Origin of the sequence: Sphingomonas sp., from assembly GCF_964263785.1 — a bacterium.
Lineage (GTDB): Bacteria > Pseudomonadota > Alphaproteobacteria > Sphingomonadales > Sphingomonadaceae > Sphingomonas.
The window spans coordinates 1-55000 of sequence record NZ_CAXVWL010000014.1 but is presented as its reverse complement, the minus strand read 5'-3'; the positions used below and the strand labels follow the sequence as shown (position 1 = coordinate 55000).

The window sequence follows — 55000 nt, the reverse complement described above, 5'->3', positions numbered from 1 at the left end:
ACGTGATCGCGGCCGCCGACTCGCCGCCACAGGCCGCCGATCAATTCTCGGCGACGCTCGTCTGGCTGTCCGACGCGCCGCTCGTTCCTGGCCGTGCGTATCAACTGAAACTCGGCTCCCAGAGCGTCGGCGCGACCGTCCAGCCGCCGGGGCACGTCGTCGATGTCAACACCCAGGCGGAGCTTTCGGCCAAGACGCTGGAGCTGAACGATATCGGCGTCGCGGAGGTCTATACCGACCGCGCGATCGTCTTCGAGCCGTATGACGAGGGTGCCGACCTTGGCGGGTTCATCCTGATCGACCGCGCGACCAACGCCACGGTCGCGGCGGGCATGGTCCGCTTCGCGCTGCGGCGCGCGCAAAACGTTCACTGGCAGGCGATCGACGTGACGCGCGAGGCGCATGCCGCGCAGAAGGGTCAGCGGCCCAAGGTCCTGTGGTTCACCGGGCTGTCGGGGGCGGGCAAGTCGACGATCGCCAATCTGGTCGAGAAGAAGCTGCACGCGCTCGGCCGCCACAGCTTCCTGCTCGATGGCGACAACGTCCGCCACGGCCTCAACCGCGATCTGGGCTTCACCGAGGCCGACCGGGTCGAGAACATCCGCCGGGTCGGCGAAGTCGCCAGGCTGATGACCGATGCCGGGCTGATCGTGCTGACCGCCTTCATCTCCCCCTTTCGCGCCGAGCGCGACCTGGTGCGCGCGATGCTGCCCGAGGGCGAGTTCGTCGAGATCTTCGTCGCTACGCCGCTGGCCGATGCCGAGGCGCGCGACGTCAAGGGGCTGTACGGCAAGGCCCGCGCCGGGCAGCTGGCCAATTTCACCGGCATCGACAGCCCGTACGAAGCGCCGCTCGCCCCCGAAATCCGCATCGACACGCGCGCCGAGACCCCGCAAGCCGCCGCCGAGCGGATCGTCGAGCATGTCGTCGGCATCTGGAGCCCCGATCTGTGAACGACACCGAACTCGCGCGGGCGGTGGCGCAGGAAGCCGGTGCGTTGCTGCTGGCGATCCGCGGCGAAGGCGGGACCGGGCGCGCGCTGGGCGACCGCGGCGATGCGGAGGCCAATGCGCTGATCCTTGAGCGGCTGCGCGCGGCGCGACCGGACGATTTCGTCCTCTCCGAAGAATCGGTCGACGATCGCGCACGCTGCGCCGCCAGCCGGGTGTGGATCGTCGATCCGCTCGACGGCACCCGCGAATATGCCGAGGGGCTCGACGATTGGGCGGTCCACATCGGCCTCGCGGTTGATGGCCGTCCGCTGGTCGGCGCGGTGGCGGTGCCGGCGATGGGCAGGGTGTTCGCGACCGACGACCCGGTTCGTCCGCGCGGGCCCTGCGCGCCGCTGACCATCGCGGTCAGCCGCACGCGTGCGCCCGAGATCGCGCGCTGCACCGCGCAGGCGATGGGCGCGGCGATGCTGGCGATGGGTTCGGCGGGTGCAAAGGCGATGGCGGTCGTCGACGGCCGCGCCGACGCCTACCTCCACGACGGCGGGCAGTACGAGTGGGACAATTGCGCGCCCGCCGCCGTCGCGATTGCCGCGGGACTGCATGCCTCGCGGATCGACGGCAGCCCGCTGGTCTACAATTGCGAGAACCCGCTGCTCCCCGACCTGCTGATCTGCCGGCGCGCGATCGCGGACGAGATGCTGGCGGCGATCGCTGCATCGCGGTGCGGCTGAACGCGTCGGCCGCCGTGCACCGGAGTCGGCTCAGGACGTCACCTGCACCGTCTGCGTGCCGATCGGCGTGGCCGGATCTGGGCGAGCCTGGGCAATTTGATCCACGAGGCGCACGACCGATCGGCTCCTGGCGCGGTCAGAAGCGCAGGCCGAGGCCGGCCAGCCCCTGGTGGCGGCTGACACCCTGGTCGTAATTGGTGTAGCGGTACTCCGCCTTGCCGAAGAGTTTGCGCGAAAGGTCGGTGGAAAGACCCACGCCGACGCGGACCCCGTTCAGCGTCTCGTGATCCGACTCTTTGATGCCACCGCCGCGATAGCGCGCCTCGACCCGCGCATTGGCATAGCCCAGCGTTCCATAGGCGACGGTCGAGCCCGTCAGCGCCCTACCCAGCCGCAGGCTGATCGCGGAATCGCGCTTTGCCGCCACACAGGCCCGGTCGCCCGCGAGGATCAGGCCCGTTTCGCAAGCCCGGTTGGCGCTCGCGTCCAGATCGACCTGAAGCCCCAGCAGCATCGCCTTGCGGGTGATGTCGTATGCCAGCGTCAGGCCGTAGGTCACGCCCTGCCGCGAGTCGCCGTCGCTCTCCACGTCGTCGAGGCCGACATGGATATCCCCGCGAAGCTGTGCCGTCGCGGTAACGGGGGCGAGTCCCGTCCCGGCGATGGTGCCGGCCGGCTCGTCCTGTCCGAGCTCCCGCGCGGCGACAGTCCGGTGGTGTGCACGACACGGTGCCTCAACGTCGTGCTCGACGGGGTGGAGCGCTATGCGATCAACGGCCGCGTCTTCACCGTCAAGGCCGGCGAGTTCATCCTGGTCGAGGGCGGCACGACCGCACATGCGACGCTGCCCCTGCGGCAGATCACGCGAGGCCTGTGCATCTACCTGCCCGATGCGCCAGGGGAGAGCTCGGCTTCGCCGTTGGGCGAAGCCTTCCAGCTGACGCCTGCCGGGAGCGGCTTCAGCCGGCGATTGCAGGCGATCGGAACCCACCTCGTCCAGCACCCCGAACAGGGCGCAGCGATCGCCGATACGTTGGTACACCAAGTGGCGGTGGGACTGGAGAGACTGACCGCCGAATTGGCGCCGAAGCTGATGAGGATCGAGGCGGCCCGGCCCGCGACCCGCCGCGAGTTGCTTCAGAAGATGGAGCGGGTGCGGCATTTCCTTCATGACCAGACCGGCCGCGCGGTGCCACTTCCCGAGCTTGCCCAAGTCGCTGCGATGTCGCCCTTTCACCTGGCGCGGACCTTTCGTGCGGTCCATGGTTCACCGCCGGCCGAATACCATCGGCGTTTACGGGTCGAACTCGCCGCACGCGAGATGTCGGTTCGCGACGTATCGATCGGCGAGTTGGCGGCGCGCTACGGCTTTGCGGACGCCAGCAGCTTTTCCCGGGCGTATCGCCGCATCGTCGGGTGCAGTCCGAAAGCACCGGCTACGTGAGATCACGATAAAACGGGAAAATGGTGCGCCCGGAGCGATTCGAACGCCCGGCCCTCAGATTCGTAGTCTGATGCTCTATCCAGCTGAGCTACGGGCGCACATCGGAGGGGCGCTATTAGCAGGCGCGGCGGATGGCGCAACCCTTTGCACGGCATTTTCTTGCGTGGCCCCGCTGCCCCACCTAGACCGCGGCCGATGACCCGTTCCGCTCTTGCCGCCGTCCTCATGCTCGCACTCGCCGGATGCGCGACCGGCGAAGGCGCATACCCGTCGCTGGCGCCACGCGGCGTCGAAAAGCAGGGGTTCGGCGAGCCGGACACGGCGGTGGCGGTCGCGGCGCCCGACCCTGCGCTCGATGCGCGGCTGGCGCCGCTCGCCGCGCGGCTCGACGCCGTCGCCAAGGGCTTCGCGAGCGATGCGGCGGCGGCGGAGCGCAACGCGGTTGCCGCGAAGGGCAAACCGGCGGGTAGCGAGGCGTGGCTCACCGCGCAGACCGCGCTGGCGTCGCTCGACGACTGGCGCGCGCAGACGTCGGCGCTGGCAACCGACATCGAGCAGATCGGCATCGAGCGCGGGGCGGCGCTGGCCCCCGACTATCCGGCGCTGACCGCCCTCGGCGCGCGCGCGGATGCCGAAGCGGCGCGGCAAAGCGGGACGATCGCCCGGCTCCAAGCGATGCTCGCACCCGCCTAGAAACCTTTGAGCAACGGCAGGATCGTCGAATAATCGTCGGTCCAGCCGACGAACCCGGCGCGGCCGCGCAGCGGCGCCCAATCGGGGTCGCCCTGTGTCAACGCCGCCATCGTACGCGGGTCCCGGGTGAGCGCGATCCACAGCGACGCCGATGGCTTGCCGGGTGTCTCCGGCGCTGGGCGGTAGTCGAGCCGCCGCGCCTGCCAGCCACCGGCTCGCGCCGCGGCATCGACCACGGGCTCCAGATCGAGGAACCGGTTGGAGATGTGGACCATGAGCACGCCCCCGGGGGCCAGCACCCGCGCATAGGTCGCGAACGCCTCGCGCGTCATCAGGTGCATCGGCACCGCATCGGACGAAAAGGCATCGAGCGCGAGCAGGTCGAGGCTTGCGGACGGCTCCTGCGCGAGACGCAGCCGGGCGTCGCCGAGGCGGATCGAGGGCGCCGGCAGGCAGCGCGCGAGATAGGTGAACTGCCCCGAATCGCGCGCGATGCGGACGACAGCGGGATCGATCTCGTAGAAACGCCAGTGTTGGCCTGGTCGAGCATAGCAGGCAAGCGTTCCCGTCCCCAGGCCGACGACCCCGACCCGAGCGGTGGCGGATAGCCGCAGCATCGCGCGGCCGACGCCCGAGCGCGGTGCGTAATAGGTCGTCGGCGTGCGTTCGCGCGCGGGCGAGCCCCGCAACTGGATGCCGTGTACCGTCGTGCCGTGATCGAGCTCGCGCATCGCCGCGTCGCCGCGGACCGTGTAGACCCCGAAATAGCTCCGCGTCCGCGCGTCACCGGCATAGGACAAGGCGAGCGAGCGATAGCCGCCGAACAGTATCAGCGCGCTCGCCAGCAGCACGACATAGGGCAACCGTGCGCCGATGGTGGCAATGCCGACCAGCGCTACGACCAGGAAGGTGAGCCCCAGATGGTCCTCGCCGAACAGATCGGCGGGGCCCCAGGCGCGCAGGCCGATCAGCAGCGCGATCGCGAAGATCACCGTGGCGAACGCTGCTGGCCGGGCGGTGAACCAGATGTCGCGGACCGGGGCGAGCAGGAAGGTCTGCGGCACCAGCACCCCGGCCGCCAGGATCAGCAGCGGATATTCGTAAGTCCAGTCGAAGACCACCGGCGCGACCAGCCCCGCGAACACCCCGCCGAGCACGCCACCGACCGACATGGCGAGGTAGAAACCGGTCAGCCGGTCGGCATCGGGCCGCCTGCGATAGAGTGCGGTGTGGAGCGCGGTCGCCGCCATGAACAGCAGCAGCAACGCAATGGCGGCATTGAAATAGGGCAGCGCCTGATAGCCGCCGATCATCACCCCGCCAAACAGCAGGATCGTCACCGGCGCGATCCGGGTGATGAGGTCGGCGGCGGCACGGTTCTGCGCAAAGGCGACCGAAAAGCTCAGCAGGTAGAGCCCGAGCGGCAACACCCACAGCAGCGGCATCGCGACGATGTCGGTCGTGAGATACGTCGAGGTCGCCAGCATCAGGCCCGAGGGGACCAGTGCCAGCGCGATCCACTTGGCGACCCGCGCGCGGCCTGCGGGCGGACTGGTATAGGCGACATGCTCGGCCTTGACGCCGCGCGGCAGCAACGTGGCGCAAGCGATCACCAGCGCGCCCAGCACGACGTAGCCGCCGCTCCACAACAGGCTCTGCGCGTGCAGCGCCATCGTCGGCTCGACGATCAGCGGATAGGCGATCAGCCCGGCGAAGCTGCCGAGGTTCGACGCGGCATACAGCGCATACGGATCGCGCCCGCCGCTCGCCACCGCATACCAGCGCTGGATCAGCGGCGCCTGCGCGGACACCGCGAAGAACAGCGGCCCGATCGAAAGCCCCAGCAGCCATGGCACCCACAAGGCGGGCGAGGCATCGGCGGGAAGCTGGGTCGCGGCGAGCCCGATCGGCAGCCACAAGGCGGCGCACGCGAGCACCCCGACGTGGATCGCCGCCTGCACCCGCGGCGGCACGCGCCCGAGCCAATGCGCATAGGCATAGCCGCCGAGCAGCAGCGCCTGGTACACCAGCATCGCCGAATTCCACACCGCGGGCGCGCCGCCGAGCCGCGGCAACGCCATCCGTGCGACCATCGGCTGGACCAGGAACAGCAGGAACGATCCGCCGAGAATGGTCGCGACGAAGAGGGCGCGACTCGCGCGGCCGGTCGATATGGGCGTGCTCACCGGGCGCCGACCTGCGCGATGGGGTGGGTCGCGATAGGCGGCATGGTCATCGTCCGCGGGCGGAGCACCGCCCCAAATGTTGGAGATTTCGAGCGACGTGACACACATGTCACGCCAGTTCGGCAATTGCATGTCGAGAGCAGGACATAATGTTGCGCGAAACTGCAAGCGGCCCGATCCCGTTCGGGCAGCTTCAGCAAGCCGTAATCTGCTTGGTTCAGGATGAAGCTCGTGACGCGTTCCTTGATCCTCCCCCGCAACGGAGAGGATTGTTCCATCTGGTCGGGACAGACTTCCGCCCGGACACGGCGACGTCGGGGCAGAGACGCGTCGCAAGCGGGGGTCGGTGGGGAGATCGGCAACAGGTTTGTCATCGGCGCCTCGCTAGACGGCTCACGCCATGTAGGACAGCGGAAGTCGCGACAGTCAGGACGGACGATCGATCCGGTACAGCACGTGACGGCGGAGGGGGTGGCCGAGGCTGAGCGCGGGGTGATCGAAGTCGCCGTCCTCGACATGGGTCATGCCGATGCGGGTCATCAGCGTGCGGCTGCGCTCGTTCGCAGGCACGGTGATCGCGAAGACCCGCCGCCGCGGCGTGTTCGCCCATACCCAGGCGAGCGTCGCCTCGGCGGCTTCGCTGGCATAGCCCTGACCCCAGTGGTTGCGCCCCAGCCGCCAGCCGATCTCGAGCTCGCCCTCGATCGGCGTCTCCTCCGGGCCGGGCTTGACCCCGCAGAAGCCCAGGAACGCAAGGTCGCGCTTGCGCTCCACCGCCCAGAAGCAATAGCCCGTGATCGCCTGCAGTGCCTGCTGCCCCGCGACCGCCGCGGCGGCTTCGCCGGGCCGGAACAGTGCAGGGAAATGCGCCATCACCCGCGGATCGCGGCCCATCGCGTCGAACGGCGCGATATCCGCGTCGCGCCATCCCCGGAGCGTCGTGCGCGGGGTGTCGATCATCGCGCCAGCAGCCGTGCCGCATGCGCGGCGTAATAGGTCAGCACCCCCGAACACCCTGCCCGCTTGAAGGCCATCAGCGTCTCCATCACCAGCGCGTCGCGCTCGCCCGCGCCCGCCGCCACCGCCGCCTCGATCATCGCATATTCGCCCGACACCTGATAGGCGAAGACCGGCACCTCGAAGCGCTGCTTTACCCGCGCCACGATGTCGAGATACGGCAGGCCGGGCTTGACCATGACGCTGTCGGCGCCCTCCGCCAGATCGAGCGCGACTTCGCGCAGCGCTTCCTCGGCATTGGCCGAGTCCATCTGATAGGTCTTCTTGTCGCCCTTTAGCAGCCCGCGGCTGCCGACCGCGTCGCGGAACGGGCCGTAAAAGGCGCTGGCGTATTTGGCGGAATAGCTCATGATCTGGACATTGTGGTGGCCATCCGCCTCCAGCGCGTCGCGGATCAGGCCGATGCGACCGTCCATCATGTCGCTGGGTGCGATGATGTCGGCGCCCGCCCGCGCCTGGTTCAGTGCTTGGGCGACCAATGCGTCGGCGGTGGTGTCGTTGACGACATAGCCCGCCGCATCGACCAGCCCGTCGTGGCCGTGGGTGGTGTAGGGATCGAGCGCGACATCGGTCAGCACGCCGACTTCGGGCACCGCATCCTTCAAGGCGCGGATGGCGCGGCACATGAGGTTGTCCGGGTTCGCCGCCTCCACGCCGTCGTCGGAGCGCAGGTGGGCGGGGGTGTTGGGAAACAGCGCGACGCAGGCGATGCCGAGATCGCGTGCCTCCCGCCCGCGTTCGACGATGCCGTCGACCGACCAGCGCGAGACGCCGGGCAGCGCGGCGATCGGCTCCTCCACCCCCTGCCCCTCGGCAATGAACATCGGCCAGATCAGGTCGGCCGCGGTCAGCACCGTTTCGGCATGGAGGCGGCGGCTCCAGGCGCTCGCGCGGGTGCGGCGCAGGCGGACGGCGGGGAAGCGGGCTGTCATGCGCCCGACCTTGCTGGATCGTACGCGCAGCCGCAAGCGTTACGCCGGGCAAACCGATGGGATACGAATGACCGAGATCAAGTCCGCCGCGCTGGTCGTCAACGCCATGTCGCGGAAAGGTCAGAAGATGTTCGAACGGGCCTGCGCGGCGATGGAGGCGCTGCCCTATCCGGTCGACGCGCATGCGGTGGAGAACCCCGACGATCTGGAGCGCACCGTTCGCGCCGCGCTGGCCAAGAAGCCCGACCTGCTGATCCTGGGCGGCGGCGACGGCACCGTCAGCGGGCTGGTCGACCTGATGGTGGGCCATGACGTCATCCTGGGGGTGCTGCCGCTCGGCACCGCGAACAGCTTCGCGCGCACGCTCGGCATTCCGCGCGACATTCCAGGCGCGGTGGAGGTGATCCGCACCGGCACGCCGCGGCGGATCGACCTGGGGATGATCGACGGCGATTATTTCGCCAATTGCGCCGCCATGGGGCTGAGCCCGAAGATCGCCGAAACGGTGCCGCACCACCTCAAGAAGTACCTCGGCCGCGCGGGCTATCTCGGCTGGGCCGTGTACCAGTTCGCGCGCTTCCGCCCGTTCACGCTGATCGTCGGCGAGGACGAGACGCGCGAGCGGATGCGCGTCGTCGAGGTCCGCATTTCGAACGGCCCGTATCACGGCGGAATGGAGCTGGTCGATTCGGCGGAGGTCGATTCGGGCGAGATCGTGGTGCAGGCGGTATGCGGCCACGTGAAGCGTCGGCTCATCCGCAACTGGTTCGCCAGCGCGATCCGGCACGAGACGCGGCACGAGGAGGTGCGTGAATTCCGCGGCAAGGCACTTCGCGTCGACACGATCCCCCGCCTGCCGATCTCGATCGACGGCGAGGTGCTGGCGCACACGCCGGTGATGGCGAAGATCGCGGCCGGGGTGATCCGGGTGATGGCGCCGGTCTAGCCTATGGGCATCGCCTTGGCGGTCGGCTCGCAATCGGCGGGGAGATGCTCCTCGCGCGCGGTGGGCAGGACGCGCAGCTTGCGCCACGTTCCGGCGCGGTAATAGCCGATCGTCAGCAGCACCGAGACCATCGAGCCCGCCGGAAAGCTCCACCAGATCGCGTCCGATCCCCATGTCGGATCGAGCAGCGTCGCCAGGCCGATGCGCACCGGAAACAGCGCCGCCGCCAGGATCACCAGCGGCGCCACCACCGCACCGTTCGCGCGGACGGTGGCGGTCAGCACCATCGACACGCCGAACAGGATGAAGCTCCACCCCGCGATCAGATTGACCCGCGCGGCGATGTCGATCGCGGCGGCGTCCTGCCCCAGGAACAACCACAGCACGTGGCGGTCGAGGAGCGTCAGCACCGCGAGCAGCCCGCCGGTCAGCGCCAGGTTCATCAGCAGCCCGGCGCGGGTGATCCGGTCGACCCTGTCCCACCGCCCGGCACCGATGTTCTGCGCCGCCATCGCGCTGACCGCGGCACCGACGGCCATCGCGGGCATCTGGACATACGTCCACAGCTGGTTGGCCGCGCCATAGGCCGCGGTAGTCGCGGTGCCGTGGCGGTTGACCAGCCCGATCATCGCCATCGCCGACACCGAGACGACGAGCATCTGCAGACCCATCGGCACGCCCTTGACGACGATCGTCCGCAGCAGCGCAGGGTCCGGGACCAGGTAGCGCAGCTCGGCGCCGCGCAGCCGGATCGGCAGATCCTTGGCGTAGATGTAGGCGAGCAGCGCAGCGAACGAGACGGTGTTGGCGATCAGCGTGGCGGTGGCGGAGCCCTCGATGCCGAGCGCGGGGATCGGCCCGAAGCCGCGGATCAAGACCGGATTGAGCGCCACGTCGAGGACCGCACCGACGGCCATGAACTTGAGCGGGGTCAGCGAATCGCCGGTGCCGCGCAACGCCATGGTGAGCAGCACGGTGAGGAACCCGGCGGGCATCGCGACGAAGATCACGCGGAGGTAGCCGAGCGCCAGCGGGTACACCTCCGCCGGAGTCGCGAGCAGGTGCAGGATGGCGGGCGCGACCAGCCAGCCGAGGATCACGGTCAGCACCGAGATGATCGCGAACAGGCCGAACGCGGTGCCGAGCGTGCAGCGCACCGCGTCGATGTCGCGCCGCCCCATCGCCTGACCGATCAGGATCGTCGCGGCCATGCCGAAGCCGAATACCGCCGCGACCAGCAGGAACATGATGATGTTGGCGTTGGTCGTCGCCGCCAGCGCGCGCTGACCCAGGAATTGCCCGATCCAGACGGCGTTGATCGAGCCGTTGAGCGACTGGAGGATGCTGGAGCCGAGCGTCGGCAGCGCAAACGCCATCAGCGTGCGGCCGATCGGGCCTTCGGTGAGGTTGCGCTGGGGGCCCGCCATCAGCCGAGCCGCCCGAGCGCGGCGCGCAGGCGCTCAGCTTCGGCCGCCTTGTCGGCGTGATCGGCGCGCGCCTTCTCGACCGCCTCGGGCTTGGCGCGCTCGACGAAGCTGGCGTTGGACAGGCGGCCGTTCAGTGCATCGCGTTCCTTCTCGGCGGCGGCGATGGCTTTGCTCAGGCGGGCGCGTTCGGCTTGGAGGTCGATGACATCGCCGAGCGCCAGCGCGTAGGTCGCTTCGTCTACAACGACCTGTGCCTCGCCCGCCACCGCGATGCTGAACTCGATTCGTGCGAGCCGCGCGAGTGTCGCCGCGTGACGGTCCAGGCGGGCCAGCGTCGCCTCGGAGGCGCCGGTCACCGCGAAGGATACGCGGGCGCTTGGCGGCACGTTGAGTTCGGTGCGCGCCGTTCGCACCTCGCTGACGAGGCGGATCAGCCAGTCGATCTCCTGGCTCGCCGCCGGATCGATCGCGCGGGCGTCCGCCCTCGGCCAGTGGCCGACGATCAGGTCGTGGTCGCGTGGGCTGAGCGCATGCCAGAGTTCCTCGGTGATGAACGGCATGAACGGGTGGAGGATCACCAGGATCTGGTCGAGCACCCAGCCCGCGACCGCCTTGGTCTCGTCGTCGAGCGTACCGCGTTCGTCGCCGTTCATCGGGGGCTTGATGAGCTCCAGATACCAATCGCAGAAGCGGCTCCAGACGAACTGGTAGATCGCGTTGGCCGCGCCGTCGAAACGATAGTCGGCGAGCGCGAGGTCGACCGCCTGGATCGTCGCGACCGTCTCCGCCACGATCCAGTTGTTGACCGCGAGGGTCGTGACTGGCGGCTCCAGCGTCGTGCTGCCGCCGATGCCGTAGCCTTGCGCGAAACGGGCGGCGTTCCACAGCTTGGTGGCGAAGTTGCGGTAGCCCTCGACCCGCTTCTCGTCCATCTTGATGTCGCGGCCCTGGCTCTCCATCGCCGCCATGAAGAAGCGCAGTGCGTCGGCGCCGTATTTGTCGATCAGGCCGAGCGGGTCGACGGTGTTGCCCTTCGACTTCGACATCTTCGCGCCGTCGGCGGCGCGGACGAGACCGTGGAGATACAGGATCTTGAAGGGCACATCTCCCATGAAGTGGATACCCTGCATCATCATCCGGGCGTTCCAGAAGAACAGGATGTCGAAGCCGGAGACGAGCACGTCGTTGGGGTAGCGGCCTGCGAGTTGCGGCCCACGGTTTAGGAAACCGTTGCTCTCTTCTCCGTTCGTCCCCGGACCTGATCCGGGGGAAGTCGAAGCACCCGTCGCCCCGGGGGGAGCGCTCGTGGCTTGCCCTTCGACTTCGCTCAGGGCGAACGGAAGTTTGTCGACGTCCTCCGGCCAGCCCAGCGTGGCGAAGGGCCAGAGGGCGGAGGAGAACCAGGTGTCGAGAACGTCGCTATCACGCCAAATCTTGACAGAAGATGCGCCTGTCAAATCCTCGTTCGGGTCACGGTCCGCGCCCGATACAGTTGGCCGTACTTTCACAACTTCGACGGTATAGGGTGCGTACGCCTCACGGGCGCGGCCCAACGCTTCTTGCTCCGTCTCCGCTACGAAGTATTGTGCGCGAGAATAGTCAATAATGCCAACGGACGGGCGACTTGGTCCGTGCCAAGCCGGTATCCGGTGCCCCCACCACAATTGCCGGCTCACGCACCAAGGCTGGATGTTCTCCATCCAGTTGAAGAAGGTCTTCTCCCACGTCTTCGGCACGATGCGGATCGCGCCCGAGCGCACCGCTTCGATTGCGGGCTTTGCCAAGGTCGCGGCGTCGACGTACCATTGGTCGGTCAGCCACGGCTCAATCACCACGCCCGAACGGTCGCCATAGGGGGTCTGGATCGTGCGATCCTCGACCCGCTCCAAAGCGCCTTCGGCTTCCAGCATGGCGACGACCGCCGTCCGCGCGTCGAACCGATCGAGACCTACCAGCGCCTCGGGCACGCCGCCGCAATCGACGATCCGCGCCTTCGCATCCAGCATGTTGAGCATGTCGCGCGCCTCGATTCCAGCGCGCCGGCCGACCTCGAAATCGTTGAAATCGTGCCCCGGCGTGATCTTCACCGCACCCGACCCGAGCTCAGGATCGGCATGCTCGTCGGTGATGATCGGGATTTCGCGACCCGTGATCGGCAGCTTCACCATCTTGTCCACGAGCGCCGCGTAGCGCTCGTCGCTCGGGTTCACCGCGACCGCCATGTCGGCGAGCATCGTCTCGGGCCGCGTCGTCGCGACCGATATCGATCCCGATCCATCGGCGAGCGGATAGCGCAAATGCCAGAACTTGCCCGCGATCTCGCGCGTCTCGACCTCCAGGTCGCTGATCGCGGTACCGAGGCCGGGGTCCCAGTTCACCAGTCGCTTGTCGCGGTACAGCAGGCCTTCGCGGTGAAGGTCGACGAAGACCTTCAGCACCGCCTTGCTGAAATGCGGGTCCATCGTGAACTGTTCGTTCGCCCAGTCCATCGAGCAGCCGAGGCGGCGGAGCTGGCGGGTGATCTCGCCGCCGCTCTCGCGTTTCCAGTCCCACACCTTCTCGACGAACGCCTCGCGCGAGTAATCGGTGCGCTTCTCGCCCGCGGCGTCCATCCGCCGCTCGACCACCATCTGCGTCGCGATGCCCGCGTGATCGGTGCCGACGACCCAGAGCGCGTCCTTGCCCTTCAACCGCGCGTGGCGGGTCAGGATGTCTTGGAGCGTGTTGTCGAGCGCGTGGCCGATGTGAAGCGAGCCGGTGACGTTGGGCGGCGGGTTGACGATCGTCCACGGCTCGGCGCCAGGGCGTTCGGGGTGGAACTGCCCGGTCGCCTCCCAATGCGCGTACCAGCGCAATTCGATCTCGGCGGGGTCGAAGGTTTTCGGGAGCTCGGTCATGGGGTGGCGCATAAGCGAGCGAGGCTCACCTTCCAACCTCCGTTCGTGCTGAGCGAAGTCGAAGCACTTGGCGGGGCGGAAGTCCTTCCCCATGCCCTTCGACTTCGCTCAGGGCGAACGGCAGGGAGTGAGCCCTCAGTTCGGGGGCGCGCCCCTCCCCGTCCACTTATCCATCCATCCCAAAACCTCGCCATACCATTGGCGCGAGTTCTTGGGCTTCAGGACCCAATGGTTCTCGTTCGGGTTCACCACGAGCCGCGAGGGAATGTCGCGCCGCTGGAGCGCGGTGAAGGCGGCGAGCCCCTGCGTATACGGTATCCGGAAATCCTTCTCGCCGGTGATGACCAGCATCGGCGTCTTCCACCTGTCGACGTAATTGACCGGGTTCCACTTCTCGTACGCCTGCGGGTCCTCGTAATAGGCCTTGCCGCCGTGTTCCCATTCGTCGAACCACAATTCCTCGGTCTCGTACGCCATCGCGCGCGCATCGAAGACGCCGTCGTGCTGGACGATGCACTTGAAGCGGTCGGGCCATTTGCCCTCGATCCAGTTCATCATGTAGCCGCCGTAGCTCGCTCCCAAGGCGCACGCATTGTCGCCGTCGAGCCACGCGAATTGCGTCGTCGCGGCGCTGAGGCCCTTCTGCAAATCCTCGAGCGGCCAGCCGCCCCAATTGCCCCGGATCGCGTCGGTAAACGCCTGGCCGTAGCCGGTCGAGCCGTGGAAATCGACCGCGACCAGCCCGTAGCCGGCGCCCGCGAACACCGCGGGGTTCCAGCGGTACGACCAGCTGTTGTTGCTCGATCCCTGCGGTCCGCCGTGGACCATAAATGCGACGGGCACCTTGCCGTTCGACCCGTATGGCTTGACCGCATAGCCCCAGACGGTGTCGGCGTTCGCACCCTTGAAGCTGAAGCGCGACACTTCGGGCATGTCGATGCCTGCGAGCTTGGCGGCATTGACCGAGGTCAGCCGCACTGGCGCAACCGCCGCGACCCGGTAGAAATCGTCGGGCGCGGTCAGGCTGTTCATCGCCACGACCGGCCCTTGCGGCGTGATCGCGACCGCGGACACGTTGCCTTGCTGGGTCAGTCGCGCGACCTTTCCGGTGACCGCGTCGACGCGCCACAACGGGTTTTCCTGCGTATCCTCGGCGGTGACGTAGAGCGACTTCGAATCGGGTGCCCAGGCGATCGAGCCGACGCTGCGGTCCCAGCGTTCGGTCAACGACACCGTCCTGCCGCTCACGAGGTCGCGAACGGTGAGCACCTGGCGATCGGCTTCGTAGCCCGGGCGGCGCATCGCGAAATACGCGAGTTTGCGGCCGTCGGGCGAGACGGTCGGCTGGTTGTCCATGCCATTGTTGGCGTCGGTGAGGTTCACCGGCGCGGACGATCCGTCGGCGGCGGCCTGGAAGATGTCGAGGTTGGTCGACAGCGGTTCGATCCGCCCGGCCTCGCGCATCGCGAAGTACAAGGTGCGACCGTCGGGGCTCCACGCCACCTCCTCGCCGCCGCCATAAGGCTTGGACGGCGTGTCGCCGACGAGCGCACCGACTATCGCGCGACCATTCCCCGGCGCGCCTGCCGACGTCAACGGCAGGACGAACAGTTGCGAACGGGTGCCGTCCGCCCACGTATCCCAGTGCCGCACGAACATCTTGTCATAGACCCGCGCCGCGCCCGCGTTCGGGTCCTTCTTCTCCATCGCGGGCTCCAGGCTGGATGCGCCGGCCTTGCGATCCGCCCAGACGACCAGCCGGTCGCCGGTCGGCGCGACCTTGAAGCCGCCGAAGCCGCCCTTGAAGGTCGTCAGCCGCCGCGGCGTGCCGCCGGTGACCGGCACCGACCAGATCGCGTCGTCGGCGCTGTAATAGACGGTGGTGCCGACGATCTGCGGATCGTTCTCGTCGACCTGCGGATCGGCGAGCAGCTTCTCGGGGACCGCGTTCGCCCGCGTCAGGTCGAACCGCCACAGGTCGTAGCGGCCGCGGTCCGCGGCGAGGTCGGTCTCGCGCTGCGCCCAGACGAGCCAACGCCCATCCTTCGACGCGGTCGGTGCGCCGACGCGGCTGAGCATCGTGACGTCGGCGATGGTGAGTTGGCGCGCAGCGGCGGGGGCGGAGAATGCGAGCGCCAGGAGGCTCGCGGTCAGGGCGATCTTCATACGCGCCGGTGAAGCAGAACCGCGCGCGCGTAGCAAGTCGGCGCGGAGAGCCGCGCGGGGCAAGTCAGCCCGGTCAGGATGTGGGCGAACCGGTGATCCGTTCGATCTCGCGCGCGACCAGCGCCTCGACCATGTCGGGCAGCTTGGCGTCGAGCCATTCGCGCAGCATCGGGCGCAGCATCTCGCGGACCATGGCCTCCAGCGTGTGATCGGTCGCGGTCGCGCCATCGGGCCGGACGACCAACCGCGACAGGGCTTCCAGCGAGCCGCGGCTGGCGGCGGCGGTCTGTTGCGAGACGATCGGATCGACCGCGCGGGGCGCGGCGGCGGCGACCGGGTGCGGCGCAGGCTGGTGCGCACCAGGCGGTGCGGGCGCGATCCGGTCGGCCGACGGGCGTTCGGGCGCAGGCGACGGGATCGGCTCGCTCAGCTCCAGCACCTCCTCGGCATCGTCGCGCGTCCGATCGGCGGGCGGCACCGCGGCCAAAACGGCGCGCTGCGGTCGGCGCGTGCGCGGCGGCAACCCCTCGCCTTCCTCGGCGATGATCCGCTTGATGGAGGACAGGATTTCCTCCATCGACGGCTCGGCGCTGATATCCCCCATCGACGCGACCTTCGCTGCTACTGCCGGTTCGGCGAAGCCGCACCTGTCGTCAAAGCCGGGTTCCTGTCAACCGGCGTGTCCAGTTCGGCGTCGAGCGGCTTGGTGACGACCGCGGTCTGCGCCGGCGTACCGGTCGTGCGCGTCGCCACCGCACCGGGTTCGCCGTCGCTCGCGAAATCGTTGATCGAGTGCCGCACCCGGTTGTAGTTCGCGACCGGATCGTAGAGCGGCCCGCCGTCGAGCCCCAGATCGCCCGCTTCCGCATGCCCCATCGCCGCGAGCAAAGCGAAACCGGCGACATAGGCATCCCGCCTGGCGGTGACGAGAGTCACCTGGCTGTTGAGCAGCTCCTGCTCGGCGTTGAGGATATCGAGGATCGTGCGCGTGCCGACGCTGTTCTCGGCGCGAACGCCCTCCAGCGACAGGCGGTTGGCGCTGACCGCGGCCTCTGCCGACTCGATCACCAACTGGGACGATTTCCAGATCGCGAAGGACGAACGCGTCGCGGCGATCACCTGCCGTTCGGTGCCCGTCGCATTCTCGATCGCCTGCGCGCGAAGCGCCTGCGCCTGCCGGACCTGCGCGCCGACACGGCCCGCCTGGAAGATGGGAACCTGCAGCGAGACGCCGGCGACGGTCGAGGTGCCCGACTGACGCGTGCTGAACCCCTGCCCCGAACCCAGCGAGCCGAGAAAATTGTTGTAGTTCTGCCCGATGGTGACGCCGAATTGCGGCAAGCGCTGCGCCCGCGCGGCGCGCACATCGAAGCGGGTGGCATCGCGCTGCTTCTGCGCGGCCAGCAAGGCCGGACTGTCCCGCAGCGCGGCTTCGACCGCCGCGTCGGACGTAGCAGGCAGCGACGGGAGCGGCGGCGGCGGCTCCAGCGAGCCCGGCGCATCACCGACCAGGCTGATGTAATTCTCGCGGCTCGCGATCAGGGTTGCCTGTGCGCCCTGCAACTGCGCGCGGGCGAGCGACAGCCGCGCCTCGGACTGCGCCACGTCGGTGCGGGTGAGGTCGCCCACCTGGAACCGGTCGCGGCTGGCACGCAGGTTGGTGTCCAGCACCCGCACGTTCTGGGTGTTCAACCCGACGATCGCCTCGTCGCGAATGACGTCGTTGTAGGCGGATACGACATCGCTGAAGGTCGTCGCCTCGACGCTGCGCAGCGTCGCCCGGCCCGCCTCGACCCGGGTTTCGGCCGCGCGAACCGAGTTGGTGACCGCGCCCCCGGTGTATACCGGCACGGTCACGCCGGCGAAACCGTTGAGCTGACGTTGCGGATTGGTCAGCGAATTGCCGCCGCGGATCAGGTTCTGGCTGTAGCTGCTCCGTGCATCGACGGTCGGCAGCCCGGCCGCGCGCGCGATCGGCACGGTCTCATCCGTCGCGCGCTGGCTCGCGCGCTGCGCGGTGATCGTCGGATTGGACTTATAAGCGCGGACCAGCGCCTCGCGCAGCGTTTCGGCGGCGGCGGGCGCGGGCAGCAGGCTCGCGCCGGCGAGGAGCAGGCGGCGGATCACGGACACGTCCTCCCGATCAGAAGGTGAAAGATTTGGGGGCGGCAAAGCCCGGCAGGACGACGCATTCGACGTCGGCGAACGGCACCAGCGCGAAGCCGCCGCCGGTGCGGCGCCCCGCCGCGAGACGGGTGACGCCGTGGTCGACGACCCCCGACACCGCACGCCCGTCGGCGCGAACCTGCGCCACCAGGGCCTCGGGAACCATCTCGATCGCGCCGTCGACGACCAACACGTCATAGGGCGCGGCCTCGGCATGGCCGGCGTCGAGCGCGCCTTCGACGACGGTGACGTTGGCGAAGCCGGCCAGCGCATCGCGTGCGTCCGCGGCCAGCACCGGATCGCTCTCGACCGCGACGACGTGCGCCACCAGCCCAGACAGCACCGCCGCGGCATAGCCGCCCGCGGCACCGATCAGCAGCACGCGGTCGGTCGGCAGCAGATAGGCCTCGGTCAGCAAGCGTCCGGTCGCCATCGGCAGATTGGCCCAGCGTGCGCGCCCGAGCGGGATCGCCGCATCGCGGTACGCGAGTGCGCGCGCGTCGACGGGCAGGAAATCCTCGCGCGGCACCGTCGCCATCGCCGCGACCACGCGCTGGTCGCTCACCGCATTGGTGCGCAGCTGGCTGGCCACCATCGCGTGGCGCATCGCCGCATGATCGGTCGCGAGCGGGGGCGGGGAATCGAGGCTGGTCGTCGTCATGGCCTATCCTGTCGCACAACTGTCTTAGCTACGCAATACACGTGCCGCGCGCCGTCTTGGTAGCGTGGCAGATCGGGAGCGCCAAGGGGATAGGTATTGGAGGCCCGACCGGGAATCGAACCCGGGTGCAAGGATTTGCAGTCCTCTGCGTCACCACTCCGCCATCGGGCCCCGATGCGTGGACGGCTGCGCTAATGCGCTGCCCGCGTCCGGTCAACCGCCAAGCCGCCGGGCGAGCGCATCGACGAGCGGGCGATCGGCGGGCGGCATCGGCAGCGTGTGCATGTCGCGCGGGCGGATCCAGACGAGGCCGGTGGCCTCCAGCGCGCGGGGCTCGCCCGTCCATCGCTCGACCAGATAGAGCAGGAGCAGCAGGTGGCGCTCGCCCGCAGCCGCGCTCGCGAATGCCAGCGGCACGGGCGCGTCCACCGTCACCGCGATCCCGAGCTCCTCGGCAAGTTCGCGCACCAGCGCATCTTCGGGGGTCTCCCCTGCCTCCACCTTGCCGCCGGGGAACTCCCACAGCTCCGCCATCGCCTTGCCGGGCGGGCGCTGTTGAAGGAGGACGCGCCCCTCGCCATCGACCAGCGCGGCGGCGACCACCGGCAGCAGCATCGTCGCCGTGTCAGCCATTCCTTAAGACCCCCATCGCTATCGCCGTCCCCATGAAGGTCCGTCCGCGCCTCGTAAAGCTTCGCCGCCTTCGCCGGCTGCTCGGCGAGACGCGCGCCGCGACCGCGGTGGAATACGGGCTGATCGTCGCGCTGGTCGTCATCGCCACCATCATGGCGATCGTCAGCGTCGCCGAAGCGACGACCGGCATGTGGAACAACGTCAACGACAAGGTGACGCACGCCGGATGACGCAAGTTTCGCCGGGCTTAAAGGTTTCTCAACCTCCGCCACCTAATGATTCGCTCGCTGGTCCGGTAATCCCGGTTCGGCCGGGTAACTGAAGCACCACACGCATGGAGACCGCAATGCAGACCATTCGCAAGTTCGTCCGCAACAACAAGGGCGCGACCGCCATCGAATACGGCCTGATCGCCGCGCTGATCGCCGTCGCCGCCATCGCCGCGATGCAGGGCCTGGGCAACAAGCTGACCACGACCTTCACCAACGTCTCGTCGAACATGAAGGCTACGTAAGACCTTCACGACGATCCGAACGGGGGCGGCGCACCGAAGGGTTCGCCGCCCTTTTTCGTTTGGGGCTCAGGCTCAGGAGCAATCGACGACCTTGCGTGACGGGTGGCTCGGCGCCATGCTGCTGATCGGTCTTCCATATTTCGGGCGTAGAGTGGAAAAATTTGGCAGCGATGATCGATCTTTGCGATGACGGAGCCGAGGAAATGTTTGTCGGCCGCCCGGTCGAGCGACCTTTCCTGTCTATTGTCATTCTGACCTTTCGGCGGCTCGAACTGCTACGCGAGGCGGTAGCCTCCGCTGTAGGGCAGGAGTTCAATCGGCAATTTGAAGTGATCGTCATCGATAACGATCCCGATTCTCGCAACGATCGGTTGTTGATTTCAGCAGCGCCACACCTTCGCAACGCGCCACTCCGCTATTTCCGCAACCGGCATAATGTTGGGGAGGCTGACAATTGGAATCGCGGGATCGCCGAAGCGCGGGGCGAGTGGGTCACGATCCTGCACGATGACGATTTGCTGGACAAATCCTGGGCGCGCGAGATGTTTGCGCTGCTCGACAAGCGGCCCGACGTCGACGGGCTTATCTGCCGCCGGTTCAACCTGGACCAACGCGAAGCGCCCGTCGGGGAGAGCCGGCTGAAGTCGATGGCTCGCCGGATCATATCCTGGCAGCAATTCGGCTGGCGAGATATTCGCCGGATCGACGCGCGCAAGCTGTTCTGGGAATGCCCGGGCAACACCGTGGGCTTCGTGGCCCGCAAGCTCGATTACGAGGCTGCCGGCGGCTTTCGCGCCGACGAGAGTCCGAATTCCGACCACGCCTTTTATCTTCGCTTCGCTCAGCGGTTCCAGATGTATCAGTACGCAAAGGTTCTCGTATCGATCCGGATCGCCGACAACAGCCTGCTCAAGCGTGAGACGCACCTCGCGTGTGCATACCAGGATCACCAGATACGCTTCGCCTGCATCGCCGCCGGTGCGCCGCGCTGGTGGACGAGGTTGCTCCCGCTCCTGATCGCGCGTCAGGTGACGGCGATGAGCCATTTCTACCGGGTGGCGGTAACACCAGAGGACGTTTCCAGAATGCTCGAAGTTCGTATCGTGCGCGATCGGCCGCTGCTGCTATGGACGATACGGGCGGCCTGCCGCGGCTTTTAGGTTTTCAGGGATCGAATTGTCGCATCCAGCCCGGCATCCAACGACCAAGCCGGTTTCCAGCCGGTCGCGGCTATTGCGGTAAGATCGGCAGCGAGGACCGGCATTTCGTGAATATTATCTCGCCTTGCTCCGTACACGATCTCGGACGACGTGCCGATTTTGGCCTGCAGCTTTTCGACGAGTGCGCGAAGCCGAACAGGTAGGCCGCTGCCGACTTGGACGGTGGACAATTGCGCTATTCTATCGATCCGAAAGCATAAGGCGGATAAAGCGCCGACCACGTCGTCGATATAGACGAAGTCTCGGCTGTTCGTGCAGCTGGAAAGCATGATCGGCTTCGATCCCCTCATCCGGGAAATCAGCGACGTGACCAGGTTCGTCTCGTCGCTTCCTGGCCCGTACATATTGTGCACCTGGACATTGAGAACGCGAGCATCTTTGCGTGCCGCCACTCGAACAAGGCTACGCTCGAGCATCCTTTTGGACAGAGAATAGTTGGAGTATAATTCCGGAAGCGCAGTAGAGACGTTTAGCACAGCGCCGAAAGCGAGCGTTTCAACCAGCGCAAGCGGGTAAATCAGGTTGGCCCGAACGACATCGGACAGCAAGATATCACCACGTCCGCAATCCGCGACGAGATTGATAATGTGATCGTACGCCCGCCCGGTGACGTCCAGCGTGTCGAAAACGCCCGCACGTGCGGATGCGGTTTTCACCTTCCGGGCGCCCGCTTCGGACCGCACCACGACGTCGATGGCGCAATCAAGCTCGTCGATATGCGTCAGAAGCGCGCGGCCAAGATAGCCGCTTCCGCCCAGGACGAGAACCTTCACCGGCTCAATGTCCAGTCATGGTACGATACGTATCACGGTCGACTCCTCAAAGCCGCCCCATCGCCAGGAACTTCTCGCGCCGCGCCCTTCGCAAGGCGTCAGCGGACAGCGCATCCAGCCCCGTCAGCGATTTCTCCAGCGCATCGCCCAGCGCCGCGATCGCGACCGCGGGGGCGCGGTGGGCGCCGCCGACCGGCTCGGCGATGATCGTGTCGATGACGCCGAAGCCCTTCAGGTCCTGCGCCGTCACCTTCATTGCCTCGGCGGCTTCCGCGGCCTTGTCGGCGGTGCGCCACAGGATCGACGCGCAGCCCTCGGGCGAGATCACCGAATAGACCGCGTGCTCGAACATCAGCACCCGGTTGCCCGCCGCCAGCGCCACCGCGCCGCCCGACCCCCCCTCGCCGACAATCGCCGCGACAACCGGTACGCCCGCCGCCAGGCACGCCGCGGTCGATCGCGCGATCGCCTCGGCCTGCCCGCGCTCCTCGGCCTGGATGCCGGGGAATGCACCCGACGTGTCGACCAGCGTCACGATCGGCAGCCCGAACCGGTCGGCGACCTGGACCAGCCGGATCGCCTTGCGATACCCCTCGGGCTTGCCCATGCCGAAATTGTGCTTGAGGCGGGTCGCGGTGTCGAAGCCCTTTTCGTGGCCGAGCACCATCACCTTGCGCCCGCGAAAGGTGGCGAACCCGCCCTGGATCGCCTGATCGTCGGCAAAGGCGCGGTCGCCGGCGAGCGGCACGAACTCGTCGAACAGCCCGGCGACGTAATCGCGAAAATGCGGGCGTTCGGGATGACGCGCGACCTGCGTCTTCTGCCACGGGGTCAGCCGCGCGAAGGTGTCCTTGAGCAACCGATCGGACTTGGTCTGGAGCCGCGCGATATCGGCGGACAGGTCGACCGTGCCGTCGGCGGCGGTCTCGCGAAGTTCGTCGATACGCGCCTGGAGTTCGGCGATCGGCTTTTCGAAATCGAGGAAACTGGGCATCGGCGGCGGTTACGGCGGCGCAACGGTGCCGTCAACGCGGGGCCGTGGCGGATCGGTGAGCGGATGCCGCGCGTTGACCAGCGCGACCAGCCGACTGGCGTCGACATGGGTGTAGATTTCAGTGGTCGCGATGTCGGCGTGGCCCAGCATCGCCTGGAGCGCGCGCAGGTCGGCACCGCCCTCCAGCAGATGCGTGGCAAAGGCGTGGCGCAGGACATGCGGGCTGATCCGGTCGGGCGGCACCCCCGCGTCAGCGGCGAGCGCCTTGACGAGCTGGTATAACCGCATCCGCGACAGATGGGTACGACCCGAGGGGAACAGCCACAGCGTTTCGACGGGCACATGCGCGCGCCAGGCGCCGACCGCGGCGCGGGCCCGGTCGGACAGCGGCACCATCCGCTCGCGCCCGCCCTTGCCCTTGAGGATCAGGAACGGCCGGTCGGGCGCGATGGCGTTGCGCGGCAGCGACACCAGCTCGCTCGCGCGCAGCCCCGATCCGTAGAGCAGCTCGATCAGCGCCGCGAGCCGCAGGTCGAGCGGATCGGTGGGTTCGCGCCCCAGCCGCTCGGCGATGGCGGCGAACAGCCGGTCGACATCGGCATGCGACAAGGTCTTGGGCAACCCGCGCGCCGCACCCGGCCGGGGGAGCGCCCCACCCGGATCGTCGGCGCGGTGGCCCTCGTCGGCGAGGAAGGCGAAGAAGCGCCGCAGCGCCGCCGCTTTGCGTGCGACACTCGACCTGGCGAGTGCGGACCAACCGGCGACCAGTGTCGCCAACGCGTCGTTGCCGGCCGCCGCGAGCTCGCCGTCCAGCGCCTGCGAGGCGAGCATCAGGTCGCTGCGATACGCCGCGATCGTGTTCGCCGCCGCCCCGCGCTCCGCCGCCATCATCTCCAGGAACCGGTCGATCAGTGCGGCATCGGCCAGCGGCGGCATCTTAGCCCCGCGCGATCGCTTCGGCGGCGATCATCCGCGCCTCGCCGCCCAAGCCCACCGCACGCAGCGCGCCGACGATGCGGTAGAGCATTTCGGGCGGCACCCCGCGCCACCGCGGGGTCTGCATGCCGATCGCCGCGAGCAGCGCGACCGTCCCCGGCTGGTTCGCCCGCGCCGCGCGGTCGAGCGCGCGGGTCCAGGCGTTTTCGGCGCCGATCCGGACGTCGAGCGCCTGCGCCGCCCGCTCGATATCGTCGGGCGCCAGCCGCCCGAGCCCGGCGAGCCCGGCGAACAACAATCGTTGCTTCAGCGCCGCATCGCCGGTTCCGGCATAGCCGGCCAGCGTGCTGTAGCTCAACCGTTCGCTCAGATCGGGGTCGGCGAGCACCAGCATCGCCCACGCATCGCCGCCCTCCTCGACCTGGCCCCGCCAGCGCGCCGCGGTGCGGTCCAGCCCGCCCGCCAGCAGCGAAGCGACGATCCGCGCTTCGTCGGGATTGCCCGCCGCCGGACGGATGCGGACCGCTGCGCGCGCGGTCAGCACCAGCCGGCCATAGTCGGGGTTCGTTCCCCACAATTGCCTGAGCGCCGCCATTCGCGCATCGCTGGTCGCTGCGGTATAGGCGGTCCGCAGGTCCGCCGCGGTGGCGTTTGCAGGTGCCGGCGCATCGTCGGCCGCATCCACCGCACCGTAGAGATCGACGAGCGCCAGATTGGAGAGCACGCCCTGCCCCGCCGCCGCCTCGGCCGGCGCGACCCGCTCGGCCAAGGGCACCGCGGGCGACAGCGCGCGCCAATAGGTCGCCTGGCGGCCCGCGCCCGCATACAGGTCGTCGGGGATCGCCGCGCCGGTGGCGCTGGCCAGCCCGAATCGCCAGACGGTGAGCCGGTCGACGCCCGGCCATTCGATCGTCACCGCACCGCCGCCGCCCGCCGCGCCGATCACCTTCTGCGCCAGCAGCAGATCGACCCCCGTGGCAACGCGGCCGCGCCGCGCCGCCTTGAGCAAGGCGTTGGCGCGCGCCGTGCCGCCGGACAGCGCCGCGCACATCGCCTGCGCCATCGTCCACCCGCGCTCGCCCGTGAAGCGCGCGCCCGCATCGGCGACCGGGCACAACCCCGCCGGGTCGCTCGCCGCCAGCATCGCGTTCATCGCGACCTGATACAGCTTCGGCGTGTAGTTCCCAGTATCGACGCCCTGCACCACCGCGCGCGCCGCGGTCGCCTCGCCCATCCGCAGCAGCAGCCAGGCGCGCTCGGCGGCGAAATCGGCGCCGTTCACCCGCGCCGGGGTATCCAGCCGCGCCGTCAGCGTGCGCCGCAGCAGGATCGACATCCAGCGTGACGGCAACGGCGCGTCGAGCCGCCGCATCAACTGCTCCAGATACGCGCCGTCGGCCGCCCCGAACGCATCCGCCGCGACCCCGCTCTCGCGCTCGTCCGCCGCCCCGACCAGCGCCAGCGAACGCCGCGCCGAGGGCGGCATCTCGTAGCGCGCGAGCAGCGCCGCATCGGGGGTCAGCGTCGCGCTGGGCGTCGGCGGCGGTGTCGGCGTGGCCGATGGCAGCGGCTGGGCGGGCGCGGCCGGTGAGACCGGAGCGGCGGGCGCAGGCGTCTCGGCGGAGCGGGTGGCGCGCGGCGCAGGCGGCGCCGGTTCGCCGAACCCCGGCGGCAGGATCGATTCGGGCCGGTCCTGCCCCCCGTCCTGCGTAAAGGCGGAAAGCGCGACGCCGGCGAGCGCCAGCGCCAGCGCGGTCCGCAATCCTGCCCTAGCCCTGGAGGTTCGCAAGCGACACCGGCTTCTCGACACGGGTCTGCGGACGCTCGCTCGCGCGGCCGGCGAGCAGGAACAGGACGCCGATCACGACCACGAGGACGACGACGATTGAGACGATGAGGCGAGACATGGGAGCGTGGGAAACCTTCACCAGACAGGCGCGGGTGTTGCCCGGCGCGGGGCCGCTGTATAGCGCCGGTCACGATGTTGCAAAGCCCGGTTCCCGACACGACCGACAAGCGCGAAGGCCACGGCGCGTGGGCGGGCGGGCCGATCGTGCTCGTCGGCCTTATGGGGGTTGGCAAGTCGACCGTCGGGCGACGCCTCGCGCAGCGGCTGGCGCTCCCGTTCGCCGATGCCGACAACGAGATCGAGTCCGCCGCGGGGATGTCGATCCCCGAGATCTTCGACCGCTTCGGCGAACCCTATTTCCGCGCCGGCGAGCGCCGCGTCATCGCGCGCCTGATCGACGGCACGCCGAAGATCATCGCGACCGGCGGCGGCGCGTTCGTCCAGGACGACACCCGGGCGCTGATCCTGGCCGAAGCGACTGCGGTGTGGCTCCACGCCGATCCCGACGTGCTCGTCGACCGCGTCCGCCGCCGCGACACCCGCCCGCTGCTGCGCGGCCGCGATCCGGGCGAGGTGCTGGGCGAGCTCGCCCGTGTCCGCAACCCGCTTTATGCGCAGGCGCACATCCACGTGCTGAGCAACCGTTCGCCGCACGAGGTGACGGTCGCCGCGATCCTGAAGGCGATCGGACGATGACGACGATTACGGTGGACCTCGGCGCGCGCACCTATCCGGTGCTGATCGAGGCCGGGCTGCTGGGGCGGGCAGGCGACCATCTGGCGCCGCTCGCCAAGGGGCGCCGCATCGTGATCGTCGCCGACGAGAACGTGACCGGGCATCTCGCTATTTTGGTCGAGGCGCTGAACGGGTGCGAGACGGTGATCCTGCCGCCGGGCGAATCGAGCAAGAGCTGGGCGATGCTGGAGCGGCTGTGCGACGCGCTGCTCGCGCACGGCGTCGAGCGCGGCGACCTGGTGGTGGCGCTCGGCGGCGGGGTGATCGGCGACCTGGTCGGCTTCGCCTGCGCGATCCTCAAGCGGGGCTGCCGCTTCGCGCAGGTGCCGACGACCTTGCTGGCGCAGGTCGATTCGTCGGTGGGCGGCAAGACCGCGATCAATACGGCGGCGGGCAAGAACCTGGTCGGCGCGTTCAAACAGCCCGAGATCGTGCTGATCGACCCGCAGGTGCTCGACACCCTGCCCCCGCGCGAACTGGCGGCCGGCTATGCCGAAGTGGTCAAATACGGCCTGATCGACGACGCTGCCTTCTTCGCCTGGTGCGAGGCGAACGGTGCGGCCCTGCTGGCGGGCGACGCCGAAGCGCGGCGCTACGCCATCGCCCATGCGGTATCGGCCAAGGCCCGCATCGTCGCCGCCGACGAATACGAGACGCGGGGCATTCGCGCCTTGCTCAATCTCGGCCATACCTTCGGCCACGCGCTGGAGGCGGAAGCGGGCTTCGGCCACGCGCTGATCCACGGCGAAGCGGTGGCGGCGGGCTGTGCGCTGGCGTTCGATTATTCGGCCGCAAAGGGGCTGTGCGCGGCCGAGGATGCCGCGCGCGTGGCGGCGCATTTTCGCAGCGTCGGCCTTCCCGACGGTCTCGCCGCAGCGGGCATCGACGCTCCCGCTACCCGCCTGATCGCGCACATGCGCCACGACAAGAAGATGGCCGCCGGCACCCTCCCCTTCCTGCTCGCCCACGGCATCGGCCGAACCTATCTCGACAACTCGGTTGACCTGGCCGAGGTCGAGGCGTTCCTGGCCGCGGCGCGCTGATGCCCAATGGCGTCGCCAAGGCCAACCTGCCGACAAAGGTTTGCCCGGCCTGCGACCGCCCGTTCGCGTGGCGCAAGAAGTGGGCGCGCGATTGGGAGAATGTCGTCTATTGCTCGGACGCATGCCGCCGGGCGCGATAGACCGGCAATCAGGGTCGAACGATGATCGTGGCCTGCCTGGCGGTGAGCCGCCATGCTCCGCCGGCCTGTTTCCAGAGATCCATGAACCTGCGGTGGACGACCGTGGCAGAGGCGCCGGCGATTGCCTTCGGACGAACGACTTCCTCGCCCATCAGAAGAACCATGCCATCGCGCAGGCCGGCATATTCGATGACGCGGTCGTACCGGTCATAGCTGATCTGCCCCGCCGCGCTGCGTTGCGCGGTCGCGCCGCGGACGGACACGCCGTTCTGCGGATTGTTCACCGCCAGATCGTCCGCGAGAAGCGCGGCGAAGGCGGCGTGATCGTCGCTGACCGCCGCCCGGTCGATCGCGTTCACCGCGTCCAGCGCGCCCACGACCCTAGGGTCCTTGGTTGCCGCGGCGACGACGGGATTGCCGGCGGTCCATTCGGCCGTCGCAGAACCGGTGACGGCCATGATCCCGACGATAGCCGCAACGCATCGGTACAGCTTCACCACCAAAGTCCTCCCCTACCGTGCCGCCGCCCACGCCAGCCACAACCACCCCGCGATCAACAGCACCCCGCCGATCGGGGTCACCGCGCCCAGCCAGCGCGGCAGGCCCAGCGCCATCAGGTACAGCGTCCCCGCGAACACCGCGCCGCCGGCGACGAACAGCCATCCCGCACCGAGCGCCTCCATCCGCACCGCGACCAGCGCCGCGACCGCGTGGATCAGTTGGTAGTGCGCACCGGTCTTCAGCCACTCCGCCGCCGCGCCGCTCGCGCCATGCGCACCGAACGCCCCCGCTCCGACCGCCATCGCGCCCGACAGCGCCGCCAACAGCACCAGCCAGTTCATGCCCGTCCTCCCAAGCCCTCGACATCGGCGCGGTCGAACCCTGCGCGAATGTCGCCGCTTTCCGATTGTGCCGCGAGCCGTTGGGCGTCGCGGTCTCGGTAAGCGTCCTCGCTGCGCTCGATCTCGCCGCCGTCGACCCCGATGTCGTCCAGCGCCAACCGCGCCATGCACAGAGCCGACTCGAACACCTCGCGCACCGTGCCGGTCACCGGCCCGCCCGCCATCTTCATGAGACTGCGCCGGTCATAAGCGCGCACGAACACCGACGCGTCCGGAAAGGCATGCGCCACCGACCGGAGCAGGTCGGCGTCGATCACGTCGCCGTCGATGCAGAACAGCAGCAGCTGCGCGTCGGCTGCCCCCGCCTGGCGCAGCAGGTCGAGCCGGGTGCCATCGCCGTAATAGACCTTGGCGCCGAAACTGCCCGCAATCTCGATCCGCGCCGGATCGCGGTCGATCAACGTCACAGCGACCTTCTGGAGGATTAGCATCTGCGCGACCGTTTGCCCGAAGCGGCCGTAGCCGACCACGATCGCGATCGCGCCGTCCTGCTTGGGCCCGGCCAGCCCCTCGCCCGTCCGCACCGGCTCGGCGCGGAAGCGGCGGGTCGCCATCATCAGGAACGGCGTCGTCGCCATCGACACGGTGACCACCGCGGTGAACAGGCTGGCGGCCTCCGGCGCGATCAGCAGCGCGTTCTGCGCCTGCGCGAACAGCACGAAGCCGAATTCGCCGCCCTGGCTCAGCAGCAGGCCCAATGCCAGCGCACCGCGCCACGGCATCCCGAACGCGCGGCCGATGCCGAATACGATCGCCGCCTTCACCGCGATCAGCGCCGCCGCCATCCCCGCGACGAAGAACGGCCGCTCGGCGATGGCATGCAGGTCGAGGATCATCCCGACCGCCAGGAAGAACAGGCCCAGCAGGATCGATCGGAACGGCTCCACATCGGCCTCCAGCTCGTGCCGGTACGGGCTGTCCGCCAGCATCACCCCGGCGACGAACGCGCCGAGCGCGGTCGACAGCCCCAGCGCCTCCATCACTGCGGCGCTCGCGACGACGGTGAACAACCCGGCGAACACGAACATCTCGCGCTCGCCCAGATTGCCGATCAGCCGGAATAGCGGCCTGAGCACGAAGCGCCCCGCCAGGACGAGGCCCACGACCGCGAGCACCGTCTCGACCGCCAGCAGCCATCCCGGCACCGCGTCGGGCGGCGCAGGCGCGCGGCTCAAGGCGGCGACGATGGTGATGAGCGGGACGATCGACAGGTCCTGGAACAGCAGGATCGAGAAGGCGCGCTCCCCGAACGGCGTCTTCATCCGCCCCGCCGATTGCAGCATGGGCAGCACCTGCGCGGTCGACGACAGCGCCAGCGGCAGCCCCAGCGCCAGCGCTGCGGCGGGCGAGAATTGCGCCGGTCCCCAGATCACCGCCGCGATCGCCAGCCCGCACAGCACGACCTGGATCAACCCCAGCCCGAAGATATCGCGCTTCATCTGCCACAGCCGGGTCGGGCTCAATTCCAGCCCGACGAGGAACAGCAGCAGCGTAATGCCGAATTCGGCGAGCCCCAGCTTCGATTCGGCATTGCCGACCAGCCCCAGGACATGCGGCCCGACGACGGCACCCGCCACCAGATAGCCCAGCGTCGCGCCGAGCCCCAGCTTGCGGAACAGCATGACGAAGACCAGCGCGAAGCCGAGCAGGATCACCCCGTCGCGCAGCAGCGACACCGATTCATCCATCGGTGCGGGCTCGCGTCGCGGTCTCGGCGGCTTCGGCGGCGGCCTCGAACGCCAGCCGGATCGACGGATGCCGCGCGCTATGCGCCAGCGCGGGCGTGAAGATGTCGAGCCCCGGCCAGTCGGGCGGGTCGCCACCACCCGCGAGCCACCCGGTCAACGCATCGCGCGCCGCGGCGAGCTCCTCAGGCGTGCGCCCCAGCACGTTGGCGGCGAGCAGCGACGACGACGCCTGCCCCAGCGCGCAGGCCCGCACCAGCAGCCCGACCGCGCTCACTCGGCCGTCGTCATCCACATCGACGTCGACGGTAACCCGGCTACCGCAGATCGGCGACCGCCGCTCCGCCGTCGCCATCGGTGCCGCCAGCTGCTCGTGATAGGGAATCGACGCTGCGAGGCGCAGAATGTCGGCATTGTAGAGAGGCGCGCTCACGGTGCCGAACTCGCATTGTCGGGCACGCGAGCCCCGAACACCGGCTGCCCGCGCCGCCGCCGGTCGACGAAGTCGCCGATCCCCGCGCTGGTCGCGTTAAGCAGCGGATAGGTCCGCGATTCGGTCATCCACGCCGGGCGCCGCGCCGCGCCGCCGCGCGCGGTGTCGACCACCAGCGCCGCGAGCAGGAACACCAGGCTGACCAGGATGAGTCCCTTCAATGCCCCGAACCCGAAGCCGAGCGCCCGGTCCACCGGTCCCAGGATCGACTCCCGCGTCCGCGCCCCGATCGCCCGCGCCACCATCTTGCCGCCGAAATACGTCACCCCGACGATCACCGCGAACGCCAGCACCGCCGCGCCCGACGGCGTGCCGACGACCCCGGTCAGCGCCTGCGCCAGCAAGATGTGGAACAGCTTCAACCCCGCCACCACCGCCACCCAGGCGAACAGCGACAGCACCTCGGTAACGAACCCGCGCTTGAACCCCAGCGCAGCGGAGCCGAGCACGGCGAGGAGGACGACGATGTCGAGTGCGGTGAGCGCCATGCGCGTCTACGTAGAGGGTGGGGATGGCAGGGGCAACGACCGGCAAAGCAGGCAAGCCGCTGACCCGACCTTTACCATTGCAGATTAGACCATTTCTGATATAGAGTCAGCGTGAACCCGAGGAAGCCGATCATCTGGATGGGAGGCAGCCGAGGCGATCTCTCTTTGATGCCGGAGGGCGTACGGAAGGATTTTGGCGGTGCGCTCCACGCTGCTCAACAGGGTCGCACGCCCGATGCCGCCAAGCCGCTCAAAGGCAAGATCAAAGGCACGACGCAGTTGTCGGAGGATCACGACGGCAACACCTATCGCGCCATCTACACGGTCGAGTTGGAGGGCGTGGTCTACGTCCTTCACTGCTTTCAGAAGAAATCGACGAGCGGCATCGCCACGCCCAAACCCGACCTGGAGCGGATCGAAAGTCGCCTCAAAGACGCCCGCCTTCTCCACGCCCGCAGAGGACAGAGCCGATGACCGAGACGATCGAGTATGAGGAAGGCAGCGGCAACGTCTTCGCCGACATCGGCTTCGCCCCCCCCGATGCGGCCCGGCTGTCGCACAAGGCCGACCTCGTCGGTGTGCTGCACCGTGCGCAGCGGGAGCGCAACCTGAGCCAGATCGCGTTCAGCCGCCTCGTCGGCATCCCGCAACCACGCCTGTCGAAGCTGTACAACGGCAAGCTCGACGGCATGTCGACCGACAAGCTGCTCGATGCCGTCGCGCGGGTGGGGGCGCATGTCACCATTCGGGTCGAGGCGCATCCGAATACGAGCGTAGCGGGTATGGTCGAGCTGGAACTCGTTTAGAGTCGGTCGGGCGACCTCTGGTCACCCCCGCCCCAGCATGTGGTCCACAAACGCCCCCAAGGTCCGGAACCCCGACAGCCGCATCGTCGTCCGCTCGTCCTTCGACGCCGCAGGCACTAGCGCGCGCTCGAACCCCAGCTTCGCCGCCTCCTTCAGCCGCAGCGGCCCATGCGCCACCGGCCGAACCTCCCCCGACAGCGCGACCTCGCCGAACGCCACCGCGTCGATCGGCACCGGGCGCTCGGACAGCGCGGACACCAGAGCCGCCGCCACCGCCAAGTCCGCGGCGGGATCCTGCACCCGGTAGCCCCCCGCGATGTTCAGATACACCTCGCACGCCGAGAAGCTCAAGCCGCACCGCGCCTCCAGCACCGCCAGGATCATCGCCAGCCGCCCGGCATCCCACCCGACCACCGCCCGTCTGGGCGTCGCCCCCGACGCGAGCCGCACCGTCAGCGCCTGTATCTCGACCAGCACCGGGCGCGTGCCCTCCAGCGCGGGGAACACCGTCGTCCCCGTCACGCTCTCGTCGCGCTGGGTCAGGAACAGCGACGAGGGGTTGGCGACCTCGGTCAGCCCCTCGCCCTGCATCGCGAAGACGCCGATCTCGTCGGTGCCGCCGAAGCGGTTCTTGATCGCGCGCAGGATGCGGTACTGGTGCGAACGCTCGCCCTCGAAGCTGAGCACCGTATCGACCATATGCTCCAGCACCCGCGGCCCCGCGGTGCTGCCGTCCTTGGTAACGTGCCCGACCAGCACCACCGCCGTCCCGCGCTCCTTGGCGAAGCGGATCAGTTCCTGCGAGGAGGCGCGTACCTGGCTGACCGTCCCCGGCGCACCCTCGATCAGGTCCGAATGCATCGTCTGGATCGAATCGATCACCAGCAAAGCAGGCGGCTTGCCCATCGACAAGGTCGTTAGGATATCGCGCGTCGAGGTCGCCGCAGCCAGCTGCACCGGCGCATCCCCCAGCCCTAACCGCCGCGCGCGCAGCCGCACCTGGTCCGCCGCTTCCTCCCCCGATACATAGGCGACCGACAGCCCCGCATTCGCCATCTTCGCCGCCGCCTGAAGCAGCAACGTCGACTTGCCGATCCCCGGATCGCCGCCGATCAGCGTCGCCGACGCCTCGACGAACCCCCCGCCCAGCGCGCGGTCGAGCTCGGCGATCCCGGTCGCCATCCGCTCGGGCAGCGCGATCTCGGCATCGAGCCCGACCAGCTGGATCGCCCGCCCGCCGCTCTGGAGGTTGTGCTTCGCCTGGAACGGCGTCGCGTTCAGCGGCGCTTCCTCGACCAGCGTGTTCCACTCGGCGCAGTCGACGCACTGCCCCTGCCACCGCGACGCGACCGATCCGCACGCCTGGCACACGTATCTTTTCTGGGGTTTGGCCATGCGAACCTACGTAGCGATGCTGGAACGAGAAGGGAACACCGTCGTGCTGGTAGTCATTTACGCGGTCAATCGTTATCCGCCGCGATGATGCGCCCCCAGGACCTTCGTGTCGCCCTGTTCAGCGGCAATTACAATTACGTCCGCGACGGCGCCAATCAGGCGCTGAACCTGCTGGTCGGCTATCTGCTGGAGCAAGGCGTGAAGGTGCGCGTCTATTCGCCGACCAGCCAGCGGCCCGCATTCGAGCCCGTCGGCGATCTCGTCAAGGTGCGCGCGATGCGGCTGCCGGGGGGGCGCGGCGAATACAAGCTCGCCTGGGGCCTGCCGCCGGAATCGCGCCGCGATCTGGCGGCGTTCGCGCCCAATCTCGTCCATGTCTCCGCGCCCGAGCTGCTCGGCCATGCCGCGGTGGCTTGGGCCCGGCGCAACGATGTCGCCAGCGTCGCGTCGCTCCACACCCGCTTCGAGACGTACCCGCGCTATTACGGCATGGCCTTCTTGGAGCCGGTGCTCGAGCATCTGCTCACGCGCTTCTACAACCGCTTCGACCGCGTCGTCGTGCCCTCCCCCAGCATGGGCGCGTTGCTGCGCGAGTGGGGGGTGACGACACCGATCGGCATCTGGTCGCGCGGGATCGACCATGCGCGGTTCAACCCCGGCCGCCGCGATCTCGCGTGGCGCCGCTCCCTCGGCATCGCCGACGATGCGACCGTGGTGGGCTTTCTCGGTCGGCTGGTGAAGGAAAAGGGGCTCGGCGTCTTCGCGCGCGTCGCGACCGAACTCCGCCGCCGCGGGGTGCCCCACACGGTGCTCGTCGTCGGCGAAGGCCCCGCGCGCGACTGGTTTGCGCAGGCGGTGCCCGAAGCGGTGTTTGCGGGCTTCCTGTCGGGGGACGCGCTTGCCTGCGCGGTCGCCTCGATGGACGTGTTCTTCAATCCCAGTGTCACCGAAACGTTCGGCAATGTCACCACCGAAGCGATGGCCGCGGGCGTTCCCGTCGTCGCCGCGCGCGCGACCGGCGCGGTCGATCTGGTCGTCGAGGGAGAGACCGGCTTCCTGGTGCCCCCACGCGACATCGCCGCTTATGCCGACGTGATCGCACGGATCGTCGCCGATCCGGCGCTGCGCCGCTCCATGGGTGAGGCGGCGCACGCCCGCGCGGCGGAATATCGCTGGGACAGCGCCAACCGCGCGGTGCTCGACACCTATCTGGCGCTTATGAGGAGTCGCGCCAGTCGAACGTAAGCGGCGCCTCGCGAAAGGCGAAGCGGTCGAGATGGCGCGAAACCGCACCCTTCAACCCCTCGAGCTGTTCGGGCGAGGTCGCCTCGATCCGCACATCGAGCGTGTCCGCTCGGGCGTCGAGGGTCACGAGCCCGTCGCCCGGATGGTTAGCGCCGCGCGCATCCTTGGGGAAGACGATCGTGCCATGTTCGGGGGTGAACGCCACCTGCAGATTGTGCGTCCAATGCTTGCACAGCTGCTGGAGGTAACGGCTGGCCGACGCCGTCGGCACATGCGCCGCGGACGTACTCACTTGAGCCGCTCGATCTTCTGGGCGACCGCGTCGATCAGCGCAACCACGTCGTGAAGCGTGTCGTCGGACAGGTCGCCGCGCCCCAGCCGGTCCTGGAGCGCCTGGCGCAGGTTGCCCATCGCACGACGGACCGGTGCGGCATCGGTGCGCTCGCGGTGCGCGCCGACCGCGGCCAGCCGCGCCATCAGCGCATCGACCGCTTCGCTGTTCTCCGTGAGGTGAGCGCGCCCGGCATCGGTAACCGCAAACCGCTTCTTGGCGCCGTCGGACACCTGCTCCTGGGTCAGTCCCATTTCGTCGAGCAGCGTCAGCGTCGGATAGACCACCCCCGGGCTCGGCGCATACGCACCACCGGTCATCTCCTCGATCGCGCGGATCAGCTCGTAGCCGTGGCGCGGTTCGTCCGCGATAAGCTTGAGCAGCACCAGGCGCAACTCGCCGCCATCGAACATCCGCCGTGAGCGGCCGCGGCCCGGCTCCCGGGCGTTCAGCCGTTCCACCCAGTGGAAGAAGCGCTCGACATCCATTTCCGGTCGCCGAACCTGTCCACCACCGCGCGGCCCGCAATCGCGGACGCTTTGCGAAAATCTAAACATGCGAAATCCCTACGACGCCATAATACATCTAAGATACATCTTAGAGTGAATAGATCAAGATATATCGTAGATATGGTCAGCGGCTGATGACGCAAGGGCAGTGAACGCCTATGTCCATTCTCATGGCCGACCTGCTCGCCGGGCTCGAACCCGCCGCCTTACCCGACCCGCCCGCCCCGGACGCGCCGCTCGCCGACCGCATGCGCCCGCGGCGGCTGGAGGACGTCGTCGGGCAGGATCACCTGAACGGCCCTCAGGGCGCGATCAGCCGGATGGTTGCGGCGGGGCGGTTGTCGTCGATGATCCTTTGGGGCCCGCCCGGCACGGGCAAGACGACGATCGCGCGGCTGCTCGCCGATGCGGTAGGCTTGCGCTTCGTCGCGATCTCGGCGGTGTTCTCCGGCGTCGCCGACCTCAAGCGCGTCTTCGCCGAGGCACGCGACCATGCGAAGATCGGCAAGCGCACCCTCCTGTTCGTGGACGAGATTCATCGCTTCAACCGCGCGCAACAGGACGGCTTCCTGCCCTACGTAGAGGACGGCACGGTCACGCTCCTGGGCGCGACGACCGAGAACCCGTCCTTCGAACTCAACGCCGCGGTGCTCAGTCGCGCGCAGGTGCTGATCCTCCACCGCCTGGACCATGCCGCGCTCGACCTCCTGCTTCAGCGCGCTGAGGACCTAGTCGGCAAGCCCCTGCCCCTCGACTCCGCCGCGCGCGACGCGCTGCTCGCCAGCGCCGACGGCGACGGGCGTTTCCTGCTCAACCAGGCCGAGACGCTGTTCGCGATCGACCTGCCCGAACCGCTCGACCCGCTCGCGCTTGGCCAGCTGCTCCAGCGCCGCGTCGCGATGTACGACAAGGACCGCGAGGGCCATTACGGCCTGATCTCTGCGCTCCACAAGTCGATCCGCGGTTCCGACCCGCAAGCCGCGCTCTACTATCTCGCGCGAATGCTGACCGCGGGCGAGGAGCCGCTCTACGTACTGCGCCGCTTGACCCGAGCCGCGGTCGAGGACATCGGTCTCGCCGACCCGCAAGCGCTCGTCCAGTGCATCGCCGCCAAGGACGCGTACGACTTCCTCGGCAGCCCGGAAGGCGAGCTCGCGATCGTCCAGGCCTGCCTCTATCTGGCGACCGCGCCGAAATCGAACGCGACGTACATGGCGCAGAAATCGGCGTGGAAGGTCGCCAAGGAACACGGCTCGCTCAGCCCGCCCAAGTCGATCTTGGGCGCACCGACCAAGCTGATGCGCGACCTCGGCTACGGCGCGGGGTATCAGTACGACCACGACGCAGAGGACGGCTTCTCCGGCGCGAACTACTGGCCCAACGCGCTGCCCCCGCAACGCTTCTACGAACCCACCGAACGCGGATTTGAAAAGCGGCTTGCGGAGCGCCTCGCGTGGTGGGACGAACGGCGCCATGCGAACCCTGCTTAGCCTCGCCCTCCTGCTCGCCGCGCCTGCGGCGGCGCAGCAGGTTTCTGCGCCCGCCCCTTCCCCCTACCCTCGTGCGATCGCGGCAGGGTACAAAGCGGCGATGCTATGTTCGGGCATCTTCAACGCGGGACGCACCGAGGCGCAGATCGAGGCGGACGAGCTACGCGGCATCTACCCCGAATACGACGCCATTGTTCCGACGCTGACTGCGACCGTCGACCGCAGGGTCGGGGTCGTCCAAGTCGCCTGGTCGGAGACGATGCCGCCGCGCCTCGCCTATTGGGCTCGCGATACAGGCTGCGTCACGATGCCCATCGGTGCCGAACCTTCGCCATTGACGGTGGTGCAGGAGAGCATCGGCCCTGCCCCGGCCGATCCGCGCGCGTGGCCACAAGGTGACGGCGGCATTCACCCGCGGCCATCGCCCGTGCTGGCGGCGCGCATCGCTGCGGCGTTCGACGCCCGCACTTACGGCGAAGGATCGAATTCCATCGGCGTGATCGTCGTCGTAAATGGCGGTATCGTCGCCGAACGCTACCGCGCGGGATTTGGCCCGTTCACCGCGAATCGCACTTGGTCGGTCGCCAAGAGCGTCGCCGGCAGCATCATCGGTGCGGCGCAGGCGCGCGGACAGATCGACGTGACCAAGCCGGCTCCGGTACCCGAATGGCGCAGTGGCCTGTGGTTCGAGGCGCGCAAGGCGATCACCACCGACCACCTGCTTCGCATGGCCAGCGGATTGCACAGCGACACCGCCGGCAACCGCACCGACGCGATCTATTTCGGCGGAACCGCTGTTGCCGAACAGGCGACCGGCTGGTCGCTCGAGGCTAAACCGGGAACGCGTTTTCGGTATGCCAACAACGACATCCTGTTGGCCATGCACGCCCTGCGCGGCGCGATCGGGGACCGTGGCCACGCCGACGCGCCGCGCGCTTTGTTCAACGCGTTGGGCATGACGCACACCGTCGCCGAGACCGACTGGCGCGGCGACTTCATCCTCTCCAGCCAGGTCTGGTCCACTGCGCGCGACCTTGCGCGACTCGGCCAATTCTGGCTGCAGGACGGCGTGTGGCAGGGCAAGCGCCTGCTCCCCACAGGCTGGATGCGCTACATGACGACGCCATCGGGCCCGCAGCCCGCCGACGGTCCCGGCTACGGCGCCACGATGTGGCTGTTCGGTCCGAAGCAGGGCTTGCCCGAAGGCAGCTACGCCGCGCAGGGCAATCGCGGGCAGTACGTCATGGTGATCCCCTCCAAACACCTGGTGATCGTCCGCCGCGGCGAGGATCCCGGCGCGGCGCGCTTCGACATCGCGCGCTTCTCCGCCGATATCGCAAAGGCGCTGCCCGAGGCCGACGGCGATCGCCCCTGAGTTCGAGCATTTCGTCGCGATCGACTGGTCGGGAGCGATCGGCCCGCGCCAGCGCGGCATTGCGGTCGCGATCTGCTCGCGCGGCACGGCGGCACCGGTGCTGGTTCGGCCGGGGCACATCTGGTCGCGCATCGAGGTCCATGCGTGGCTCACCGGCGAAATGCCTGCGCGGACCCTCGCCGGCCTCGATCTCGGCGCCTCGCTCCCCTTCGTCGATCGCGGCGCCTATTTTCCCGGCTGGGCGCAAAGCCCGCCCCATGCGCGCGCGCTCTGGGCGCTGGTCGAACGACTCTGCGCCGACGATCCCCACCTCGCCGCCACCGGCTTAGTCGATCACCCCGACGCCGCGCAGCACTTCCGGCGCCACGGCGGGCGCAAGGGCCTGTTCTTCGAGGGCGCCGGCCGCCTGCGCGTGACCGAGCTCGCGCAGCGCGCGCAGGGCCTCAATCCGTACAGCAACCTCAACCTCGTCGGCGCCGCGCAGGTCGGCAAGTCGAGCCTGACCGGCATGCGCGTCCTCCACCGATTGGGCGGCGTCCTGCCGATCTGGCCCTTCGACATGCCAGGCGACACTTCAACGGTGATTGAAATCTACACCACGGTCGCCGCGCTCGCCGGCGGGCGCACGAAAAGCCGCGCCAAGATGCGGACGGTCGAAGATCTCGCCGCGGCGCTGCGCATGATCGGCAGCAAGCCCGTGCCCGGCGCGGGCACCATCGACGACCACAAGAGCGACGCCCTGCTCACCGCCGCCTGGCTCCGCGCCAACGCGCATCGCCCCGAACTGTGGCATCCGCCGGCCATGACCGCACACATCGCGCGCACCGAGGGCTGGACCTTCGGCGTCACCTGACGCATTTACGGCTCCGCGCCGGTTTAGCTCAGTTGGTAGAGCGCCAGTTTTGTAAACTGGATGCCGCGGGTTCGATTCCTGCAACCGGCACCACGACCGCGGCGTTGCACGTCCGGAATGATAAAAGTCGCCAGTTACAACATGCGTAAAGGGATCGGCACCGACCGCCGCCGCAGCCCGGAGCGTATCCTGGAGGTCCTGCGCGAAATCGATGCCGACGTGGTCGCGTTGCAGGAGGCCGACCGTCGCCTGGGTGAGCGCGCCAGCGTCATCCCGCCGCACCTGCTCGACGAACACAGCGACTGGAAGGCGGTCGGCATCGCCAAGCGCGCGCATTCGATGGGCTGGCACGGCAACGCGCTCCTTATCCGCAAATCCGCCGAGGTCGCGGGATGCGATGCGATCCATCTCCCCGCGCTCGAACCGCGCGGCGCGGTTCGGGCCGATATCCGTTTGGGAAGCACCGCGCTGCGGGTCGTCGGCATGCACCTCGACCTGTCGGGACTGTGGCGGCGCAAGCAGGCTGCGGCGATCATCGGCCATTGTCAGGCATGTGCGGAGCCGATGCCCACCGTCATGATGGGCGACCTGAACGAATGGACCGCCGCCGCGGGCTGTCTCCGGGACTTCGCGCGTGACCATGACTTCGCGGCCACCGGCCCCAGCTTCCACGCCCGCCGTCCGGTCGGCCGACTCGACCGAATCATGGTGTCGCGCGACTTGCGAGTGGTGAACTGCGGCGTCCATGCCAGTGCCGCGGCACGCAAGGCATCGGACCATCTCCCGATCTGGGCGGTCCTGGACCACCCTTGATGCGAATTTGGGCCTGAGGTGCACGAAAAGGAACTGCGCCTCGCGCTCGTCTGCTACGGCGGCATCAGCCTTGCAGTCTACATGCACGGCATCACCAAGGAGATCTGGCACCTGGTCCGCGCCAGCCGCGGCCGCGCCGACGGTGCCGCGTCCGCGGGCGGCTCCGAAGCCGTATACGCCGCATTGCTCGACGAGATGGAGGCGCGCGGCGACGTCCGCGTCCGCGTCCTCGCCGACATCGTCGCAGGCGCCAGCGCGGGCGGGATCAACGGCATTTTTTTAGGACAGGCGATCGCCACCGGGCAGAGCCTCGATCCGCTCACCGAGCTGTGGCTGACCTCGGCCGATGTCGAGGCGCTGATCGACACCAATGCCGCGCCGCGGTCGCGCTTTTCCAAGGTCTGGGCGCTGCCGCTCGCGTGGATGGCGGCGGGGCGCAGCGCCGACAGCCTCGACGCGGTGGCCGACGAGGCGACCCGCGAGGAGGTCCGCGCCAAGCTGTCGCACTTCGTCCGCTCGCGCTGGTTCGAGCCGCCGTTCGGCGGCGCGACCTTCACCGGGCTCCTTCTCGACGCGTTCGACGCCATGGCGGCGAGCGAGCGTGGCCCCCGCCTTCTGCCCGCGGGTCAGCCGCTCGACCTGTTCGTCACCGTGACGGATTTCACCGGCCACCCCGAGCGCCTCACCCTCAACTCGCCGGCCGAGGTCGTCGAGACCGAGCATCGCCTCGTGGTCGGCTTCTGCGACCATGGCGCTGCGGTCGACACGCTGGCAGCGGTGCCCGAACTCGCCTTCGCGGCGCGCGCCACTTCGAGCTTTCCCGGCGCCTTTCCGCCCTTCACCGTGCGCGAACTCGACAGCGTGCTGGAGTCCCGGAAGGTGCGCTGGCCCGAACGCGACGCGTTTCTCGAACGCATCCTGCCCCGCCACGCCGCCGCCCGCGGCGCCGAAGCGGCGGTGCTGATCGACGGATCGGTGCTGGCGAACGCCCCTTTCCGCCCGGCCATCGACGCGCTCAAGCAGCGACCGGCACGGCGCGAGATCGATCGCCGCTTCATCTACATCGATCCGCACCCGGGCCTGAAATTCCGCTTCGGCAAGCACGATGCCGAACCCGGTTTCTTTCAGACCATCATCGGCGCGATCAGCGAACTCCCGCGCCAGCAGCCGATCCGCGACAATCTCGAGGCGATCGCCGAACGCTCGGCACGGATCGACCGGATGCGCCATATCGTCGCCGCGATCCGCAGCGAGGTGGAGGGGGAGGTCGAGCAGCTGTTCGGCTACACCCTGTTCCTCGACCGGCCGACGCCCGCGCGCCTCGCCGCATGGCGCCGCCGTGCGCAGGTTGCGGCGACCACCGGGTCGGGTTACGGCTATGCCGCCTACGCGCATATGAAGGTGGCCGGCATCGTCGAGGTGCTCACGCGATTGCTCGACCGCAGCGACGCACCGGGCGGCCCGCGACGGCGGCGGCTACGCGCGCGGCTTGAGGCGGCGGCGGCGACGAGCGGCGCGAATGAGGTCGGCGGCGGTTTTGCTGGCCGCAGCAGCCCGGCCGCCATCGATTTCCTGCGCCGCTTCGACCTGGGCTTTCGCATCCGCCGCCTGCGTCTCCTCGCCCGGCGAATCGCCGAGATCGAGGCGGTCGGAGACGGCATGACGGCGATGCGCGAGGCGGTGTATGCGTCATTGGCCACCTATCTCGACCTGGAGCGCCGCGATCGCCACGCCGATCTACGCCGGGGGGCGCAGGGCGACGGCGCGGCGTTGCTCGACGCGATCGCCGCCTCCTACGACCTGCCGCGCCACGATGCCGAAACCGACGCACGGCTGGCGGAGGGGTTGGCGGGACTGCCCAAGGACACCCGCCGCCCGCTGCTCCTCGCCTATCTGGGTTTCGCCTATTTCGACATCGCGACTCTGCCCTTGCTCCAGGGAGAGGGGCTCGACGAGTTCGACGCGATCAAGGTCGATCGCATAGCCCCCGACGACGCGACCGGGATCCGCAGCGGCGGTGCGGAGGCGACGCTCAAGGGCATCCAGTTCAACAGCTTCGGCGCGTTCTTCAGCCGCGCCTACCGCGAGAACGACTATCTCTGGGGCCGTCTCCATGGTGCGGAGCGGATGATCGACATTACCGTCTCGACCTTGCCCGTACGGCTGCGCGCAGGCCGGGTCGCGGCGATCAAGCGCGCGGCGTTCCTGGCGATCCTGGACGAGGAAGAACCGCGGCTGAGCAGCATCGCGCCGTTGTTCGCGACGTTGCGCCGGGAGATCGGCTGACGACTGGTCAATCGCGCCGCATCGCGCTAGCCTGTACGTCCTGATCAACGGCGCAAAGGGTAGCCGATGCAGTTCCTGAAAATCCTGTTCTGGTGCCTGCTCGCCTTTCTGGCGGCGGTGTTCACCGTCGGGAACTGGAACCGCGTCGACATCCATCTGTGGAACGGCATCACCGCCTCAGTGAACCTCCCGCTGCTGTTGCTGATCATGTTCCTGGCCGGGCTGGTGCCGACGCTCGCCTATCATCACGCGGTCCGCTGGCGGCTGCGCCAGCGGTTGCAGGCCGCGGAGCAGCGTGCCGCGGTGCTGAGCGCGCCTGTTCCCGTCGCGTTGCCGGCGACGCTGCTGAACGAAACCGTGCCGCAGCCGTCTCCGCCGACGATCCCGACCGCCGTCGCATGAGCAGCCGCATCTATCTGGCCCTCGACACGACCGATCTCGCGGCGGCAAAGGCGCTGGCGACGGGGGTGCGGCACCATGTCGGCGGCGTGAAGCTCGGGCTCGAATTCTTCTGCGCGCATGGTCAGCCCGGCGTGCGTGAGATCGCGGCGCTTGGCCTGCCGGTATTTCTCGACCTCAAGCTGCACGACATCCCCAACACCGTCGCCAAGGCGGTGCGCGCGCTCGCCCCGCTCGATCCGGCGATCCTTACCGTCCACGCAGGTGGTGGACGCGCGATGATGGAGGATGCCAAGGCTTCGGCGCCCCCGGGGACGAAGGTGGTGGCGGTGACGATGCTGACCAGCCTCGACGCGAACGATCTGGCGGCGACCGGGGTGGAGGGAAGCGCGCACGACCATGTCGTCCGCCTCGCCGAACTGGCGCGCGACTCGGGGCTGGACGGCATCGTCTGCTCGGGCGCCGAGGTCGCCGCGGCGAAGGCGATCTGGCCGAAGGGCTTTTTCGTCGTCCCCGGCGTGCGGCCGATCGAAGACACGCTGGGCGACCAGAAGCGCGTCGTGACCCCGCGGGCCGCGTTGGACGCAGGTGCCTCGATCCTGGTCATCGGCCGCCCCATCACTGGCGCTGAAAACCCCGACACCGCCGCCCGCGCGATCGGCGCGACTTTATAGTCCCTCTCCCGCCGGGAGAGGGAGGGAGGCGCGAAGCGCCGGAAGGGTGAGGGTGAACCGCTCGGCTCTTGTCGCCCTCGCCCTCCCACTGCCTTCGGCAGCGGGCCACTCCCTCTCCCGGCGGGAAAGGGGTAAGGACAACATATGACCTTTACCAAGATCTGCGGCCTCTCCGCGCCCGAGACCCTCGACGCGGCCCTGCGCGGCGGCGCGAGCCACGTCGGTCTCGTGTTTTTTGCGGCCAGCCCGCGCAACGTCGATTACGATCGTGCCGCCGAGCTCGCGGCGCGAGTGCCCGCGCATGTCCGCCGCGTCGGCGTCTTCGTCGATCCGGCCGACGAGGTGCTGGAGCGCGCGTCCGCCCATATCGATGTCGTCCAGCTCCACGCCACGGCGCCCTCTCGCGCGGCAACCATCCGCGCGAAGCTGGCCCGCGAAGTCTGGGCGGCGGTCGCGGTGCGGACGCGGGCCGACCTCGACCTCGCACGCAGCTATACGGATGCGGCCGACCGCATCCTTTATGACGCCAAGACGCCGGAGGGCGCGGCGCTGCCCGGCGGCATGGGCGTCCGCTTCGACTGGGCGCTGCTCGACGGCTTCCGCCACCCGCTCCCCTGGGTGTTGTCGGGCGGCTTGGACCCGAGCAACGTCGCCGAAGCGATCCGGCGTACCGGCGCGCCGCTGGTCGACGTATCCTCGGGAGTCGAGAGCGCGCCCGGGGTCAAGGATGTGGACAAGATCGCCGCCTTCCTTAAAGCCGCCCGACTATGAACGCGCCCAACTCCTTTCGCGCCCAGCCTGACGAACGCGGCCATTTCGGCCAGTTCGGCGGGCGCTACGTCGCCGAGACGCTGATGCCGCTCGTCCTCGACCTCGACCGCGAATACCGCGCGGCCAAGGCCGATCCGGCGTTCCAGGCCGAGTTCGACGACCTGCTCGAACATTACGTCGGTCGGCCATCGCCGCTCTATCACGCCGAGCGATTGACCGCAGCGCTGCGCGAGAGCGCGCCCGATGGCATGGGCGCGCAGGTATGGTTCAAGCGCGACGAGTTGAACCACACCGGCGCACACAAGATCAACAACTGCATCGGCCAGATCCTGCTCGCGATCCGCATGGGCAAGACGCGGATCATCGCGGAGACCGGCGCGGGCCAGCACGGCGTCGCCACGGCGACGGTCTGCGCCCGCTTCGGCCTGCCCTGCGTGATCTACATGGGGGCGCGCGACATCGAGCGGCAGCAGCCCAACGTGTTCCGCATGAAGTTGCTCGGCGCCGAAGTCCGCCCGGTCACCAGCGGTGCGCATACCCTCAAGGACGCGATGAACGAGGGCATGCGCGACTGGGTCGCCAACGTCCACGACACCTTCTACATCATCGGCACCGCTGCGGGCCCGCACCCCTATCCCGAGCTCGTCCGCGATTTCCAGAGCGTGATCGGCCGCGAGGCGCGCGAACAGATGCTCGCACGCGTCGGACGCCTCCCCGACCTGCTCGTCGCGGCAATCGGCGGGGGATCGAACGCGATCGGCTTGTTCCACCCGTTCCTCGACGATGCCGACGTAGCGATGCTAGGCGTCGAGGCCGCGGGTCACGGCCTCGACAAGCAGCACGCCGCCAGCCTGGCGGGCGGCGCGCCGGGTGTGCTCCATGGCAACAAGACGTATCTGCTCCAGGACGAGGACGGTCAGATCACCGAGGCGCACTCGATTTCCGCCGGCCTCGACTATCCCGGCATCGGCCCCGAGCACGCCTGGCTGCGCGACATCGGCCGCGTGCAATACGATAGCGCAACCGACGTAGAGGCGCTCGACGCATTCCAGCTGCTATGCCGCACCGAAGGCATCATCCCCGCGCTCGAGCCGTCCCACGCCATCGCAGCGGTAGCGCGCAAGGCACGCGAAATGCGCGAAGACCAGATCATCCTCGCCAACCTGTGCGGTCGCGGCGACAAGGACATCTTCACGGTAGCCGAGGCGCTGGGAGTGCAGATGTGAGTCGGTTCGCCGCCGCATTTTCGAAGGGTCGTCCCGCCCTTGTCGCCTTCGTCACCGCAGGCGATCCGACCCCCGCGGCAACCCCGGCCATCCTCGATGCGCTCGTCGCGGGCGGGGCGGACGTGATCGAGCTCGGCATGCCGTTCACCGATCCGATGGCGGATGGCCCCGCGATCCAGGCGGCGAACATCCGCAGCCTCGCAGCGGGCACAAGAACCGCCGATATCTTGCGGATAGCCAAGGGCTTTCACGCGCGCCATCCGGACGTGCCGCTGGTACTGATGGGCTACGCCAACCCGATGTTACGCCGCGGCCCCGAGTGGTTCGCGGCAGCCGCTGCGGAGGCGGGCGTCGATGGCGTGATCTGCGTCGACCTGCCCCCGGAAGAGGACGACGCGCTCGGCCCCGCCTTGCGCGCCCACGGTATCGCGCCGATCCGCCTCGCCACGCCGACCACCGATACCACCCGCCTCCCCGCCGTCCTCGATGGCGCGAGCGGCTTCGTCTATTACGTGTCGGTGGCAGGCATCACCGGACTTCAGCAGGCACAGCAGGCATCGATCGACACCGCGGTGGCGCGCCTGAAAGCCGCGACCGACCTCCCCGTCGCGGTCGGCTTCGGCATCCGCACGCCCGAACAGGCCGCCGCAGTCGCGCGGGTTGCCGATGGCGTCGTCGTCGGCTCGGCCATTGTAGAGATCGTGGCGCAGCACGGCGCCGGTGCCGCCGAGCCGGTTCGAACCTGTATCGCAAGTCTCGCCCAAGCCATTGCTTGCGCCGGAAAGGTCACGTCATGAGCTGGCTCAACAGCGTCCGCAACGCTTTGCCCTTCGTCTCGAAGCGGGAAACGTCCGAAAACCTGTGGCACAAGTGCAAAGGCTGCGGGCAAATGGTGTTCACCAAGGAGTTAGAGGAGAACGGCTTCGTCTGCCCAAGGTGCGACCACCACGATCGCATCGGTCCCACCGAACGCTTCCGCCAGCTGTTCGACGCCGGCACATCGGCGATCGTTCCCGCCGCCAAGGTGCCCGAAGACCCGCTGAAGTTCCGCGACACCAAGCGCTACGCCGATCGCCTCAAAGCGGCGCGGACCGATACCGCCGAGCCCGATGCGCTGGTCAACGCGACCGGCACGATCGAGGGCCATCGCGCGGTCGTCGGGGTGCAGGATTTCGCCTTCATGGGCGGGTCGATGGGCCTGGCAGTTGGCGAGGCGTTCGTGCGCGGGGTCGAGACCGCGATCCGAGAGCGCGCGCCCTACATCATCTTCACGGCCAGCGGCGGCGCGCGGATGCAGGAGGGCATCCTCAGCCTGATGCAGATGCCGCGCAGCACCGTGGCGATCCAGATGCTCCACGACGCCGGGCTCCCCTACATCGTGGTGCTGACCGACCCGACCTCGGGCGGCGTCATGGCGGCGTACGCAATGCTCGGCGACGTTCAGATCGCCGAGCCCAAGGCGACGCTCGCCTTCACCGGCCGCCGCGTCATCGAGAGCACGATCCGCGAGAAGCTGCCGGAGGATTTCCAGACTTCGGAATACTATCTCGACCACGGCTTGATCGACATGGTGATCCACCGTCACGATCTTCGCGCAAAGCTCGCAACCATCATCGGCTATCTATCGGGACAGAAGAAGGCCGCGTAAGTGGCTGATCACGCCACATCTTCAGCGCCGGCTGTTCAGGCGCAGCTCGACCGGCTCTGGGCGCTATCGCCGGGCGCCGATATCCTTGGGTTGGAGCGGATCACCCGGCTGCTCGCCCGGCTCGGCAACCCCGAGCGTCGCTTGCCGCCGGTGTTCCATGTCGCGGGCACCAACGGCAAAGGCTCGACTTGCGCCTTCCTGCGCGCGGCGCTTGAGGCCGCAGGGCACCGGGTCCACGTCTATTCCAGCCCTCACCTCGTCCGCTTCAACGAACGCATTCGCCTTGCCGGACGGCTGATCGACGACGACGCGCTCGCGGCCCTGCTTGCCGATGTCCTCGACCAGGCGGACGGCATCGGCGCGAGCTTCTTCGAAGTCACCACCGCCGCTGCGTTGCTTGCCTTTGCGCGCACGCCCGCCGACGCCTGCGTTGTCGAGGTGGGTCTGGGCGGCAGGCTCGACGCGACCAACGTTCTGCTCCGCCCTGCCGCCTGCGGCATCGCCCAACTCGGCGTCGACCACGAAGCCTTTCTCGGCTCCGACCCCGTCGGCATCGCGCGCGAGAAAGCGGGTGTCGCGAAGCCGCATGCGCCTCTGGTTACGCTCGCCTACGATCAAGCGATCACCGCCGCCGTCAACGACGTCGCAACCGTAGCAGGCGCGCCGGTGCTGGCACTCGGTCGAGACTGGCACATCCAGCATCACGCAAGCGGCAGCCGCTACCGCGACGCGCACGGCACGCTGGACCTGCCGCACCCGACGCTGGCGGGCAGCCACCAGGTCCTGAACGCCGGGCTCGCCGCGGCGATGCTTCGCTATCAGACGCAGGTCGCGGTCCCGGATGCGGCGTTGCAGGCGATGCCGCTCGCGGCGCGCTGGCCCGCGCGGATGCAGCGCTTGCGCGACGGTCCGCTCACCCGGCGGCTCTCGCCCGAGCAGCGGCAGTTCGGCGTGTGGCTCGACGGCGCGCACAACCTCGCGGCCGCGCAGGCGATCGGCGACACGTGGACCAATGGCGTGGCGACTGCGGTCGTCGCCGGGATGCTGGCGAACAAGGACGCCGAGGGCGTGATCGCCGAACTGGTGGATACCAGCAGCGCGTGCACCTTCGTCGGCGTGCCGGTGCCCGGCCACGCGCATCATGCCCCCGAAGACCTGGCCACGCTCGCCCGCGATCACGGCGCGACCGCCGCCTACGCTGCTCGGTCCATCGAGGACGCATTCGACCTGCTCGCGCGAACCGGCGGTGGATCGTCGGTGCTGGTAGCGGGTTCGCTGTACCTTGCGGGACTCGTCCTGACCGCCAATGGCGAGCTGCCCGACTGAGCCGAGCTCAGGTGTCGCTCCCCGTCCCACCCACCTCGGCCCGCCGCGCCACCACGGTCGCCCGCCACCATTCCAGCAGCACGAACCCGATCGCCAGCAACCCTACCGCCGCCACCGAACGGAACACGGTCGCATAGCCGTAGGTGTCGAACGCCTCGCCCGCGACCCCGCGCCCGAGCGACCCGATCAGGAAGGTCAGCGACGACAGCAGCGCATATTGCACCGCCGCGAACCGCTTCGACACGATCGTCGAGACATAAGCGACGAACGCCGCGCCCGCGATGCCCGTCGAGATGTTCTCCGCCGATATCGTCATCAGCAGCCGCACCATGCGCAGGTCGCTACCCATCGCGCTCGCCAACACGTCCAGCCGCAGCGCGCGCGCGACCACATCGATGTGCAGCCCGCCGTCCGCCAGGTCGGCGTAGAGGAAGTTGCCCAGGATCGGCAGCGTCGCACCGATCAGCACGGTAGCGAACCGCCCAATCTTGAGGAACAGGATGCCGCCGATGCTCACCCCCAGGATCGTCATGACGATGCCGAAGATCTTCGATGCGAACGCGACCTCGTCCTTGGTATAATGCAGATAGTCGAGATAGAACGGGTAAGCGAACGAGGCCCAGACGTTGTAGCAAAGCGAATAGGTCAGGATCAGCCCGATCACGATCAGCACGCCCCAGCGCAGCCGTGCGACCAGCTCGTCGAGCGGCGCGATCAGCGCCATGTAGAGGTGGTCCGCCGCGGCGCGTCTCCCCAGCGGAATCGCCGCAGTCTCATGCTGGACATGCCGCCCGCGCGCCTTGAGCCCGTTGATCGCGGCGGCGACCGCCAGCGGGACGAGGATCGTCGCCGCGACGATCGGAGGGCCGTAATGTTTTAGGAAGTCGCCCGCCGAGGGCGCGACCGTGCCGGGCTCTGGCGGGGTCAGGATGCCGATCATGAAGTGCACGATGGTCAGGATCGCCCAACCCCAGCACAGGCCGACGACCGCCAGCGCGACGCCGCGCGCACGCCGGTCGATCTCGCCGGGCTGCATCAGCGCCTCATGCTGCGCGGCGCGCGGCGGGCGCTCGGTATCGGGGGCGAACAGCGCGATGCCGGTCAGCAGCGCCATCAGCGCGGCCATGACGAGGTACACCGCAGGCCACGACATCCGCGCTGCCAGGAAGAGCGCAAACGCCCCGCCGACGATCGCGGCGGAGCGATGGCCGAACTGATAGAGCGCCGACAGCAGCTCGACCGGGGTGTCTTCGTCGGCGACGTCGATCCGCCACGCGTCGATCGCGATGTCCTGCGTCGCCGACGCCAGCGCGCCGATGACCGCGAAGATCGCGAAGGTGCCGAGCGCGGTAGCCGGATCGGTCGCCGCCAGCCCGATCAGCGCGACGACCATGAGCGCCTGGCACACCACGATCCAGCTCTTGCGCCGCCCGATCCGCCCGACCCCGGGCAACCGCCACCGGTCGACCACCGGCGACCACAGGAACTTGAAGGCATAGGCGATGCCGATCCACGACAGCACGCCGATCGTCGCCAGATTGACCTTCGCCTCGCCCAGCCATGCGTTGAGCGTCCCGATCAGGAGGGCGAACGGCAGGCCGGAGGAGAAGCCGAACGCCAGCATCGTTGCCGCCTTGCGCGTCTTCAGCGCCGCCTTCAGCAGCCGCCATCCCTTGGGCCGCGCCCGTGTTGCGCCGCTATCGCCGGCCGTTTTCGTACCCGTATTCATCGGGCAAACCCTAGCGCCGTTTCGCGGTGGCGCCAGTCCTCGGGTCGGCCTGCCTCAGGCCGACGCAGCGAACAGCGTGAGCCCGCCTGGCAGCCGTTTTGCCGCCTTGCCCTCCATCGCCTGCTCAATCGCAGCGATCGCGGCGATCAGGTCACGCTGCGCATAGGGTTTGGCGAGGCATCCATGCGCCAGCGCCGCCGCCTCGACCGGGCAGTTGCCGGTAACGAACAGCACCGCGACCCCCGCCGCCTGCGCCGCGCGCGCCACGTCGACCCCAGACCCGTCGGCGAGCTGGATGTCGAGCAGCACCATGTCGACCGTCGCGCCACCATCGATCACCCGAATCGCATCGGCCACCCGGTCGACCGTCGCGACGATGGTATAGCCTGCGTCGGTCAGGTGATGCTCGGTGTCGAACGCGACCAGCGGCTCGTCCTCGACGACGAGCAGGCGTTCGATCCGCCGCTTTTTCCTCCCGAACACCATGACCATCCCCGAACGAGTCGCACGATAACGCTTGTGGAACGATCGCGTCGCAAAAACCGCACGCGCACGAAAATTTTCGCGCGCACGGCCATTCGCATGTATCTGCGTGCGCGATGACTACAGAGAAGCGCCCGGAACCCCGGCCGGAACACCGTATCGCCAAGTTGCTCGCGCGCGCCGGCATCGCGTCGCGGCGCGAGATCGAGCGGATGATCGCCGACGGCCGAGTCGCGCTCGATGGCACGGTGCTCGACACGCCGGCGACCGTGCTGCCGTCGCTGCGCGGGGTGACGGTCGACGGCGATCCGGTCGAGGCGGCCGAAGCGGCGCGGCTGTTCGTCTATCACAAGCCGCCGGGGCTGCTCGTTACCGAGCGCGACCCGGCCGGGCGCCCCACGATCTACGACCGGCTGCCCACCGATCTGCCTCGCGTCGTGCCCGTCGGCCGCCTCGATCTGGCGACCGAAGGGTTGCTGCTGCTGACCACCGACGGCGGCTTGAAGCGGACGCTGGAACTGCCCGCGAGCGGGGTCGAGCGTGCCTATCGCGCGCGCGCCTATGGCGAGATCACCCAGGCACGGCTCGAGGACCTGATGGACGGAGTCGAGATCGAGGGCGTCCGCTACGGCCCGATCAACGCCAATCTCGAACGCCGCACCGGCGCCAACGTTTGGATCGAGCTGATCCTGACCGAGGGCAAGAACCGCGAGGTCCGCCGCGTCCTCGAATATCTGGGGCTTCAGGTCTCGCGGCTGATCCGCACCCGCTACGGCCCGTTCATCCTGGCCGACCTGCCCGCCGGCGCGATCGGCGAAGTCTGCCAGAACGATCTGGTCGCCTTCACCAAGGCGCTCAAGGACGGGCGATCGAGCGACGTCCGCGTCGAGCCGGTCGAACCGCGCACCTCCGCCCGCGGCACACGTACGCCGCAGACGGTCGCACGGCGCCCGCGACCGGAGCGAACGACCGCCCAGGCCGGTGCGGCCCCTGCGCGCACCGCCCCTGCTCACACGGCTCAGGCTCGCACAGCCTTGGCCCGCACGGCCCCGGCCCGCTCGGCAACGGTCCGCGCGCCGCAGCCCGGGGCCGCTTCGTCACAGTCGGCACCGGCGCGTCCGGCACGCGCCAAGCCGGAGCGGATCAGGCCGACCACAGTGACCGAGCGCGGCGACGCGGCCAACCCGTGGACCCGGCCCCAGCCGGGCGAGCGTCCGGCACGCCCCGCAACCCACAGGGCCACGCCCACCCGCCGCGACGATCGGGACCGCGGCGAGCCGCTGAGCACCAGCCCGTCCGGGCCGCCCAAGGTCAAGCATTTCCGCGCCGCCAAGCCGCCGCGCAATGCCGTTGCGAGCGACGCGCGTCCGGCCGCGCCGCTCGACAGGCGCGCCGCCCGCAGCGCACGCGGCCGCCCCACCGACGACGGCACGCCCCGGCCCCCGCGTGCGCCCCGACCGGCGCAGCCCGGCAAGGGACCGTCGGCCGGGCGCGGACATCCGCCGCGCGCCCCCCGCGGGGGCAAGCGCTGATGCGGGTCATCGCGGGGGCATGGCGCGGGCGGACCATCGTCGCGCCGAAGGACGACGCCACGCGGCCGACCGCCGACCGGGTGCGCGAGGCACTGTTCTCGATGCTCGCCAGCCGCCTGGGCAGCTTCGAGGGGCTCGCGGTGGCCGACCTGTTCGCCGGCTCGGGCGCGCTCGGCATCGAGGCGCTGTCGCGCGGTGCGGCGTCGTGCCTGTTCGTCGAGCAGGACCGCGTGGCCCTGGACGCCTTGCGCGCCAACCTCGCCAAACTCGAAGCCCGCGGCGATGTCCGTGCGGGATCGGTCATGGCGCTCCCGCCCGCGTCCAAGCCGCTCGATCTCATCCTGATGGACCCCCCCTACGGCACCGGCGCGGGAGTCGTCGCGCTCGACCGGCTGGCCCGGCTCGGCTGGACCGGCCCCGCGACCTGGGTCAGCATCGAGACCGCCAAGGCCGAGGAGGTCGACGTCGCAGGCTTCGAGGTCGACGTGACCCGCGTTCACGGCAAGGCGCGGATCACGCTGCTGCGCGCGACCGAGGCGGAAGGTCACTGAAAAGTCACACCGAACGCGATCCGTTTACCCGCCCGGATCGGATGACGTTGACTCTGATTGACACGTGATCGTGTGCCGATCGTTTCCATTCATGCACCCTTGAGGAAGATCGGCCCGAGTCTTCGCCCGGGCTGCCACGATCCGGCTCTGTAGGACAGCGAGGATCTTCGTTCAGGCGGCTTTCGGACGCATGGCAATCAGCGCCACTAGGCTCAGTGCCGCCGCGGCGCTCAGATACCAGCCGACCGCCGCGAGCCCCTGCCGCATCGCCAGCCCCTGCGCGACCAACGGAGTCAGCCCGCCGCCGATCACCCCCGCGACGTTGAACGCGATCGATGCGCCGGTGTAGCGCACGCGCGGCGGGAACAGCCCCGGCAGCCACGCGCCGAGCGGGCCGTAGACGAAGCCCATCGCGAACAGGGTCAGTGCCAGGAATGCGAACGCCCCACCCGCGCCGGCCGCCATCAGCGGCGCGATGGCGAAGCCGACCAGGATCGTCGCGACGCATCCGCCCGCCAGCACGCGCCGCTCGTCGAACCGCGTATCGGCGAGCCACGCCGCGATCCAGATGCCCGCCGCCATGAACAGGATCGCGCCCAATTGCATCAGCAGGAACGCCTGCATCGTAAACCCGAGCGTCTTGGTGCCGTAACCGAGCAGGAAGGCGGTGCCGACGTAATAAGCCGCAAAGCAGGCGATCGCGCCGATCGTGCCGGTCAGCGTCGCGCCGAGGTGACGGCCGAACAGCTCGGCGATCGGCACCGCGGGCGGCGGCGCTTGCGCCAGCGCGGCGGCGAACTCGGGGGTCTCCGTCAGCTTGAGGCGGATCCAGAGGCCTACCGCGACCAGCAGCGCGCTGACCGCAAAAGGGATGCGCCAGCCCCAGTCGCGGAACTCGGCCGGAGTCAGCCAGACTCCGAGCAGCAGAAACAGCCCATTCGCCGCGATGAACCCGGCGGGCGCCCCGAGTTGCGGCGCGGAGCCGTAGCGCGCGCGCCACCCCGGAGGGGCATGCTCGACCGCGAGCAGCGCCGCCCCGCCCCACTCGCCACCGAGCCCGAACCCCTGGCCGAAGCGCAGCACGCACAAGGCGACCGGCGCGATCCATCCCGCCTGCGCATAGGTCGGCAGCACGGCGACCAGCACGGTCGATATCCCCATCGTCAGCAGGCTGGCGACCAGCGTCGACTTGCGCCCGATCCGGTCGCCAAAATGCCCGAACACGACGCTCCCCACCGGCCGCGCGAAGAACGCCACCGCCAGCGTCGCGAAGGCGGCGAGTTGCTGCGTGCCGGGCGCACCCTTGGGAAAGAACAGCTCGCCGAACACCAGCGCGGCGGCGGTCGCATAGACGTAGAAGTCGTAGAATTCGACCGTGGTACCGACGAAGCTGGCGGCCAGCACCCGGCGCGGCGATGCGGGCGCCGTCATCCGTGTACCAGCACCGCAGCCATCCGCGGCACCACCGCCTGCAACCCCTTCATCGGCCGCATCATGACGGTGAAGCTGGTGATGAGCCCCGCCGCGTTCCACGCGATCATGTCGACGCCGTGGACCGCGATGCCGTCCAGATCGAGCGCGAATTCCAGCACCGCGGACCGCTCCGCCCGCCACTCGCCGACGTAGCGGAACGACGGCACGCCGAGCACCTCGGCGGCGGCAAGCAGGTACTTCAGCGTCACCGCTTTGCCGACCTGCGGTGTGTGCACTGCCGGCGATCGGAACACGACATCGTCGTCGAGCAGCGCGCTCAGCGAAGCCTCGCTCGGCGCCGCCATATAGGCATGCCACGCCGCGACCGGATCGATCGCGGGCGCGTCCGCGCGCACCGCCGCCAGTTCGTGCCCTTCGGGGTCGCGAAAGTGGAACCGCCGCCGGCCGGGGAACGCGAACACCGGCTTGGTCACCGTCCCGCCCGCGCCCTTGACCGCGGCCAGCGCCGCGTCCAGATCGTCGACGTCGATCACCGGCAGCGCCGCCGCGCTCGTCTCCGCCGCATCGGCCTGCAACCCGACATCGGTGTCGCCACTCGTCGTCGCCGCATAGCTCGGTCCGAAATCGACGAAGGTCCAGCCGAACGCCGCGCCATAGAATGCCTTCGCCCGAGCGGTTTCCGCTACCGGCAATTCCAGATAGTTCAACTGCGCCACCCGCATCCTCCCGCTTGCCCTGCGTCCCCGCGTTCCCTACCTGTTCGACGGTGACCGCGCCAGCCCAGACACTCGACGACCCGCCCTACCTCCGCGGCCTCAACCCGCCGCAGCGCGAGGCGGTGCTGACCACAGACGGCCCCGTCCTGATGCTCGCAGGCGCGGGCACCGGCAAGACCGCGGCGCTCACCGCCCGGCTCGCGCATCTACTATACACTCGGAAAGCGTACCCGTCCGAGATCCTCAGCGTCACCTTCACCAACAAGGCCGCGCGCGAGATGCGCGAGCGCGTCGGTCGGCTGGTCGGCGATGCGGTCGAGGGCATGCCCTGGCTCGGCACCTTTCACGCGATCGGCGCGAAGATGCTCCGCCGCCATGCCGAGCTCGTCGGGCTGCAATCGAACTTCACCATCCTCGACACCGACGACCAGCTGCGGCTCCTCAAGCAACTGATCCTCGCCGCCGACATCGACGAGAAGCGCTTTCCCGCGCGATCACTCGCCGGGCTGATCGACGAGTGGAAGAACAAGGGCCTCATCCCGCGCGACGTCGACGCGGGCGAGAGCGAACGCTATGCCAACGGTCGCGGCGGCGAGCTGTACGAGCAATATCAGGCGCGGCTGAAGGCGGTGAACGCCTGCGACTTCGGCGACCTGCTGCTCCACATGCTGGTGATCCTGAAAACCCACCGCGACGTGCTCGAATTGTACCAGCAACGCTTCCGCTACATCATGGTCGACGAGTACCAGGACACCAACAGCGTCCAATACCTCTGGCTGCGCCT

Annotated in this window: 56 protein-coding genes, 3 tRNA genes and 1 pseudogene (1 of these 60 cut by a window edge); 30 read left to right on the top strand and 30 right to left on the bottom strand. The window is 68.9% G+C overall.

The annotated features are described in order from the left end of the window. Positions 1-953: the final stretch of a sulfate adenylyltransferase subunit CysN gene (cysN, locus tag ACE5C1_RS01505; protein ID WP_374942291.1), read on the top strand. The gene continues 961 nt to the left of window position 1, outside the view; only the last 953 of its 1914 coding nucleotides appear in the window; its start codon lies off the left edge, out of view; it ends in the stop codon at positions 951-953. After that, positions 950-1684: a 3'(2'),5'-bisphosphate nucleotidase CysQ gene (locus tag ACE5C1_RS01500; protein WP_374942290.1), complete on the top strand. Its 735-nt coding sequence runs from the start codon at positions 950-952 to the stop codon at positions 1682-1684. Before cysN ends, ACE5C1_RS01500 begins: the two co-directional genes overlap by 4 nt. A 136-nt stretch (positions 1685-1820) precedes the next feature. On the opposite strand, the gene ACE5C1_RS01495 is transcribed toward ACE5C1_RS01500, so the two are convergent. Further along, positions 1821-2273 carry an outer membrane protein gene (locus ACE5C1_RS01495; protein ID WP_374942289.1) on the bottom strand — a complete coding sequence of 151 codons (453 nt, stop codon included), beginning with the start codon at positions 2271-2273 and terminating at the stop codon, positions 1821-1823. A 15-nt stretch (positions 2274-2288) separates the two neighbouring features. Here ACE5C1_RS01495 and ACE5C1_RS01490 point away from each other — a divergent pair, with 15 nt between their 5' ends. Then, positions 2289-3128: a helix-turn-helix transcriptional regulator gene (locus ACE5C1_RS01490; protein WP_374942288.1), complete on the top strand. Its 840-nt coding sequence runs from the start codon at positions 2289-2291 to the stop codon at positions 3126-3128. A 21-nt stretch (positions 3129-3149) separates the two neighbouring features. On the opposite strand, the gene ACE5C1_RS01485 is transcribed toward ACE5C1_RS01490, so the two are convergent. Beyond that, a tRNA-Arg gene (locus ACE5C1_RS01485) sits at positions 3150-3226 on the bottom strand. Between the two features lie 97 nt (positions 3227-3323). Between ACE5C1_RS01485 and ACE5C1_RS01480 the strand changes: the two genes are divergently transcribed. Next, the gene (locus tag ACE5C1_RS01480) at positions 3324-3821 is read left to right on the top strand and encodes a hypothetical protein (RefSeq protein ID WP_374942287.1); all 498 of its coding nucleotides are present in this window, start codon (positions 3324-3326) and stop codon (positions 3819-3821) included. On the opposite strand, the gene ACE5C1_RS01475 is transcribed toward ACE5C1_RS01480, so the two are convergent. The 3 genes from ACE5C1_RS01475 to hemB all read right to left on the bottom strand — a co-directional run bounded on the left by ACE5C1_RS01475 (position 3818) and on the right by hemB (position 7956). Further along, the gene (locus ACE5C1_RS01475; protein WP_374942286.1) at positions 3818-6007 is read right to left on the bottom strand and encodes a spermidine synthase; all 2190 of its coding nucleotides are present in this window, start codon (positions 6005-6007) and stop codon (positions 3818-3820) included. The two genes, ACE5C1_RS01480 and ACE5C1_RS01475, sit on opposite strands and share 4 nt — an antisense overlap. A 426-nt stretch (positions 6008-6433) precedes the next feature. Next, on the bottom strand, positions 6434-6967 hold the full coding sequence (locus ACE5C1_RS01470) for a GNAT family N-acetyltransferase (RefSeq protein ID WP_374942285.1): 534 nt from the start codon (positions 6965-6967) through the stop codon (positions 6434-6436). Then, positions 6964-7956, bottom strand: a complete 993-nt coding sequence (hemB, locus tag ACE5C1_RS01465; RefSeq protein WP_374942284.1) for a porphobilinogen synthase — start codon at positions 7954-7956, stop codon at positions 6964-6966. The genes ACE5C1_RS01470 and hemB overlap by 4 nt, the downstream gene beginning before the upstream one ends. 67 nt (positions 7957-8023) lie before the next feature. On the opposite strand from hemB, the gene ACE5C1_RS01460 reads away from it, so the two are divergent. Then, positions 8024-8902 carry a diacylglycerol/lipid kinase family protein gene (locus ACE5C1_RS01460; protein ID WP_374942283.1) on the top strand — a complete coding sequence of 293 codons (879 nt, stop codon included), beginning with the start codon at positions 8024-8026 and terminating at the stop codon, positions 8900-8902. On the opposite strand, the gene ACE5C1_RS01455 is transcribed toward ACE5C1_RS01460, so the two are convergent. The 8 genes from ACE5C1_RS01455 to ACE5C1_RS01420 all read right to left on the bottom strand — a co-directional run bounded on the left by ACE5C1_RS01455 (position 8899) and on the right by ACE5C1_RS01420 (position 18852). Then, on the bottom strand, positions 8899-10329 hold the full coding sequence (locus ACE5C1_RS01455) for an MATE family efflux transporter (RefSeq protein ID WP_374942282.1): 1431 nt from the start codon (positions 10327-10329) through the stop codon (positions 8899-8901). The two genes, ACE5C1_RS01460 and ACE5C1_RS01455, sit on opposite strands and share 4 nt — an antisense overlap. Then, positions 10329-13226, bottom strand: a complete 2898-nt coding sequence (locus tag ACE5C1_RS01450) for a valine--tRNA ligase (protein ID WP_374942281.1) — start codon at positions 13224-13226, stop codon at positions 10329-10331. The genes ACE5C1_RS01455 and ACE5C1_RS01450 overlap by 1 nt, the downstream gene beginning before the upstream one ends. 135 nt (positions 13227-13361) lie before the next feature. Then, positions 13362-15392, bottom strand: coding sequence for a prolyl oligopeptidase family serine peptidase (locus ACE5C1_RS01445; RefSeq protein WP_374942280.1), 2031 nt, complete (start codon positions 15390-15392; stop codon positions 13362-13364). A gap of 73 nt (positions 15393-15465) precedes the next feature. Beyond that, positions 15466-15996 (bottom strand): DUF2497 domain-containing protein, encoded by a 531-nt coding sequence (locus ACE5C1_RS01440; RefSeq protein ID WP_374942279.1) that lies wholly within the window; start codon positions 15994-15996, stop codon positions 15466-15468. Between the two features lie 17 nt (positions 15997-16013). Continuing rightward, complete coding sequence (locus ACE5C1_RS01435; RefSeq protein WP_374942278.1) at positions 16014-17519, bottom strand: TolC family outer membrane protein; 1506 nt, start codon at positions 17517-17519, stop codon at positions 16014-16016. 16 nt (positions 17520-17535) lie between these two features. Next, complete coding sequence (locus ACE5C1_RS01430; RefSeq protein ID WP_374942277.1) at positions 17536-18219, bottom strand: protein-L-isoaspartate O-methyltransferase; 684 nt, start codon at positions 18217-18219, stop codon at positions 17536-17538. A gap of 97 nt (positions 18220-18316) precedes the next feature. Further along, a tRNA-Cys gene (locus tag ACE5C1_RS01425) sits at positions 18317-18390 on the bottom strand. Positions 18391-18432: 42 nt separating this feature from the next. Further along, the gene (locus ACE5C1_RS01420) at positions 18433-18852 is read right to left on the bottom strand and encodes a (deoxy)nucleoside triphosphate pyrophosphohydrolase (protein WP_374942276.1); all 420 of its coding nucleotides are present in this window, start codon (positions 18850-18852) and stop codon (positions 18433-18435) included. Positions 18853-18884: 32 nt separating this feature from the next. Between ACE5C1_RS01420 and ACE5C1_RS01415 the strand changes: the two genes are divergently transcribed. The 3 genes from ACE5C1_RS01415 to ACE5C1_RS01405 all read left to right on the top strand — a co-directional run bounded on the left by ACE5C1_RS01415 (position 18885) and on the right by ACE5C1_RS01405 (position 20526). Continuing rightward, positions 18885-19082, top strand: a complete 198-nt coding sequence (locus ACE5C1_RS01415) for a Flp family type IVb pilin (RefSeq protein ID WP_374942275.1) — start codon at positions 18885-18887, stop codon at positions 19080-19082. A gap of 116 nt (positions 19083-19198) precedes the next feature. Beyond that, on the top strand, positions 19199-19366 hold the full coding sequence (locus ACE5C1_RS01410) for a Flp family type IVb pilin (protein ID WP_374942274.1): 168 nt from the start codon (positions 19199-19201) through the stop codon (positions 19364-19366). Positions 19367-19536: 170 nt separating this feature from the next. After that, positions 19537-20526 carry a glycosyltransferase family 2 protein gene (locus ACE5C1_RS01405; RefSeq protein WP_374942317.1) on the top strand — a complete coding sequence of 330 codons (990 nt, stop codon included), beginning with the start codon at positions 19537-19539 and terminating at the stop codon, positions 20524-20526. Here ACE5C1_RS01405 and ACE5C1_RS01400 read toward each other — a convergent pair. The 5 genes from ACE5C1_RS01400 to ACE5C1_RS01380 are packed head-to-tail and all read right to left on the bottom strand — an operon-like array spanning position 20523 to position 25196. Further along, on the bottom strand, positions 20523-21359 hold the full coding sequence (locus tag ACE5C1_RS01400) for an NAD-dependent epimerase/dehydratase family protein (RefSeq protein ID WP_374942273.1): 837 nt from the start codon (positions 21357-21359) through the stop codon (positions 20523-20525). The genes ACE5C1_RS01405 and ACE5C1_RS01400 overlap by 4 nt on opposite strands. A 46-nt stretch (positions 21360-21405) precedes the next feature. Then, on the bottom strand, positions 21406-22353 hold the full coding sequence (locus ACE5C1_RS01395) for an acetyl-CoA carboxylase carboxyltransferase subunit alpha (protein ID WP_374942272.1): 948 nt from the start codon (positions 22351-22353) through the stop codon (positions 21406-21408). A 9-nt stretch (positions 22354-22362) separates the two neighbouring features. Continuing rightward, positions 22363-23289 (bottom strand): tyrosine recombinase, encoded by a 927-nt coding sequence (locus ACE5C1_RS01390; protein WP_374942271.1) that lies wholly within the window; start codon positions 23287-23289, stop codon positions 22363-22365. A gap of 1 nt (position 23290) precedes the next feature. Next, positions 23291-25051, bottom strand: coding sequence for a hypothetical protein (locus ACE5C1_RS01385; RefSeq protein WP_374942270.1), 1761 nt, complete (start codon positions 25049-25051; stop codon positions 23291-23293). A gap of 7 nt (positions 25052-25058) precedes the next feature. Then, a complete protein-coding gene (locus ACE5C1_RS01380; RefSeq protein WP_374942269.1) occupies positions 25059-25196 on the bottom strand; it encodes a hypothetical protein in 138 nt (45 codons plus the stop codon). A gap of 74 nt (positions 25197-25270) precedes the next feature. Between ACE5C1_RS01380 and ACE5C1_RS01375 the strand changes: the two genes are divergently transcribed. Genes ACE5C1_RS01375 through ACE5C1_RS01365 form a run of 3 tightly spaced genes read left to right on the top strand, consistent with a single transcriptional unit; the run spans position 25271 to position 27056 of the window. Next, positions 25271-25834, top strand: coding sequence for a shikimate kinase (locus tag ACE5C1_RS01375; protein WP_374942268.1), 564 nt, complete (start codon positions 25271-25273; stop codon positions 25832-25834). Further along, positions 25831-26916 (top strand): 3-dehydroquinate synthase, encoded by a 1086-nt coding sequence (gene aroB, locus ACE5C1_RS01370; RefSeq protein ID WP_374942267.1) that lies wholly within the window; start codon positions 25831-25833, stop codon positions 26914-26916. Before ACE5C1_RS01375 ends, aroB begins: the two co-directional genes overlap by 4 nt. Beyond that, positions 26916-27056 carry a DUF2256 domain-containing protein gene (locus ACE5C1_RS01365; RefSeq protein ID WP_374942266.1) on the top strand — a complete coding sequence of 47 codons (141 nt, stop codon included), beginning with the start codon at positions 26916-26918 and terminating at the stop codon, positions 27054-27056. Before aroB ends, ACE5C1_RS01365 begins: the two co-directional genes overlap by 1 nt. 8 nt (positions 27057-27064) lie before the next feature. Here the strand turns inward: ACE5C1_RS01365 and ACE5C1_RS01360 are convergent, their stop codons facing one another. The 5 genes from ACE5C1_RS01360 to ACE5C1_RS01340 are packed head-to-tail and all read right to left on the bottom strand — an operon-like array spanning position 27065 to position 30624. Continuing rightward, positions 27065-27556 carry a DUF4440 domain-containing protein gene (locus ACE5C1_RS01360; RefSeq protein ID WP_374942316.1) on the bottom strand — a complete coding sequence of 164 codons (492 nt, stop codon included), beginning with the start codon at positions 27554-27556 and terminating at the stop codon, positions 27065-27067. 12 nt (positions 27557-27568) lie between these two features. Continuing rightward, positions 27569-27898, bottom strand: a complete 330-nt coding sequence (locus ACE5C1_RS01355; protein WP_374942265.1) for a DUF423 domain-containing protein — start codon at positions 27896-27898, stop codon at positions 27569-27571. Next, entirely contained in the window at positions 27895-29646 is a 1752-nt protein-coding gene (locus ACE5C1_RS01350) for a cation:proton antiporter (RefSeq protein WP_374942264.1), read from the bottom strand. The genes ACE5C1_RS01355 and ACE5C1_RS01350 overlap by 4 nt, the downstream gene beginning before the upstream one ends. Next, a complete protein-coding gene (locus tag ACE5C1_RS01345; protein ID WP_374942263.1) occupies positions 29639-30076 on the bottom strand; it encodes an iron-sulfur cluster assembly scaffold protein in 438 nt (145 codons plus the stop codon). The genes ACE5C1_RS01350 and ACE5C1_RS01345 overlap by 8 nt, the downstream gene beginning before the upstream one ends. Then, the gene (locus ACE5C1_RS01340) at positions 30073-30624 is read right to left on the bottom strand and encodes a CvpA family protein (protein WP_374942262.1); all 552 of its coding nucleotides are present in this window, start codon (positions 30622-30624) and stop codon (positions 30073-30075) included. The genes ACE5C1_RS01345 and ACE5C1_RS01340 overlap by 4 nt, the downstream gene beginning before the upstream one ends. Positions 30625-30735: 111 nt before the next feature. On the opposite strand from ACE5C1_RS01340, the gene ACE5C1_RS01335 reads away from it, so the two are divergent. Further along, complete coding sequence (locus ACE5C1_RS01335; RefSeq protein WP_374942261.1) at positions 30736-31098, top strand: type II toxin-antitoxin system RelE/ParE family toxin; 363 nt, start codon at positions 30736-30738, stop codon at positions 31096-31098. Beyond that, a complete protein-coding gene (locus ACE5C1_RS01330; RefSeq protein ID WP_374942260.1) occupies positions 31095-31430 on the top strand; it encodes a helix-turn-helix domain-containing protein in 336 nt (111 codons plus the stop codon). Before ACE5C1_RS01335 ends, ACE5C1_RS01330 begins: the two co-directional genes overlap by 4 nt. A gap of 21 nt (positions 31431-31451) precedes the next feature. On the opposite strand, the gene radA is transcribed toward ACE5C1_RS01330, so the two are convergent. After that, positions 31452-32825 carry a DNA repair protein RadA gene (radA, locus tag ACE5C1_RS01325; protein WP_374942259.1) on the bottom strand — a complete coding sequence of 458 codons (1374 nt, stop codon included), beginning with the start codon at positions 32823-32825 and terminating at the stop codon, positions 31452-31454. An 87-nt stretch (positions 32826-32912) separates the two neighbouring features. On the opposite strand from radA, the gene ACE5C1_RS01320 reads away from it, so the two are divergent. After that, entirely contained in the window at positions 32913-34070 is a 1158-nt protein-coding gene (locus ACE5C1_RS01320; protein WP_374942315.1) for a glycosyltransferase family 4 protein, read from the top strand. Here ACE5C1_RS01320 and ACE5C1_RS01315 read toward each other — a convergent pair. After that, positions 34042-34362, bottom strand: a complete 321-nt coding sequence (locus tag ACE5C1_RS01315; protein WP_374942258.1) for a DUF2218 domain-containing protein — start codon at positions 34360-34362, stop codon at positions 34042-34044. The genes ACE5C1_RS01320 and ACE5C1_RS01315 overlap by 29 nt on opposite strands. Then, positions 34359-34889 carry a PadR family transcriptional regulator gene (locus ACE5C1_RS01310; protein ID WP_374942257.1) on the bottom strand — a complete coding sequence of 177 codons (531 nt, stop codon included), beginning with the start codon at positions 34887-34889 and terminating at the stop codon, positions 34359-34361. Before ACE5C1_RS01310 ends, ACE5C1_RS01315 begins: the two co-directional genes overlap by 4 nt. Before the next feature lie 191 nt (positions 34890-35080). On the opposite strand from ACE5C1_RS01310, the gene ACE5C1_RS01305 reads away from it, so the two are divergent. The 13 genes from ACE5C1_RS01305 to ACE5C1_RS01245 all read left to right on the top strand — a co-directional run bounded on the left by ACE5C1_RS01305 (position 35081) and on the right by ACE5C1_RS01245 (position 47771). Beyond that, positions 35081-36400 (top strand): replication-associated recombination protein A, encoded by a 1320-nt coding sequence (locus ACE5C1_RS01305; protein WP_374942256.1) that lies wholly within the window; start codon positions 35081-35083, stop codon positions 36398-36400. Then, a complete protein-coding gene (locus tag ACE5C1_RS01300) occupies positions 36384-37775 on the top strand; it encodes a serine hydrolase domain-containing protein (protein ID WP_374942255.1) in 1392 nt (463 codons plus the stop codon). The genes ACE5C1_RS01305 and ACE5C1_RS01300 overlap by 17 nt, the downstream gene beginning before the upstream one ends. Next, positions 37765-38628, top strand: a complete 864-nt coding sequence (locus ACE5C1_RS01295) for a hypothetical protein (RefSeq protein ID WP_374942314.1) — start codon at positions 37765-37767, stop codon at positions 38626-38628. Before ACE5C1_RS01300 ends, ACE5C1_RS01295 begins: the two co-directional genes overlap by 11 nt. A 17-nt stretch (positions 38629-38645) precedes the next feature. Continuing rightward, positions 38646-38721, top strand: a tRNA-Thr gene (locus tag ACE5C1_RS01290). Between the two features lie 24 nt (positions 38722-38745). Next, entirely contained in the window at positions 38746-39441 is a 696-nt protein-coding gene (locus tag ACE5C1_RS01285; RefSeq protein WP_374942254.1) for an endonuclease/exonuclease/phosphatase family protein, read from the top strand. A gap of 18 nt (positions 39442-39459) precedes the next feature. After that, positions 39460-41727 (top strand): patatin-like protein, encoded by a 2268-nt coding sequence (locus tag ACE5C1_RS01280; protein WP_374942253.1) that lies wholly within the window; start codon positions 39460-39462, stop codon positions 41725-41727. Between the two features lie 66 nt (positions 41728-41793). Then, the gene (locus ACE5C1_RS01275) at positions 41794-42129 is read left to right on the top strand and encodes a hypothetical protein (RefSeq protein WP_374942252.1); all 336 of its coding nucleotides are present in this window, start codon (positions 41794-41796) and stop codon (positions 42127-42129) included. Beyond that, positions 42126-42800 carry an orotidine-5'-phosphate decarboxylase gene (pyrF, locus tag ACE5C1_RS01270; RefSeq protein WP_374942251.1) on the top strand — a complete coding sequence of 225 codons (675 nt, stop codon included), beginning with the start codon at positions 42126-42128 and terminating at the stop codon, positions 42798-42800. The genes ACE5C1_RS01275 and pyrF overlap by 4 nt, the downstream gene beginning before the upstream one ends. Before the next feature lie 144 nt (positions 42801-42944). Continuing rightward, the gene (locus tag ACE5C1_RS01265; protein WP_374942250.1) at positions 42945-43571 is read left to right on the top strand and encodes a phosphoribosylanthranilate isomerase; all 627 of its coding nucleotides are present in this window, start codon (positions 42945-42947) and stop codon (positions 43569-43571) included. Beyond that, positions 43568-44797, top strand: coding sequence for a tryptophan synthase subunit beta (gene trpB / locus ACE5C1_RS01260; protein ID WP_374942249.1), 1230 nt, complete (start codon positions 43568-43570; stop codon positions 44795-44797). Before ACE5C1_RS01265 ends, trpB begins: the two co-directional genes overlap by 4 nt. Further along, positions 44794-45594, top strand: coding sequence for a tryptophan synthase subunit alpha (trpA, locus tag ACE5C1_RS01255; RefSeq protein ID WP_374942248.1), 801 nt, complete (start codon positions 44794-44796; stop codon positions 45592-45594). Before trpB ends, trpA begins: the two co-directional genes overlap by 4 nt. After that, entirely contained in the window at positions 45591-46445 is an 855-nt protein-coding gene (accD, locus tag ACE5C1_RS01250) for an acetyl-CoA carboxylase, carboxyltransferase subunit beta (RefSeq protein ID WP_374942247.1), read from the top strand. The genes trpA and accD overlap by 4 nt, the downstream gene beginning before the upstream one ends. Further along, positions 46446-47771, top strand: coding sequence for a bifunctional folylpolyglutamate synthase/dihydrofolate synthase (locus tag ACE5C1_RS01245; RefSeq protein ID WP_374942246.1), 1326 nt, complete (start codon positions 46446-46448; stop codon positions 47769-47771). Positions 47772-47778: 7 nt separating this feature from the next. Here the strand turns inward: ACE5C1_RS01245 and ACE5C1_RS01240 are convergent, their stop codons facing one another. After that, positions 47779-49500, bottom strand: coding sequence for an MFS transporter (locus ACE5C1_RS01240; RefSeq protein ID WP_374942245.1), 1722 nt, complete (start codon positions 49498-49500; stop codon positions 47779-47781). A gap of 54 nt (positions 49501-49554) precedes the next feature. Then, positions 49555-49986, bottom strand: coding sequence for a response regulator (locus ACE5C1_RS01235; RefSeq protein WP_374942313.1), 432 nt, complete (start codon positions 49984-49986; stop codon positions 49555-49557). Between the two features lie 113 nt (positions 49987-50099). On the opposite strand from ACE5C1_RS01235, the gene ACE5C1_RS01230 reads away from it, so the two are divergent. Further along, positions 50100-51515, top strand: a complete 1416-nt coding sequence (locus tag ACE5C1_RS01230; protein ID WP_374942244.1) for a pseudouridine synthase — start codon at positions 50100-50102, stop codon at positions 51513-51515. Further along, positions 51515-52066 (top strand): 16S rRNA (guanine(966)-N(2))-methyltransferase RsmD, encoded by a 552-nt coding sequence (rsmD, locus tag ACE5C1_RS01225; protein WP_374942243.1) that lies wholly within the window; start codon positions 51515-51517, stop codon positions 52064-52066. The genes ACE5C1_RS01230 and rsmD overlap by 1 nt, the downstream gene beginning before the upstream one ends. A 171-nt stretch (positions 52067-52237) precedes the next feature. Here rsmD and ACE5C1_RS01220 read toward each other — a convergent pair whose 3' ends face one another. Both ACE5C1_RS01220 and ACE5C1_RS01215 read right to left on the bottom strand, forming a co-directional pair. Continuing rightward, the gene (locus ACE5C1_RS01220) at positions 52238-53497 is read right to left on the bottom strand and encodes an MFS transporter (RefSeq protein WP_374942242.1); all 1260 of its coding nucleotides are present in this window, start codon (positions 53495-53497) and stop codon (positions 52238-52240) included. A 392-nt stretch (positions 53498-53889) separates the two neighbouring features. Beyond that, a pseudogene (locus tag ACE5C1_RS01215) lies at positions 53890-54216 on the bottom strand (VOC family protein); the annotation flags it as partial. A 50-nt stretch (positions 54217-54266) separates the two neighbouring features. Here ACE5C1_RS01215 and ACE5C1_RS01210 point away from each other — a divergent pair. After that, the coding region (locus ACE5C1_RS01210; RefSeq protein WP_374942241.1) for an ATP-dependent helicase at positions 54267-55000 on the top strand (734 nt) is incomplete at its 3' end.

Bases quoted from the DNA above. Each gene is read 5' to 3' on its own strand.
- ACE5C1_RS01490 (WP_374942288.1), top strand. From the start codon at position 2,289: ATGGATATCCCCGCGAAGCTGTGCCGTCGCGGTAACGGGGGCGAGTCC.
- ACE5C1_RS01480 (WP_374942287.1), top strand. From the start codon at position 3,324: ATGACCCGTTCCGCTCTTGCCGCCGTCCTCATGCTCGCACTCGCCGGA.
- ACE5C1_RS01470 (WP_374942285.1), bottom strand. From the start codon at position 6,967: ATGATCGACACCCCGCGCACGACGCTCCGGGGATGGCGCGACGCGGAT.
- hemB (WP_374942284.1), bottom strand. From the start codon at position 7,956: ATGACAGCCCGCTTCCCCGCCGTCCGCCTGCGCCGCACCCGCGCGAGC.
- ACE5C1_RS01460 (WP_374942283.1), top strand. From the start codon at position 8,024: ATGACCGAGATCAAGTCCGCCGCGCTGGTCGTCAACGCCATGTCGCGG.
- ACE5C1_RS01455 (WP_374942282.1), bottom strand. From the start codon at position 10,329: ATGGCGGGCCCCCAGCGCAACCTCACCGAAGGCCCGATCGGCCGCACG.
- ACE5C1_RS01450 (WP_374942281.1), bottom strand. From the start codon at position 13,226: ATGACCGAGCTCCCGAAAACCTTCGACCCCGCCGAGATCGAATTGCGC.
- ACE5C1_RS01445 (WP_374942280.1), bottom strand. From the start codon at position 15,392: ATGAAGATCGCCCTGACCGCGAGCCTCCTGGCGCTCGCATTCTCCGCC.
- ACE5C1_RS01440 (WP_374942279.1), bottom strand. From the start codon at position 15,996: ATGGGGGATATCAGCGCCGAGCCGTCGATGGAGGAAATCCTGTCCTCC.
- ACE5C1_RS01430 (WP_374942277.1), bottom strand. From the start codon at position 18,219: ATGACGACGACCAGCCTCGATTCCCCGCCCCCGCTCGCGACCGATCAT.
- ACE5C1_RS01420 (WP_374942276.1), bottom strand. From the start codon at position 18,852: ATGGCTGACACGGCGACGATGCTGCTGCCGGTGGTCGCCGCCGCGCTG.
- ACE5C1_RS01415 (WP_374942275.1), top strand. From the start codon at position 18,885: ATGAAGGTCCGTCCGCGCCTCGTAAAGCTTCGCCGCCTTCGCCGGCTG.
- ACE5C1_RS01410 (WP_374942274.1), top strand. From the start codon at position 19,199: ATGCAGACCATTCGCAAGTTCGTCCGCAACAACAAGGGCGCGACCGCC.
- ACE5C1_RS01405 (WP_374942317.1), top strand. From the start codon at position 19,537: ATGATCGATCTTTGCGATGACGGAGCCGAGGAAATGTTTGTCGGCCGC.
- ACE5C1_RS01395 (WP_374942272.1), bottom strand. From the start codon at position 22,353: ATGCCCAGTTTCCTCGATTTCGAAAAGCCGATCGCCGAACTCCAGGCG.
- ACE5C1_RS01390 (WP_374942271.1), bottom strand. From the start codon at position 23,289: ATGCCGCCGCTGGCCGATGCCGCACTGATCGACCGGTTCCTGGAGATG.
- ACE5C1_RS01380 (WP_374942269.1), bottom strand. From the start codon at position 25,196: ATGTCTCGCCTCATCGTCTCAATCGTCGTCGTCCTCGTGGTCGTGATC.
- ACE5C1_RS01375 (WP_374942268.1), top strand. From the start codon at position 25,271: ATGTTGCAAAGCCCGGTTCCCGACACGACCGACAAGCGCGAAGGCCAC.
- aroB (WP_374942267.1), top strand. From the start codon at position 25,831: ATGACGACGATTACGGTGGACCTCGGCGCGCGCACCTATCCGGTGCTG.
- ACE5C1_RS01365 (WP_374942266.1), top strand. From the start codon at position 26,916: ATGCCCAATGGCGTCGCCAAGGCCAACCTGCCGACAAAGGTTTGCCCG.
- ACE5C1_RS01355 (WP_374942265.1), bottom strand. From the start codon at position 27,898: ATGAACTGGCTGGTGCTGTTGGCGGCGCTGTCGGGCGCGATGGCGGTC.
- ACE5C1_RS01350 (WP_374942264.1), bottom strand. From the start codon at position 29,646: ATGGATGAATCGGTGTCGCTGCTGCGCGACGGGGTGATCCTGCTCGGC.
- ACE5C1_RS01340 (WP_374942262.1), bottom strand. From the start codon at position 30,624: ATGGCGCTCACCGCACTCGACATCGTCGTCCTCCTCGCCGTGCTCGGC.
- ACE5C1_RS01330 (WP_374942260.1), top strand. From the start codon at position 31,095: ATGACCGAGACGATCGAGTATGAGGAAGGCAGCGGCAACGTCTTCGCC.
- radA (WP_374942259.1), bottom strand. From the start codon at position 32,825: ATGGCCAAACCCCAGAAAAGATACGTGTGCCAGGCGTGCGGATCGGTC.
- ACE5C1_RS01320 (WP_374942315.1), top strand. From the start codon at position 32,913: ATGCGCCCCCAGGACCTTCGTGTCGCCCTGTTCAGCGGCAATTACAAT.
- ACE5C1_RS01310 (WP_374942257.1), bottom strand. From the start codon at position 34,889: ATGGATGTCGAGCGCTTCTTCCACTGGGTGGAACGGCTGAACGCCCGG.
- ACE5C1_RS01305 (WP_374942256.1), top strand. From the start codon at position 35,081: ATGGCCGACCTGCTCGCCGGGCTCGAACCCGCCGCCTTACCCGACCCG.
- ACE5C1_RS01300 (WP_374942255.1), top strand. From the start codon at position 36,384: ATGCGAACCCTGCTTAGCCTCGCCCTCCTGCTCGCCGCGCCTGCGGCG.
- ACE5C1_RS01285 (WP_374942254.1), top strand. From the start codon at position 38,746: ATGATAAAAGTCGCCAGTTACAACATGCGTAAAGGGATCGGCACCGAC.
- ACE5C1_RS01275 (WP_374942252.1), top strand. From the start codon at position 41,794: ATGCAGTTCCTGAAAATCCTGTTCTGGTGCCTGCTCGCCTTTCTGGCG.
- pyrF (WP_374942251.1), top strand. From the start codon at position 42,126: ATGAGCAGCCGCATCTATCTGGCCCTCGACACGACCGATCTCGCGGCG.
- ACE5C1_RS01265 (WP_374942250.1), top strand. From the start codon at position 42,945: ATGACCTTTACCAAGATCTGCGGCCTCTCCGCGCCCGAGACCCTCGAC.
- trpB (WP_374942249.1), top strand. From the start codon at position 43,568: ATGAACGCGCCCAACTCCTTTCGCGCCCAGCCTGACGAACGCGGCCAT.
- accD (WP_374942247.1), top strand. From the start codon at position 45,591: ATGAGCTGGCTCAACAGCGTCCGCAACGCTTTGCCCTTCGTCTCGAAG.
- ACE5C1_RS01240 (WP_374942245.1), bottom strand. From the start codon at position 49,500: ATGAATACGGGTACGAAAACGGCCGGCGATAGCGGCGCAACACGGGCG.
- ACE5C1_RS01235 (WP_374942313.1), bottom strand. From the start codon at position 49,986: ATGGTGTTCGGGAGGAAAAAGCGGCGGATCGAACGCCTGCTCGTCGTC.
- ACE5C1_RS01230 (WP_374942244.1), top strand. From the start codon at position 50,100: ATGACTACAGAGAAGCGCCCGGAACCCCGGCCGGAACACCGTATCGCC.
- rsmD (WP_374942243.1), top strand. From the start codon at position 51,515: ATGCGGGTCATCGCGGGGGCATGGCGCGGGCGGACCATCGTCGCGCCG.
- ACE5C1_RS01220 (WP_374942242.1), bottom strand. From the start codon at position 53,497: ATGACGGCGCCCGCATCGCCGCGCCGGGTGCTGGCCGCCAGCTTCGTC.